The organism is Azospirillum sp. TSH64 (assembly GCF_003116035.1).
In the GTDB taxonomy this organism is placed as follows: Bacteria; Pseudomonadota; Alphaproteobacteria; order Azospirillales; family Azospirillaceae; genus Azospirillum.
Window position 1 is genome coordinate 1168730 of sequence record NZ_LGQW01000015.1, and the last position, 56685, is coordinate 1225414.

Below are 56685 nucleotides of genomic sequence, written 5' to 3' on the forward strand. Positions count from 1 at the left end.
GCGGCCAACCGCCGATGGTCCGCGGGAAGGTCCAGCCGATTCCCTTGTGCCGGGCAAGGTCGCCAGGGTGTCTCGGTGTTCCATGCTGCTCCAGGTAGGCGGGGGAAGCGACCACGACCATGCGGGTGCTGCCTAGCTTGCGGATCATCAGGCTGGAATCTCGCAGGGGCCCGGTCCGGATCGCAACGTCAGCCCGCTCCTCCATCAGGTCGACCACCGCATCCGACAGCACGAGGTCAAGGGTGACGCCGGGATGGGTGGCCAAGAACTCGGGCACCAGCGGTATCAGGTAGCGCATACCGAAGGGGACGTTGCTGTTGACGCGCAGATGTCCACGCGGCGCCGCACCGGCCGAGGCCTCCCGCTCGGCCTCCTCCATCTCTCCCAGGATCCGCACCGCGCGGGCGTGGAAGGCTTGGCCTTCCGGCGTCAGGCTGAGCCGTCGCGTCGACCGGTGGAGCAGCCGCGTGCCCAGCCGTGTCTCCAGCCGCGTGATGAGCTTGCTCACGCCCGATGGCGTGAGGCCGCAGGCACGGGCCGCCGCGGTGAACCCGCCGAGATCGACGACCCGCGCGAAGACCTCCATCTCGGCCGCCCGGTTGACATCCATCCGCGTCACGACGATGACCCCGCGTCACAAGTCCTGGGACTGGCGGCAGCCTAATTCACAGCTGCTCCGTCGGCTATATCGTTGGCAGGCGGCCGCTTCCATCGCCCACCATCATCGGCGCGACCGCGACAGTCTCGATCACGGAAGGACAGGACATGGAGTACCGGACACTCGGTGCCTCGGGCCTCAAGGTGCCCGCGCTCAGCTTTGGGACCGGCACCTTCGGCGGCAAGGGACCGCTGTTCTCGGCCTGGGGGAACAGCGACGTCGGGGATGCCCGGCGGCTGATCGACATCTGCCTCGATGCCGGCGTCACGCTCTTCGACACCGCCGACGTCTATTCGGACGGCGGCTCGGAGGAGGTGCTCGGCGCCGCCATCCGCGGGCGGCGCGACAAGGCGCTGATCTCGACCAAGACCGGGTTGCCGATGGGCGACGGGCCGAACGATGCCGGTCTTTCCCGTCACCGGCTGATCGGCGCCGTGGAGGCGGCGCTCCGGCGGCTCGGGACGGATTACATCGACCTGCTCCAGCTGCACGCCTTCGATGCCTTCACGCCGGTGGAGGAGGTGCTGCACACGCTGGACACGCTCGTCCGCGCCGGGAAGGTGCGTTACATCGGTGCCTCGAACTTCGCGGGCTGGCAGCTGATGAAGTCGCTCGCCGTCGCCGACCGCCATGGCTGGCCGCGCCATGTCGTGCATCAGGTCTATTATTCGCTGACCGGGCGCGACTATGAATGGGAGCTGATGCCGCTCGGCCTCGACCAGAAGGTCGGCGCGCTGGTCTGGAGCCCGCTCGGCTGGGGCAGGCTGACCGGCAAGATCCGCCGTGGCCAGCCGATCCCGCAGGGCAGCCGCCTGCACGACACCGCCCAGTGGGGGCCGCCCGTCGACGAGGAGCGGCTTTACCGCATCGTCGATGCACTGGACGCCGTGGCGGCCGAGACCGGGCGCAGCGTTCCCCAGGTCGCCATCGCCTGGCTGCTGGCACGGCCGACCGTCTCCTCGGTGATCGTCGGCGCCCGCAACGAGGCGCAGCTGCGGGACAATCTGGGGGCCGTCGGCTGGACGCTCGAACCGGGGCAGATCGCCCGTCTCGACGCGGCCAGCGACGTGATGCCCGCCTACCCCTATTACCCGTACCGCACGCAGGAGGGCTTCGCCCGGCTCAATCCGATGCCCGTCTGAGGAGTGCCGGTCTGAGGAGTGCGGGTCTTGCCGCCCCGGCGCCATAAACCGAACGGCGCGGTCTTGTAGGGCCACGGCGACGGGCCCAGCTGTGAAGCGCCCGAACCCGCGATAAAAGGACCAAGGCCCTCGTCATGATCGATCCGGACCTGCTCCGCCCCGGCCGCCAACCCCCTTCGAGCTGCCAGACGACGCGGGCGCCGACATGACGGGGCTTCCGGATTTCGCGGCCCTGGATTTCACGGCCTATGGGACCGCGCTTGCGGGCTTCATCGAGACGCACGCGGACTGGGCGGAGATCATCATCTTCCTGATGGCCTTCGCGGAGGGGCTGACGCTCGTCGGGCTTCTTATCCCCGGCGTCGTCATGCTGACGGCGAGCGGCGCGCTTGTCGCCGCGGGCGTTCTCGATTTCTGGTCGGTCTATCTGGCGATCGCGGGCGGCGCCATCCTGGGGGACGCCACCTCTTACTGGCTGGGCCGGCGCTATGGCGAGCGCATGTTCCGGCTCTGGCCGCTCAGCCGGCATCCCGAACTGCGCGGCCGTGGCGAAGCCTTCTTTCTCCGGCATGGCAGCAAGAGCGTCTTCCTGGCGCGCTTCATCGGCCCGCTGCGTGCGGTGGTGCCGACGACGGCCGGCATGATGGCGATGCCCCATCGGAAGTTCCAGGCGTTCAACATCCTGTCGGCCGTGATCTGGGCGCCGCTGCTGATGTCGCCGGGCCATCTCGCCTGGACCGGTTACGACCGGAGCGGCGTGGGCGACCGCTCCGCACCGGCCGCCGATGGCGGCATGACGCAAGGGGCGGCCAAATCCTGCGTGCCCGCTCCGCCCGTCGAGGGGGCGCCGGAAAGAACGGGCTGCTAGCTGCTTGGCAGGGGCTGACTGTTCGGAGTGACAACTCATTTCGGGGCGGCAGATTGTACCCCTTGTGCCGATGACCGCTCCGCCGCCCTGCCCAGCCGTCCGGCCCACGGCGGTGGAGGCGTTCAAAATTCAGGCGTTTCCTCTGTCCTGCCCCATTGCCTGACGGTCTCCGTCCTTGTTCCATTGTCCCCGCCACGCGGGCCATGCTGTCCCGCGACATGATTAGTGAGACTCAGCGCGTGCTAAGCCATTGATTCGAGGTCCTCCGGCGACACGATAAATGAGACTCCGCGACACCATTATTGAGACAACCGGGCCGTCGCGACATGATTATTGAGACAAACCTTTGGTTCTCAAAAATGACGTAACCTCTCGTGAATCGAGTAGGTATCGCTGAAGCCCGTTCGCATCGGGATCGATGCCAGCGCAGAGCAGTTCCTGGTCTAGCAACGCTTGGACGACACGCACGGTCTTTCGGCCGTTCAATGCTGGCGAAGAGGAGGCGCCTATTCGGATGAGCCGGACTCCTGGTTCTGCCGGGGCGACGGTGACCCGGCTCTGGACATCGTCGAGCAAACGCTTGACCTCGCTCAACGCGAACATGGTTCCTCGGCCGGAGGCTTTGCCCTTAACGTTCATAAGCAGTCCGGCGTCGGCCATCGCGATAAAGGATTGCTGTGAGACGCCGAGAAGTTGAGCTCCCTCTGCTGAAGTGAGCAGGCGTTCATCCGCGGCGGCCAGCTTCTGCACCAGTGATGGAGACAGAAACCCTCGCGAACCTGCCCGCTGTCCGAGAGCTCGGAACAGGCTTTCCGCATGACGCAGTCTGCGCTCGGGTGTCTTTAGTAACCGGGCGGCCTCTTCCAGGGAAATCAGGGGGCCACGCTCCTGGATGGCTGAGGTCTGGGCGTCGTCGAATGCGGCGAGAATGCTCTCACGGATCCCGGCTTTGGCGTCTGACAAGGACTCGAGCCACCGCGAGAGCGGTCTGGTCTTCGACGGGCGCTTCAAGCCGAGGAATCCAGGTATCTGGGTTGGCCATTCCGAGCAGGCGAGCAAAGCTCCAGTCAGGACGACATGTGGGGGCTCAATGGCACCTGCAATCTTGGATTTTCGTTCATAGATGGCTCGCTCGAGCGTCAGGGTGTGAAGCAAACCCAAAGACTCGACCACGCGCAGGTCAGCAAACGGAGGAACCGATCCGGACGGCGATGCGGCATCGACGAAGCCGGGCTCATCGAGCAGGCCAAAGACAAAGCGTGTTCCGAGCAACTCGGCGGGCGCGGTCGGTTTCACCTGCGCCGATGTAAACGCGTGACCGCAGGCGCATTCCCACAGATGGTCTCCGCGCCATTCCAGGCTTCGTCCGCATGCATCGCATTGAAAATTGAGCAGGCAGTTGTGGCGCGGACACGCGGAAACGATAGAAAGGTCCCATATAGAGCGATGAAAAGGTTCCTCTCTGATGCAGGTCGGGCAGAAACGGCGATGCTTCCAAGAAAGAAGTGGTATTGGAATGGTGTGTCCTCGGAACCGTCTGAACCGCTGCATGTCATCCGTCCGGTACGACATTGCATTTAAAACTTCGACGGCGCAGCCGGTTATGAGTGCAAGTTGTTCTAGTGTTTTTGGGGTTGGGGAATTGGACTGCTGATTGCTGCCCGCCATATTGTATAGGATGGACAGCGAGGTATGGTTCCGCTCAGCAACTCTACACAGAAATCCGATAAGGCTTTCGCCCCCAAAGGGAGCCAGACGGAATCGAAGGCGCGAAGACATGGGATCTGCTGACGTTCTGATCGCTCGCTGCGACCCTACGCCAAGGAGTTCCGGCACACCAGTTGTACTTCGAATTCGTTCGAATCACGCTCGCCCCTAACGGTGTGGACGCGACGTCAGCGAGCGACTTTACGGAGGTGTATTAGGGAGGGCGCTGAACCGCTCCAAACCCAGGGCGGCCTGATTCCTTGCCGTTCAATTTCCGACAAGGACTCGGGCCACTGCCGCAGCCCATCGACTCCGGCGATGGTCACCGCGGCTGTCGCGTCTGATCCAGTGGCGACCAGCGACACCACCCGGCATCGGCCGGTCCAGCCGATCGCCGCCATTCCGATCAGCAACGTTATCTTCACCAAATCGGAGCGATCGCACTCGGTAAAGGTTGGATGGAGCCACGGTATCGGCTGGTTTCCAACCAAACGGTGGAGGGTGGTGACAGCCTCCACCTCGGTCTCGGTCACTGGTGTTGTTGGGGCGTCGGCAATCGGCTGGCCGCATGGGCATTTCGCTATCGAAGGGTGGTGCCAATCCAGCAACCGTCCACAGCTGGGACATGCAGTTATGAGGCGGCAAGCGTGCTGGATGCAGGCAGTTGCCGGAGCAAGATCCCAGACCATCCGATGGAACGGCGCGTCGGCCAAGCAGGCAGGACATGCGCGACGGGGCGACAACGCAATCAGATCCCGATCGACGACCCCACCATGGAAGTGGTGCCGTCCTTTGCCCACGACCCGGTAGGCCATGGTTTCGAGCCGCTCGATGGGTGCCTTCGTCAGGCTGGAAAGCGGTCCCAGGTCGTCGTTTGAAACCGTCGACCCGGGCTGGCGCAAGCCTGCCATGGCGGCGAGTTCGGACACGCTCCGAAGCCTTGCGCGCTCCGCTTGCCGCACTAGGAAGCCTGGCAAGCTCTCCCCGCTCTCTGGAAGGGCGCGTAAGCGGAGCGGGAGCATTGGGGACTCCTATGGGCGGAAGATTTCGTCACCGCGCGTCCCAGGACGGCGGATGATCAGGCCGTCCGGAGGTAGTGCATCCAGCTTCTGCGGCTTGGGAGTCGGGCCGAGGAACGGGTTGGCGCCGCCCTTCTCCAGTGCCGCCATCTCGAAGGCCTCGGCGAGGTGCCGCATCAAAATGCGCGGGGCGTCTTGCTGAACCGCCAGGATCCCCGCGTTCTCGATGAGCTTGGCCACTTCACCGATGAGACCGCGCGAGGCGACATGGATGCGCACCGCCATATCGTCGTCGGCCAGTCCGGAGCGCGCGAAAGGCAACTCGCCATCGAGGCGCTCGAGCAAGGTGATGAACGTGGCCCGCCGGTCCACATCATACCATTGGAACGGCTGGAGTTCGAAGTTCCCCAGCATTCGCCCGCGCAGTTCCTCATGGCACTCGAAAATGCGCTTGGCAGATGAGGTGCCGGAGACCACCAGACAGAACGTGGCCTCGTTCACGAGGTCCTTGAGCAGCGTCGCGCCATCCATCACTGCGCGGTTGTTTTTCTGGTCGATCATCTGATGGATCTCGTCGATGAACATGAGCCGTACCCCGAGTTCACGGGCATAGCTCAGCACGACGTCCATGGTGTCGAACAGGCGCCCACCCCGTCCGTAACGGCCGGTGCGGATGGCGTTCGGGCGCGGGTGCCCAAGATCTCGGGCAACCTGCTCCATCAGGTTCTTCGGGGTGCACGGATAGGGTGCCTTGATGTAAACGACCTCCTGGCGGTCGCCGTCTTCCCCACGAACAGGCGGGTGGTCTTCGACATAGTCCGTGATGAGGCGCGTTTTTCCAGAGCGTGAAGGGCCATGCAGCAGCATGCATCCCGATTCGCCAGGGGAATTGTCGCGGTCGCGCATGCGGTCGAACTGTTGTCGGATGGTCTCAAGCCCCGGGTAGCGGACATACCAAGCTCGGATGGCTTCGACGGCGCGCATGCGGGCGCTCTTGCTGTCTTCGGTGGTCATGGGACGGGCCTCAGATGGTTGAAGGATTGTTCTTGCGCAGGATCTTCGTCGCCCAGGCCTGTGCTGGTGGAGCCGACGGCGGCATGGGGTCGGCAACCTCCTGTGCACTCACGGCAGGCATTTCGTTCACAGGCTCGGGAGCAGCGTTGCCATCGGTCGGATCCTTGGGGGTGAAGTCTCCGGGTTGCATGCCGATGTTCTTGAAGCGGGCTACTTTCTTCGTGTGGAACCGGTTCTTCTGGCGGAGAAGCTGGTCAGCCTGGATGCGCAGGTCGTTCAGCGCCTTCATGATGATGTCGTGGTTGACTGCCCCCGAGGCTCGTGAGTTGGCCAAGCTCACCGCACGCTCCCATTGGAACAGCGTAATACCCGTCGGGAAGTTCGGGTCCGCAGGTCCGACGGCAAACGGCTGGCCGGACTTCGGATGGATGACCTCGATGGTGTGAACATCATCCGGATTGATGCGGATCTTTACGGTGTCTTGCGCCTTAAAATCGGGAAGTGTCCGAATGGCTTGAAGCTCCTGGCTGTTCCAGCGCAGACGCCCCCGCTTGATGCCTTCACGAGTGATGGTGACGTTGTCGCTCGGGCGCAGGGCATTCAGAGACTTCATAGACGGAGGGCGACGCGGTTCGCGTCGGGCTTCGGCCTCCTTCCACCGACGTAACGGGACGTCGACGATGCCCTCGTGAACACTGCGGTGATAGACGTCGAGCACCCAGCGGTGGAAGCGAGCGACGAAGACTTTGAAGGGAATCTGCGTTTCTCCTGCCGTCTTCGCGACCAGGCCATCCCGCACACCGGGATGAGCGGTACCGGTGACTGTGTGGCCGACATTCTCGTTGGCGGTTCGGAAGAAGCGCTCGATTTTGCCTTTGAACTCCGGGCAACCGACGGGGGCGTAGGTCATCGTGAAGCCCAACTGTTGGGAGGCTTCAATGAGGCTCTCGCTGTGGAACTCGGCGCCATGGTCGCAGATGACCTGATCGGGCACGCCCCAGCACGGGTACTCGGATTGCACCTCAGGGTAACGTTGCTTCACGTACTCCTTCGGCGTCATCATGTGCCGTAGCGCCATCATCACCGAGGTGATCGACGGTGGGGTGAAGCCGATGTAGAAGCCGACGATGCACCGGCTGTAGCGGTCGATGACCGCCGTGATCCATGGCCGCCCCAAGACCGAACCCGTTTCGTCATCCAGCACCTTGAGGTCGACCTGCGTGTGGTCGATTTCTACGAACTCGAGTAGGTCTTTGGCCTCGGGACCGACCATGACCGCTTTGAAGTGATGGTCGGCGTAGGCCTTGCCGAAGCGCTTCAAGGCTTTCGTGTACTGGTCGATGTCCTTAATGGCCCGCTGGATGGTTCGCAGCGCCGGACAGGCCAACTGCTGTTCGGGACCGTGTTCAGCGTTCCAGCGTTTGACCTCCTCGAACAGCGCCGCTCGGACGTGCTTCGCCTTGTTCTTGGAAGTCGTGAGGTAGACCTCGTTGATTGCACACGTCAGCTTTTCCTGGATGAACGGGTGCATCTGGCGCTGTCTGGGACCACGCTTGTGATATTTAGGAACCAGGATGCGGACGTCGCGAGTGCCTGCCTTTTCCCATTGGCCCAGATGTCGGCACAAGGAGTTCCAGGCGGGCGGATGCGTATCGCCGATCTCCGCGGCGAGTTCATTGATGAATTTTGTAAGCGGCTTTTTGGATTTGCTGCGGATGCAGCGGTCATGGAAGCCGCGCACGTAGGGCAAGATACGCTGGGCCGCCTTGCGCATGGTCTCCGGTACAGATCCGAAGTCAACGTTCAGCAACGCTTTGGTCTCGGGATCCAATGCCTTGGCCGGATCCTCCGCCAGTTCGATGGTGCCTTCGACGAAGCCCTGCTCGTATTCGGCAATGGATTTGGTGATGATTTCGCCGGTCTCGGGATGCTCGAACTGGTAGGCTCGGGCACCGTCAGCTTGGCGGGTGACTACCCGGCGAAGCTGGAAGATGTTACCGTCGATGGCGACGAATTGGTCTTTGCGCAAACGCTGGGCGGTCATAAGCGTACTCCATCGCCAACGATTCGGATAATTCGGGTGGATGAGCCGAGCGGAATGCCGAGGTCGGCCTCGATGAAACCTCGGGCGACCAGGCCGAGCACCGCTATCCAGGCTTCGTTGGTTCCGCCCAGCGCTTGATGCACAGCGCCGAGCGTTGGCAAGGGGCCACGCGCCACCGCAGCGGCCAAAGCGAAGCTCATCGTGCTCGGCAAGGGGATGTCGCGGTGCCGGAACAGGGTCTTCGCGTTGTTGAGCCGAGAGGACCCCTTCAGGTCGGCATCCGTGATGACCTGGAACCGCATCCCGCGTTCGGCGTAGAGTTCTTTCAGGACGGCAATGCCGTGGACGTTATCGGGGTTGGTGGCCTCGGCTTCGAGCAGCAAGCTGAGGGCAAGGCGGCCGGACCGCTCCTCGACCACGATGTCCGGCCGGTGAGTACGCGCCGCGCCGTCGGATTCGAAGACCATCTGCGTCGTTTCGGTGGTGTACGACACCACGACCGGGTCAGCGTCCAGCAGGTAAAATTGGTCGATGTACCAGTACCGTCGGGCGCCGATCAGGCCAGCCTTCATGCTCGGAAAGAGCAGGACGGGTTTGCGTTCTTTGGTGGGCGCTTTCTTCGGCTTCTGAGGGCTGCGCAAGAGTTTTCGGCAGCGCGTGGCGTGAGGCTCGAAAATGCCAAGTTGAGGGGTGGCACCGAAAGGTGCAAGGGGGCTGAATTTGCGCATGGAACGCCAATCCACTGTGAACGTGGCAAGCCGTCGTCAGAAGCCGACGGCAGGTTCAAAGCAGGGGATTAGGCCGATATGATGCCGAAAAAGGCGCGCGAGCCAGCCACCGGGCTGACTAGAGAGCAATGATATGCGGGGGCGCGATTCGACATGATCGCTTTATACCCTCGGCTGTTGATCCTTGTCAACATGGGTTTTGTCCTTGCTATCAAGTTCGACCTACACGCGATCAGTTCAGACCGTCACGGAGGCAAGGAACCTTCGTTCTGCTCAGCACAACCAAGTCAGGATTTCGTCCAGGGAGCGCTTCACCCGCAACAAGCGACCGCCGGGCATTTGGAGCAGGCATTCGTCGCCGAAGTCGTCGGCCTCGCTGATACCCAGCACTGTGGAGGCCCGTAGGGCGTGGCGGCGCCCCTCTATGTCCGTCAGAATCAGGTAGCCTGCGACACGTTCACCCTCGACCGCTTCCATGAGATGCCCTCCTGTCGACTTGTTGAGCGGGCGATCAGAGGTCCGGGAGGTTGCTGATGGGCAGGACCTGCCCGATGCGGGCCAGGATCTCCACCGGGGTTCCGTTGGCGTTGGTGCGGAGGATGTGCGCTCCCCGATACCGAGGTCGGGCCATCATGCGCTCGATGCGGCTCCAAGCGTCGGTTTCATTGCGGCAGATGACCGGCTCGTCGCGCATCAGTTCCGAGGCATCTGCGGTGCACCGGTACATCTTTAAGATGATGGCTCCATGATAGGACACTTATCCCTCCTGTCATCCATGAGCGGGATAATGTTCCTCAAGTGTTCGGATGTCAATCCTGAATCTGTAACGCTGGAAGCCATTCTGTTGGACACTTCCATTGGGTAACAGTCAGCATAAATTTGCGCCATCCGAAATGATTATGGTCCGAATGTGATAGGGATTCCGCAGTTATGTTGACAAAGAAATCTCGTGTCGCCCGTCTGCGATTTTCAATGTTCTGAAATCCTTGTGAATGACTTCGGTACGACGGTTGGTAAGCGCGGGATTGGAAATGTTTCGGTCAGAAATTTCGCTGGTTTATGAACAGGTTTGGAGAGCGCCTAGCGGCCGAAACCGCGGGTCAAAGAGGAATAAATGCATTTCCAGTTTCTTGCGGGTGGCGCGCGGCTCTAACTCGGGGCACCGAGCGAGGTTTAGTCTCGCTCCTGTGCCGTGAGGCCCGAGACAGCATTCGGCGACTATCGAGACCAGCCCACTCACCACGTTGAAGACCAGTCCCGGCTGACGGCTGGCTTCCCGCCACATCGATCCAAGAGCGTTCCGGCGAACCCACATGTGAGGATGGTGGCGAGGAGGGCGCTACCGACACCCAGCCCCTGCCCAGAGTTTGCCGAGGCCGAGGTCTCCGGCCACGAACAGTCGAATCAGGGGCAGAGAGATGCCGACGCAGAGGTAGGGGTTAAAAAGGACGACATCGAGGATGAGAAGGCACGGCAGGTCAATCTCCGCGGCCAAAGATTGTGTTGAGTTGCTTGTTGGATATGCCGGATGCGAGCCCCTCGAACGATCCAGCCTTCATCGCCTCCGCCATGCGCATGACCGCGCCCCAGGCCGCCCGCGCCAGCCCGCCGCCGACGCTGATCCGCCGCACACCGAGATCGGCGATCTCAGCCTGGGTGGCGTCCGGGCGCATCACAAGCAGGTTGACCGGCTTCGGTGCCACGGCGCGGACCATGCTCGCGATGTCGGCTTTCTCGATCACGCCGGGCGCGTAGAGGCAATCGGCGCCTGCATCGGCGAAGGCCACCAGCTTGTCGATTGCCTCGGATACCCGCGTGGGATCGCTCAGCAGGATTTCGGTGCGAGCCACCAAGATGACATCCTCGCCGGTCTGATTGATGGCGGCACGCGCGGTCCGGATGCGTTCGACAGAAATGGCGGTGTCGTAGAAGCCAGGTCCGCCATCGGCGCGGATGTCCTCGATCGACAGGCCCGCGACACCAAGGTCGACCGCGAGGCGAACGTTCGCAGCCAGTTCCTCCAGATCATGGGCGAAGCCGGATTCGAAATCGGCGTTCACCGGGAGGTCCGTGGCGAGGACGAGGTTCCCAAGATGCTCCAGGACATCGTCGAGTTCGACACCGTTTTCGGGGCGTCCCTGGGACCAGGAATAGCCTGAACTCGTCGAGGCCAGGGCGCTGAAGCCCATGTGCTCCATCATCCTGGCACTACCGACATCCCAGGGGTTCGGCAGGATGAAGCAGCCCTCCTCATGGAGTGCACGGAAGGCCTCACGCTTTTCTGCGATGGTGCGGACCATGGTTCATCTCCTAAAAGAGGGCTGTTAGATCCGGATTTCCGAGGGCTGTCCTGGAATCCATCTGGAGGAAAACCATGACGAAGAGCCTTCGGCTTGTCACCCACAGCGGCTCGTTCCACTGCGATGAGGTGCTGGGCTACGCCATCTTGCGCCGCGCCCTGCCGCCTGAGGCTTTGGCCATCTCCATGCTGACGCGTACCCGCGACCAGAGCGTGATCGAGGCCGCCGACATCGTCTGGGACGTTGGCGGCGTCTTCGACCCCGCGCGGGGGCGCTTCGACCACCACCAGCGCGGTGCCCCGGTGCGTCCCGACGGGTCGCCCTACTCCTCGGCGGGCCTGCTTTGGGCCGCCTACGGCCGTGACGCGGTGCGCGCCATCCTGGCGGGACGCAGCGGCGAGGACGTCGTTGAGCGGGTCTGGACGGAAATGGACGAGCAGGTAGTCCGCCTCGTCGACCTCGCCGACAACGGCCAGCGCCCTGTCCCTGACTTCGGCGACGAGGGCCTCGACCGGGCGGCCCGGGTCGCTGACGGGATGGCTCTGCCGTCCCTGGTCGAGGTCCTGAACCTGCCCTGGGACGCCGACCCGGCCAACCGGTCGCGGGCCGAGGACGAGCGCTTCGCTCGGGCTGCTGAGATCGCGGGCGCCTTCCTCGACGGTCGCGTCGAGCAGATCCGCGCTCGCATCGCCGCCCGCGACATCGTGCTGGAGGCGCATGCCCGTTCGGCCGACCCGCGCGTGCTGGAGCTCGACCGCGGCATGCCCTGGCAGGGACCGGCGCATGACGCAGACCTGCCGGTGCTGTTCGCCGTTTACCCGGATAAGGGCGGCGACGCTTGGATGGTCGGCTGCATGCCGCCCGAGCCGGGCAGCTTCGCCCAGAAGCTGCCGCTGCCCGCGGCCTGGGCAGGCGTGCGTGACGCCGAACTCGCCCGCGTGTCCGGGGTGCCGGACGCCGTGTTCTGCCACCTGAACCGCTTCATCGCCGCCGCCCGCTCGCGCAACGGCGCGCTGGCGATGGCCAGCATCGCCCTCGGCCTTGCCCGGGAACCGGTGGGGTTGGGCGCCAAGTAACGCTGCAACCGGCTTCGTGCTGGTGAGCACGTTGGCGCAGATGCCCAAGCTGCCCGATTAAAGGTGGAACTCGCCGCTTCAAGATTGGAGGCGATGAGTTCCACATGCGCGCCGACAAGCGTCGGGAGGGCTGGATCAGGTTGGGATGAGGGCAGCGACCTCCCGGTCGGAGTTCCGGTCGCTGGTGGCGAGGCCCGCAGCCACCCCGGCCCGGTCTTCGGCGGATCGGTTCTGGCTCATCTTGCGCTTGCCCTGAATGCGTGTGATCGGCAGCCGCAGCCCGACGATGCCCCGCAGCTGCGCGCGGAAGAAGTCGACCGGTGCGTCCGCGACGGCCCATGGTGCGACGCGGCGACCCTCGTGCAGGTCTGTCAGTAGCGTGACCACCTCCAGCAGGCGATCCGCGTCGTCGAAGAACTCGGCCGGGCCGTAGGCATGCACCGCGATGTAGTTCCAGGTCGGCACCACCTTCCCGCCGGGGTTCGTCGCGGCGAAACAGCTTCGTCGTCGAGGATGATCGCGGCTTGCTGCCGGGATGGTTCCAGACGGTAGATGAAGCCATGCAGGCGGCCTCAACCAAGACCATGCGCCGTCCGCCAGGCGGCTAGTTCCTCTCTGCGAGTTGCCTCCCCGCGAAAGGCAAGCGCCTTCTCGACCCAGATTTCGGTGGGGTGGTCCCAGTTGAGGAGGCTGAAAGGTCCATTCAGTTCCTCGTAGGCAATGGCTTCCGCAAGCCACTGCCGCATTTCGCCCATCTCGGCGACCTGCTCAGCGGTGCCGTCCCTTTCGACGAGTTCCCCAAACACTGCCAGCGTCCGCGACAGTGCCCGGCAGTTGCGGTTTTTATGTCTTGAGTGTCGCAACGAGCTCAAGGCCCGTTCGACGGTTTGCGGGACTTCGTGGACGGGCGGAAGGGCAGCACACTCTTCGTCCGTCATCTCTGCGTTTGGTATGGGCGAAGCGCCGTCTGCCACCATGGCCTCCATTCTGTCGGAACTGGGCAGCTTCAGGCCGCCGTCCACAAGCATGGATCACGCTGGCCTGCGATCGCCAGACAGACGCTCCCCTGGGAAGCTAGTGCATAGACGCATTCAGATGGTTCAGAAGCTGGCCTGGGAAATCAAGGCCTTGAGGGCACGTTACGTGCATCTTCCGTCTGTGTCTGGGCACTAGCTGCGTCGCCGCGTGATGAGCCATACCACGACCACCAGGGCCAGGATGGCGAGATCGCCTTTGGCCTGATAGCGAGGAAGCGTGAGAGAGCTATCCTGATCGACGTTCACGACCTGGGTAATGGGCGTGCAAACGCTGTCCATAGCAACCCTCGTGTCCGCTGCGCGCCATGACTGGCAATAATGGCAGTGGACGGGGATAGGCAGGTATATTTCCAGAGAATTTAAATATGCGTTTGACGCTGTAGCTCTGAGGAAATTTGTAGCGCCAATCAATGCGGACGCATATATATTAACAATGCGCCTCGCAATCTCAGTTTGTCTTGCGCGGTCCATATGGAATCTCCTCTGTTGTGGCCGATTTCTGTCAGAGCATTTGACCATCGCTGATGGAATGACTATGAACCTGCCACGGTATTGTGGGAGCATTGTTTCTAAGAAGCCTTTTGCGCGGTGCGGGTAATATCCAATTTTCTGGTACGCTTCCCCGAGCGTTGAACCTAAGGGGGGCTAACTCAATGGCCGACACTTCAGATGTGTTTCGCAGTCCGCAACTGCGCTGCCTTAAAGCATTGAAAGCAGCCAAATCTGCATTCTTTCGCGATATTTTATTTCACGCCCGGAGTCATGTTAAAGGCAAAGGAGAAGAGTTAGACAGGGAGAGGGTTAGCATAATTTATAGCGAAAACGTTATGCATGTCGCGGAACTTTTTTATTTGTTTAAGGAACTGGAGATGTACAGACATGAAAATATGAGTGAGTTTATAGATCTCCACAATATTGACGTTGAAAATATGAAGAACGAGGTGAAAAGGGACGACGCCTATCGCATAATTTTTGGTGTTGAGGCACAAATTATAGATATGTCGAAGTTTTCCGAGGGACAAAAAAGAAAAATACTATCAAATCTGGTTGGGGATAGAGTCCGTCTAGACCAAACAGATATTGCTAATTTCCTGTCAGGTATTATGTCACGAGAAGCGTGTAGGATAACTATAGTTGGATTGGCGGAGTGTGGCCTTGTTGATCGAAGCGTCGGTTTGCAAGCCTTTATTACGAGCAATGGAAGTCTAGAACAATATTTTTCAACATATTTAAACGCAATTTGTGGGGCGTATCATGTTGATCCGTAGAAATGCAATTACTGTTATAATACTACTGCTACCGATAGTGTGCGGAAGCTCCAACTCGCAAAGTAATGAAATCCAATACCAGCCGAGTGAAAATGAATTTTCCGAGAAGTTACTTCAGTTTGAAAATCCTTCTCAAGCGCGGGAAGCCATTGATATACTCAAGTATTCAAAAACTCTCCCGTCGGTCAATAATAAAACTTTTCAGAATGAACGATTTTTTCAGAGATTGGAGGAGTCTACAAAAGGAGATCGAGCCTTGAGAAGCGCAGAAAGGGCAGCGCGCGAATTTGAGTCATTAAGAGAAACCAGAGCGTTAAGAGAAACCAAGGAGTTGCGCCCAAGCATAGAAGCGCGAGGAGTCCGATGAGTTGGCGGGCTGCTTGCCCTGAGCATTTTAGCTACTTAAATGTTGATACGCTACTGGACTGACACAGACATAGGATTCACATCGGGCGGGCAACGTGCATTTCTGTCGGCATGGCCCAGACCGTCGGCGTCATCATTGGAGCGGAGGATCGTGCGCGCTTGTCCCCATCGTTCGACCGTCGGCAACAACGAACAGCCTCATTTCTTTCTCCCGTAAGCAGCCAGTACGTCGTGGATGTCCGGGATGGCATCGCCGCTCGCCACGGGTTTGTGCTTCGTTTCCTCGGTGGCGGAAAGTTCGACATCAAGCAGCAGAAGAGCGTCTCCGCCGACGAGATCGTCAAGGCCATCGGCCTCGATCCGTCGCAGCTTGAAGCGACCCTCGGCGTGCTGAGCCTCCTGGGGGCCATAAAGCAACATGACGACGGCCGGGTCGAAATGGCCGACACGATCCGGTTTGTCGGCATCCCTTCTGTATAAGCAACCTTCATGCGGCTCACGTTCGTGTCCCCGGCGCACGCGAGCCGCAACATCCACCGCCTACCGACATCTTCGTTGGCAAGGAGTGGGGCGAGCGGACGAGCAGGCTTCAGGGAATGCCGAACCGCAGCAGGCAGTCGAGCCACCGAAGCTCCGCCGGGCACGGCCGCCGCGCATGTCGAGGCGGGCCTGGTGTTCGTGTACGCGCATCCACCGAAGAAGGCGTTCACAGTCCGAGGTGTGCTCGATGACAGCGCCGTCCACCGCTTTGCCGCCTTCAAGGCGTTCATGGCGAGCCAGATGGAGTTGGCCGACGACCGCGCTCAGCAGGCAACCCAGGATTTCCGCGATGCGCCGGATCGGATGAGGACCGGCTGCTTCGACGACGTCGACATTCCCCCGCAAACCGAAACCGTGGAGGAGTAACGAATATGCCCGCCATCGACATCGGCCCGCTCGTATTCCGCTCGAATGCGGCCGCGAAGGCTTACTACCGCGCCATCCTGCATGCGTACCCGGTGGGCGCCGTTATCCCGGAACCGCACGCTAGCCATCTGCTCTGGCTGCTCGACCGTCATCCCGAAGCCGCGGATAAGCGCGGGGCTGGCGTTGCCCGGTTCCGTGTCGACAAGCCACCTAAGGGGAAGCACCCCTGCTTCTGAATTGATCGCGTGGACGGGTCGGCCACCGACTTCTCGGTCGGGTGGGCCATCGACGGCAAGGGGCCGAGCAGACTTACGGAGATGCGCCAGGCGATGAAGGAAGCGATCAACGGGGACGCTATGGCGTTCAGGAGGCGCTTCTTCGAGGAGCACGCCGACACCGATGGCCGGGTGCCGTGCGCGCTCACCGGCGTGCCGGTGTCGCCTTCCGAATGCCATGTCGACCATGCGCCGCCGCACACCTTCGTGGCGCTGGCGACGGCCTTCCTGGCCGAGCGCAGGATCTCCCCGGACGGCAGCCACGTGACGGCACCGGCGGACAACCAGTTCGAGCCGAGGCTGGTGGACGCCGCACTGGCAGCAGATTGGCGGGCGTACCACCGCGCCAGGGCGAAGCTGCGCGTCGTCGAGAAGGACGCCCACCTGCGCCAGGGGAGAGACGGGAGGGAACGGTAACCGGCGGCTACGCGGTTGCCAGGCGAGCGGTGGGTGTGAACGGCGGCATGAAGCGCAACCGGTTCGGCCAGGGAAATGCTCGCGCGTCGGCGCCCCCCGCAGACTGGGTTGCGGCTCGGCCGTTGGATCGGTGTCTCCGCCGTGGCAGGCGCGAAGCCAAGCCGCGTGTGAGACGGTCGGCCGCCCGGGCGCGCCCGGCAGCCTGCTGGTGCAGGTCGGTAGGCCGCCGCTCTCAGGCCGGGCCGGGGGAGTAGATTTTCGGATAAATACATATATATCAATTTCTTACAGGAAAAATGAGCACCAGAATAAAAGACTATTCGGCAGTGCCTGCCTCCCGCGCCGACGTGGGGCTCCAGCTTCCGTAATCTGGAGGGCGATCGGCCTGGAACGGGAGTGAGCCACTGGCTCGGCATGGTAGGGAACATCGCGGACCGGGATGGGCGTAGGCGAAGTCTGCGCGTGCGGCGCTCCGGGGTTCCGTTATCTCTCTTTTATTCTGGCGCTTGAAAATCCGCTAATCCATTGTTCTGAATGGAAAGCCGTTGAAAAACGCTTCCGAGCGCGGTCGTCTCTCGCCCCGGTGGACGAGCTTCCGGATCTGCGCCGGTGCCCACCCGCCGTCAAAGTATCAGTTGCAGGTGGGGAAGCGCGACGCGATCTTCGAGCTTCTCTACGACGCCCTGAGGCTGGCCCGGCGGCCGGTTCCCCGCATAGGGTAACTCCTCCATCATGGATCGGCTGGTTTGCCTTGGGGGAGGATGCCGAATCGGTGAAACCGTCGGTGGCCTCGTGAGGCGGGTCGGGGGGTGATGGAGACGTGGATCCCGATGGCCCGACGCGCGGACAGCTATGACGCGAACTCTCCATTTGTCGAGCGACCCATGGTGGGTTATGACAAGCCTACGGTCACCTTGCTCGACGATTTCCCGTGATCACGAAGCAGCATACGCAGGAGTGCCTTAGCCGGGCCTTCATCCACGCCGTCGCAGGGCGCGCGGGCGTGAACTTCAACCTGGGCAGCGCCTTCGACTACGGCTTCGACGGGCAGTTCCGGCCAGTGAAGATCCGCAACGGGCGCCGAAACGATTCCGGATTCCCTCTCGATTTTCAGCTGAAGGCAACGACCGACTGGGAACATGACGGCGGGTTCGTCGTCTACGATCTTGAGGCAAAGACCTACAACGACTTGGTCGGGCGTGAACCGGCAGAGATAGGTGCCGTTCTCATCCTCCTCTGCCTGCCCAAGGACGAGGCTGAATGGCTTGTATTCCAGGAGGATCGGCTGGAGCTTCGGCGCTGCTGCTATTGGGAACGACTGGTGGGAGCGCCTACGGATAACCTGGAAACGAAGCGCATTCGGATCCCGCGAACGAACCTGCTGACCGTGGAGAGTCTGAACGCCATACTGGACCATGAGCGGTCCAGGCGCTTGGGGTTGTGACGATGACCCAGGACACCGAAGCCATCCGGGACATATCCGCAGACGTCTTGAGACGGTACTTGGCCATGCACGGCTGGACTGCGCGGAGTTTCACTGAACGCAAACTTGTCCTCTTCACGCTCCCGGCGGAGGCCGGGGACGACGAGATCGAGATCGTCGTGCCTACGGCGATGGACCGGGAACGTGCGTTGCCGAGCATCAGGGCAGCGTTAGAGACATTGTCTCAGATTGAGGAGCGCCCGCTCGTCGACCTCGCAATGGACATCCGCTCCATCGCGTTCGACATCATCAGGAGCAGAGTACCCGACGAATATGTCCGCCAGGACACGATCGAGCTCAAGCTCGCCGCGGAGTTCATCGAGAGCATGAGGGCGCTCCTCGGCAGCACCGCCACCACGGAGCTAGCTCCCGGCAAGTATTTCGGCCGGACCCGGAAAGAAGCATCCGATTACGCGAGCCGATGCCGCTTCGGGCACACCTTCCGAGGCAGCTTCGGCTTCGTCGTCGAATCCCCCGTAGGCCTGAACGACGAACCGACGATGGTGGGTGTCCCGCAGGAGGTTCCTTTTGCTAGGCGGGTCGTGCAGAGGCTCGCGCGCGGCCTTGACGCAGTGCAACGGGCTGCAAAGCAGGATGATCCGTCACCCATCACCCAAGAGTATCAGGCGGGTCTCAGCGCGAACATGTGCGATGACCTGATTGACTTGGTGGAGCGGACCGGGCTCGCTAAGCTCAGGATCGGGATCGATCTCTCCCCGGAATGGCAGGCCCCTGACGGACTACAGAACCAGTCGGAGTTCTCCGTTGAAATCCGTCACGTGGACCTGCTTCGAGCCGCAGCCAGGACCCTGCGCGCCGACGAGGTTAAGCGCCCCGCCCATGTCGTGGGTCGGATCAGGACTCTGGAGACCGAAGGGAATCCCGCAGACCTCCTTCAGGATAACTCGGACCGTGAGATCATCGTCAACTGGGACAGCCAGGACCACGGCCTAATCAGGGTCCGCATCTACCTGGCTCCGGAGGACTATCTGAGCGCCGTCGAGGCTCACAAGGCTGGGAGGTTCATCAGCGTCCGAGGTATCCTGGAGCACCGCGGTCGAACCTGGACGCTCGCGGCGCCCATGGATTTCTCAGTTTTTCCAGGTGAGTGAGCAGCTGTTTGGAGCCGACGAATCCTCTGGTAGCTCTCGATCTTCGGCTCACGTGACATCCGTCCGCAAGCTGTCGTAGCTTTGGCCTGCCTTGGGAATGGAGAAAACATGCCTCGCGGACCACATGCCGTTGCCCGATGGGCGGTCGCCTGCGCGCTTCCGGCACTCGTTCTGTTCGCCCTCCCGGTTACGGCCGATGCGGCGGCAACGGCATGCCCGGCCCACTATGCCGGTGCCGTGGCGCCGGACCTGCTCAACCCGAAACTGGCGGCCAAGACGCGGGAGCTCTGCTACTCGGCGTTCGCCGTTATGCATTCCGGCGTGACACGCACCCCGCTCTATGCGGTCGAGCACCTGACCCGGGACAGCGTCGCGGCTGCCAAGGGCCTCGAGCGGCCGGAAGCCAGCGCCTTCCACGCCGAGCAGGCCTTGCCGCCGGACGAGCGCTCCGAATTGGCCGACTTCAAGCGCTCCGGCTACGATAGGGGGCACATGGCGCCGAACGGCGACATGCCGACCCCGAAGGCCCAGCAGGAGAGCTTCACCCTGGCCAACATGATCCCCCAGGTCGGCGAGAGCAACCGCGGGATCTGGAGCGCCATCGAAGGAGCGACCCGGCATCTCGCCAACACGCGCGGCGAGGTCTACGTCGTGACTGGTCCCGTCTTCCAGGGCACCAACCTCCAGCGCATCGGCGGCCGGGTGCTCGTGCCGACCCATGTCTACAAAGCAATCTACGATCCACGCCGCCGTGAGGCGGCCGCCTATCTCGTGCCCAACGCGCCAGGGAACGATTACCAGCGCATCCCCATTGCACAGCTGGAAGAGGTCACCGGCATCTCGGTCTTCCCGGGCATCCCGGCCGCGGCCAGGTCGGCGGTGTTGGCTCTTCCGGAACCCCAGGCGCCGGGGCGGGGACGGAAGAAGGATGAGCCCGGTTTCTCTGAACGCGACGTCCTGAAGTTCCTGAAGGGGTTGGTGCAATGATCAAGCCGTATGCCGATGACGCCGGAACCATGAAGATCGGGGACATCGAGGTCGAGAACGGCACCGATCGGGTGGCGCTCTATGGGTCGATCGACCTCACCCGCGACAAGAAGGGACTGGAGCATGCCCGCAGGCTCCGCGACCTGCTGGCTGCCGTCGTGCAATCCCTTGAGGCCGAGGCCGATCTTCCCGACCAGATCCCTCCGCCGAAGCCGACGGATACGGTCGAGAACCCGTTTCAGTAATTGGTGAACCGGGAGGAAGCATAGACCTGCGAGGTCTGTCGATCCCGACGACCGCTACGGCCGGGCCGAAAGCTCCCACGACCGGCCATAGGCGCTCCGTCAGGATTTTCCGAACGTCCCCGGCTCCATCGGGCGCGGCCGCGACCACCCTGCATGCAGGTAGTACCCATGACGGGTGGCGCGCGTAGGCGTGATTGTTCATGCTGAAATCGGGCGTGTATCTCGAATCAACCAACTGGTGCGAGAATTTGTGTTCAGAGTTTTCGATTATCTGTTCCATGCTTTCAGTCTAATGTACGCGGAGAGGGCGGCATGACGAAGTCCGAGTCCGGCTTCCATGATGACGCGCTGTGCGATCATCAGCCTCCGCCTACAGGTGATACAGGGGGGAATCGGGGAGCCTCCTCTCCCAGAACCGGACTTGGCGCTTGAGGCAACCCATCAAGGGGCTTGCTCTGCCGGGGCCGAAGGCAGGTTCGGCATGGTTGATTTGCCGAAGGCCGCCGCCGAAGTCCCGGATGGTGCCGAGGAGGCCTTCCCGGAAGGAACCATGGGCACTGCCTGGCAGTCCGGGCGGGTGACGGGGTGGCGCTGAATACCAGTACGTGCCCTCTGCGGCGGGTCCGCCGATGCGCCCGGTGACGAATCGTCGCCGTCCACTCGGCCATGAAGCCATTCGGCGGCCTTAACCGCGCTCTGCCGAGGTGGGCAACCGCGACCTGGACTGAGGACGGAGGGAGGATCGTGGCGGGCATTCAGAGGATACGAGGCACGTCCGGCGGGCCGCCGCGGGGGTTCCTGTGGTGGATGGCGCGCCGTTGGGATGCGGTGCAGGACCTTTGGTGGACGTTGAAGCCCGCCCGCTTCAGCCTGCTCACCGTGATCGTGGGAATCCTGGCGCTTATCGTGTCCGGGCAGGGACGCGAGGTGCTGCTGGCCACGGCCGAGGGCGATTGGATCGATAGCACCATGCTGTTCGTCGCCGTGCTGATCTGGGCGACCTTCGCTTGGTTCTGGGCACGCGTGGCGCTCCAGATCGACGCCCGAGCCAAGCCCGTGCACATGGATGATCCCGCGGAGCACATCACTGGCGCCTGTCGGCTTCATGCATTGGAAAAGGCGGTGCCTCGACTGCTGGGTGTCTCCGCCTTCGTCCTTTTGGCGATTGCTTACGCCATCGTCCTCTGGCTCGACGGCGAAGCTGTCACGCCAAAAACCAGGATCCGTCTCTGGGCCCTCATGGCTGCTTTCGCCATCGGTGCCGCCGCGTTCCATTGGGCCATCCAGGTGCGCCGCGAAGTGCTGCCGGAGAGGCGGCCAGGAATGCGGCTGGTGGAAAGCCTGTTCGCCGTCGAGCCGGACGCCACCCGGGACTACGGTGGCTTCCTGGCGCTGCCGTCCAACGCGAGGCTCTATCTTGGGCTGACCATCGCAGCGGCGATCCTGGCTTTCACGGCGGCCACCTTGTGGCCGGTGGCGATGGCGCGCGCGGTCGGTCCGGGGTTCATCCTGATCGTCGCGGCCGCGACGCTCATACCTTTCGGCACGCCGCTGGTCTCCCTTTCCAGGAACAGGGACCTGCCGATCCTCACCGTCATCGCCTTGCTTGTCGTGCTCTTCAGCCTGTGGAACAACAACCACGAGGTCCGCCTCCTTGATCGCGAGCCTGCCCCCCGCAGCAACATCCAGTCCGCGTTCCAGGACCAGTGGGCCCAGGGCAGGCCTATGCCTGCGGAAGGGCAGCGCAGCCCCGTCCTCATCGTGGCGACCGCCGGTGGCGCCAGCCGCGCGGCCTACTTGACGGCGACCGTTCTGGGGATGATGCAAGACGAGAACCCGGCGTTCGCGCGGCAGGTCTTCGCCATCAGCGGTGTTTCCGGCGGCTCCCTGGGGGCGGCCGTGTTCCAGGCACTGGTCGCCGCTTCGCCGGATGGCAGCCCCATGTGCCAAGGCCCCGACCGTCAGGAGAGCGGGTTCGCACGGTGCGCACAATTGATCCTCCAGCAGGACTTCCTTGGCCCGACGCTCGCCGGTCTGCTCTACCCCGACCTCGTCCAGCGATTCCTGCCGTTCCCCGTGCTGCCGGACCGCGCCGCGGCGATCGAACGGGCCTGGGAGGATGCCTGGGTCCGGGTGATGGGCTCCAAGGCACCAGTCCGGCTTACCGACGCCTTCACGGAGATCCGCGGGAGGCCGGAGGCGCCGCTCACGTCGGCCAACTGGATGCCGCTGCTGTTTCTGAACGGCACCTCGGTGGCGACCGGGAGCCGGATCATCGCCTCGCAGGCGCAATTCGAAGGGCACGAACTCCCGGACTCCCTGGACATGATGGGACTCCTGCCGCGGGATGTCCGGCTCAGCACGGCGGTCGACATGAGCACCCGGTTTCCCTATGTCGAGCCCGCCGGTGTGCTGCCTGGTGCCAACGGCGAACCGTGGGATCGCATCGTCGATGGCGGGTACTTCGAGAACTTCGGGGCGACCACCGCCTTCGACATCCTTCGGACCCTACGCTCCGGCGTGAAGGAGTTCGACCACCGCTATCGGCCGATCGTCGTTCAGATCAGCAACGATTCCGGCTATCAAGGCGTGGACTCCGAGGAGGAGCGGTGGCGGCGCATAAAGAAGGGTGACAACCGCGATGCGCCGGAGAACTATCTCCATGAGACGAAGGACCCGCTGCTAGCATTCGTGGAGACCCGGGGGGCGCGCGGCCGATACGCGGTGAAGGCGCTCGAGCGCACCCTCGTGGAGACCGAGGTGCGCCTCGGGGCAAACGAGGCGCAATTGGAACCGCTCGGTGTCTTCATCGAGTTTCGCATCTTCAACGAGGCCAAGGAGCAGTCGGGAGAGATCGCCGCCAAGGACCCGCCGTTAGGTTGGCGTTTGTCCCAGGCGGCTCGCATCGCCATCGACAAGCAGGCACTGGGTGCCGATGCGAACAACGCCGAGAGCTTCGCCAAGCTGAGGGCGGCGATGCATTGAAATGGGCGGAAGGTGCCGAGCCGCGAAGTGAATGCATCTGGATCTGCATCCAGGCGGTCGAAGCAGAAGGCATTGCGGCGGATGTCCCAACGTCCGCCACCGATGCCTAGCAAACGGCGCCTTCGGGCGATGCCGTGACGCTGTCCCGCTCCGCTGCGACGAGGCGGGCCAGCCGCTTCACGACAGGCTCGCCCAGCAGGGTGACGTAGGAGCGCCTGCCGATCAGCAGGTACTCCACCAACTCGACTCCCAGCAAGCTCCCAGCCTTCTGGATGTCCGAGCAGGACACCCTGACGCTGGCCAGGCTCGGTGGTTCGTCGCTGGGGTAGCTGCGGACGATCACCAAACCACTGGCGTCCATGGTCAGCGCGCGGCCCATGATTTCCCGCACATACAAGGCGACGTCACCAACCGAACCGGTCTGGTGAAGCTCATCGGCAATCAGCTGGCGCTGGCGGTCGAGGAACAGCAGGCGCAGCGTCTGGACCGCCGAGCAGGCGGCGCGGAGGCGGGCATAGGTGACCAGATCCTCGTGAGAGGACAGGAGCGGGCGTTGCTCCAGCACAGGCCTTGCCAAGCGTGCCGCCAGTTCGAGCACGGCTCGGAAACGCAGCGATGCATGATTGTCCCAGGGGATGCCGCTAGGCAGCTTTCCCGCTGATGCCGCCGCGATGGCCGTCTCCAACGACCCATGCCCACTTAGCAGGTGCAGGGCCAGGACATCCCCGTTGGCGTCTGGGGCAGCCATCGTCAGCAACGAGGATAGCAGGGCTTCGTCCGGCATCCCCTCCAGGCTGCCGCCGACCCGCGGATCTCCTATCAGCGGGAACGGCCGGGGGCTGTCGGCGGCTGCCAGTCTCCCGGCCTTCGCCCGGGGCGAGGCCTTGGCCGTACTCGGCATGGTCGACCTCTCACTCCTGATTATGCTTGGCCAAGACGGCCACGGCCCGTGCGGTCGAGAACGGCGATGCCGAGAACGCCATCGACCGCCGCACGCAAGGACCGGCGTGCTTGGCGCCAGCGCCGCCGCTGCTCCACCAGCGCGCCACGACGGCTGCGAAGCGAGGCTCGCACCCGTTCGATCTCGCTGGTGGTGGATTCGCGCCCGGGGCCGCCGCCATGCTCCTGGGCAGCGGCAATGTCGACCGGCCGCAGCACCGGCGACTGGGTGCCGCGGAACCACTCGGGCCGGGCCTCTCGCGCGGCGGTCTCCAGATCGACCACACCTTGGACCATCATCGAGCGGATGATGTCCCCGACCTCATGGTGGGCGCGACGGAAGGGCATGCCATGCTCCCGGACCAGCCAGTCGGCCAGCGCGGTGGCGTTGGTCTGGCCGGACACCGCCCTGAGGCGCATGGCTCCCTGATTCGGCTCCGCCCCGGCCACGATCAGCCGGACCAGCGTCAGCGCATCCAGCATTCCCGAGGCCGCCGACCACACCGGCTTGACGCCCTCGGTGCCGACGGCGATGGAGTTGGAGAAGGGGGTGGCGTGCATCGCCATTGCTGCCGACGTCAGCGCTCCCATCGGCGCCGCCGCCAAGCCCTTGACGTGCTCCAGCATGTAGACATTGCGCTTCTGCGGCATCATCGAACTGGTGCCGACCAGATCGTCGGCCACCGTCAGGAAGCCGAACTCGCCGGTGGTCCACAGCTGGAGGTCATGAGCAAGGCGGCTGAGCGTCACGCCGAGGATGCCCAGCGCCGCCAGCAGGCGCAGGACGGCGTCGCGCGAGGCCACGGCGTCGATAGAGTGCGTCCAGGGGCCCGAGAAGCCGAGGAGGGCGGCCGTCCGTCGGGTGTCAATGGGAAGCCCGGTGCCGCCCACAGCACCGGCGCCGAGCGGGCAGCGGTCGAGATCGGCCAGCACAGCGTGCAAGGACTCCGCGTCGCGGTCCAGCGCCGCAGCGACCCCGGCATAATAATGGGCCAGCGTCACCGGCTGGGCGGGCTGGTAGTGGGTGTAGATTGGGAACACGGCGTCGGTGCAGGCCTGTGCCCGGCGCAGGAGCGTGGCCTGGAGACGGGTCAGGCCGGTCAGCAGATCGGCGACGACGTTGCGCAGCCGCAGGCGCAGCACGGTGGCGCCCAGATCGTTGCGCGAGCGCGCCGTCTGGAGGACGCCGCCGATCTCCTCGCCCAGGTCGGCGATGAGATAGGTCTCGTAGAGCAGGTAGACGCCGCGCGGGGCAGAACGGCCGCGCAGGACGGCGAAGCCCGACCCCTCCATCTCGTCGATGCGCCGGAGCAGGGGGGAGACCTGCGCCACCGGCAGCAGGCCGGTCTCGGCCATCATCACCAGGTGCGCCCGGTCGACCTGGGTGATCCAGGGCAGGTCGCGGTCGATGGCGTCGTCGGCGACGTCGCCGAACAGGATGGACTGGGCCGTCGGGTTGAGCGTCCCAGCCACCCGGCCGGTGTCGCCGAGGTGGGCCAGGATCTGGGCGTTGCTGATCACCATGAGGGTGGCTTCCGGTGAAAAGAGGTTTCGGATGTATGGCTGGTCGGAGCGTGGCTGGTCGCCGAGTCAACGGCTGGAGGTCCGGCGGGCCAGCGTGATGCCGACAAGCGCCAGCGCGCCGCCGAGCCACTGGAGCGGCCCCAGGGCCTCGCCGAACAGCATCCAGGCCAGCGCCGCCGCCGCGACCGGCTGGATGAGCAGGCCGATGGACGAAAAGGTGACCGGAAGGTGAGCCAGCGCATGGGTGATGAGGCCTTGGCCGATGACATGGCAGGCGACGCCCAGCGCCAGCACCACGGCCCAGCCCCAGGCGGTCGCGGGCAGCAGTGGGCCGCCCTCAAGCCAGGCTGCCACCGCCAGCACCAGGGCGGCGGCAGCGCTCGATCCCGCCATGATGACGCTGGTCGAGTGGCTGGACCGCAGGCGTTTCACCGCCATCAGGTAGATGGCGTAGAATGCGGCGGTGCTGACTGCGATGGCGTCACCCTGCCATTGCCCCTCCGCAGCACTTCCCACCGACGCGAACAGCCCGTCGCCGATCAGCAGCGCCATGCCCGACAGCGAGACCGCCAGGGCGACGATCAAGCCGAGGCCGATCCGCTCGCCGAACAGCAGCCAGCCGAGCAGAGCGACGAAGACTGGGGCGCAGTTGTTGAACAACGTGGCCTTGGCCACCGAGGTCATCGTGATGCTGAGATGCCAAAGTGCCAAGTCCCCCGCCAGCATCAGCCCGGCCACCCCCATCAGCGCCATGTCGGCGGCGGTGACGCGCGCGCTGGCAGCCTGAGGCGCCTTCCGTTCGGCAAGCATGCCGAGCCAGAAGAAGGGCAGCGCGATGACCAGCCGGTAGAAGGCGGTGGCGATCGGTTCGAGTTCGCTGACCCGCACCAGGATGGGGGCGAGCGCAATGGCGAGCGCGCCCGCCAGCAGGGAGAGCAGCGCCGGGTTCGCCCCGGCTCGCGACGGTCCGGCGGCCGCAATGGAGGTTGAGGACATGGAAGGGGGCTCCTGCTGCTGTTCCGGTCAGGCGACGGTGGCAAGGGTTCCGGTGCCGTCGGCCGCGACACGGAAGCGGATGGCGCAGCGCGCCAGTTCAGCGGCGGCCACGGCTGCCTCCAGGGTGGGGGCGCTGGTGAGCGCGTGGCCGAGACGGTCCTGGAAATCGCCGCGGCGGGCTATCAGCAGCGGGGATGCGCGGTAGAGCCGGAGGTCGCGCAGGAAGGGCGCACCCCGTGCCGCCTCCAGACCCTCGGTAGCGAACCATAGCCCGTCGTCGGGGGGCGTGAGGAAGCGGATCGCCGCGTGCTCCTGCCGGATCGGCGTCACCACTGGCGTCCGGCCGACGGCCAGTTCGACGGTCGCCCGGATGAGATCGATGCCGGTGGCCTGGCGTACGAGCTCGGGGATGAATCCCCCGGCCAGCCGCGGGTTGACCTCCATCAGGTGCGGGCCGTCCTCGCCGAGGCGAAGCTCGACATGCAGCGGCCCCCAGGTGAGGCCGAGTGCCCGCGTTGCGGCCAGCGCGAAGCCCGCGATGCGGTCCGCCGCGGCCGTGGCCAGCGGGGCCGGGAAATCGTGGCCCATCTCGACGAAGTGCGGCAGGGCGCCCAGGTGCTTGCGGGTCACGCCGATGACCGTGTCGTGGAAGATTTCCACCGAATACTCGTCGCCCCGGACGACTTCCTCGACCAGCAGTGCGCCACAGGTCGGGTCGGCGAGCAGTGATCTGGCGTGGGCCGCCACCTCGGCCATCGTGGCGCAGAGCCGGACGCCGACGCTGCCCGATCCGGCCACCGGTTTCAGGACAACGGGCAAGCCGATGCCGATGGCGGCCTGGACGGCATCGACGGCGTCGGTGATCTCGGCATGGCGCACGCGGTCGATACCGGCTTCGTCCAGGCGGCGGCGCTGGGTCGCCTTGTTGCGGCAGGCGGCCACCGCGACAGCATCCGGCCCCGGCAGGCCGAGGTCGGCGGCTAGGCGGGCGGCGGTTGCGATGAAATACTCCGAACTGGAGGTGATCCCGGCCACTCCCTCGCTGAGCGCCAGCTGCCGCACAAGCGAGCGCAAGACGTTCAGGTCGGCGGTATTGGCCTCGATGCTGCGGACGGCGTCCTCGGCGACATAGGGATAGCGGCTGGGCTGGCGGCTGATCAGCACCGGCTGGAAGCCGAGGGCACGGGCGGTTTGGGCGAACAGGCGGCCGGTGCCGGACGTGTTGCTCTCGATGAACAGCAGGAGGCGCGGCATTACGCGGCCTCCGCAAGGTCGCGCGCCACCGGGTTGGCCGCCGCCAGCACCTCGTCCAGCGTCCGGCGGTCCCAGCGGTAGCTGCTCCAGCTGGACCGGACGTCGCTCGGATGCGCCACCGGCTGCGGAGCCTCGGGCAGCAGGCCGGTCCAGCCCGGCAGCGCGGCGAGCCAGTCGTCATTGTAGATGCTGGCGACGTAGCGGTGGCCCTCGTCGGGGAACAGCGTCATCACCTTGCGGTCGGGATGGGTGCGCGCCCACCAATCAGCCACCAGGTATGCTGCTCCGCTGGTGCCACCCTGGTAGAGAGCATGGTGCTGGTGCAGGCGGCGGGTGGCCAGGAATGCCTCCGCTGCACCCACCCAGTGGATCTCGTCGAACTGGCGGTGGTCGACGTTCGGCGGCACCAGGCTGTTGCCGAGGCCGCGCAGCAGACGCTTGCCGTCGGGCTGGCCGAAGACGACGCTGTTGGGGGTGTCGACGCCGATGACGTGGAGATCCGGGTTGAGGTGACGCAGGAAGCGGGCGATGCCCGACATCGAGCCGCCGGAGCCGACGGTGCCGACGAGGCAGTCGACATGACCGAGGCGCTCGGCGATCTGCTCGGCCACCTCGGCATAGGCGCGCGGGTTGTCGGCGTTGCCGTATTGCGAGGGGCAGAAGCTGCCCGGGTTGGCCTCCAGCGCGGCGCGCAGCCGGTCGAGGCGAGCGGTCTGGAAGCCGCCGACCTCATAAGGCTTCTCGACGATCTCCAGCGTGACGCCCAGTTCCAGCAGGCGCTTGTGCAGGTGCTCGTCAATGGCCGGGTCGCTGACCAGGATGAGCTTGTAGCCGCGCACCGCCGCCAGCATGGCGAGCGCCAGCCCGAAGGTCCCCGACGTCGTCTCGCAGATGGTGCCGCCGGGCTTCAGACGGCCGTCGGCCGCCGCGCGGTCCAGCATGTGACGGGCTGGGAGCAACTTCATCAGGAAGAAGGCGGCGCCGTGCAGATTGTCCGCCAGCCGCACCAGACGCGGGAGTTCGTAATCGGGAAAGCCGCGGGTTTCACGGGACAGGGGCTGGGACATCGTCATCTCAAGCGACATGGCGGACCTCGGCGGCATCGGTGCGGAAATGGAAAGCGGGGGGCAGGCCGAAGGCCTCGAGACGGGCGGCCGCTTCGGCAATCCGGCGGGTCGTGGCCGGGTTGCGGGGGTCGAAGAGCAGGCCGACGACGGTGCCGCTGTGGGCGACTTGGATGCCGAGCGCCCCAGCGGAGGCCGCGATGGCGTTGATCTCCTCGAAGGCGGGCTTGGGCAGATGGCGCTGGGAGATGCGGGCGCTGGCCGTGGCGACCCGGCCGAGCAGAGCCGCGTCGCCGGTGCGGATCGCCCGCCGCAGCATTCCGCGCAGTGGCCGGAAGGCCTGGACCTCCCAGTCGTCGTAGTCGGCTGGAGGTTGCTTCACGGTGTCCACGCCGGTGCCGGGAGCCGTGTTGACGCTGAGGACCTCCAGCGGCGGCAGGGCGGGGCCGAGGTGCTCCAGCACAATGCCCTCGCGCTGGGCGAAGAGGATGGCGAGGTCTCCATGCATGATGCTGTCGCTGGCCGTCTCCGCTCGAACCGCCAGCCGGGCGACCTCGTCGGCACCGAGGGTCGCGCCGTGGGCGTCGGCGACGGCGCGGATCGCGGCCACCACATCGGCGGTCGAGGACCCCATGCCGAGGCCGACCGGGATGGTGCTCTCCACCGTCAGGTGGCCGCCCTGGTCATGCAGGCCCAGGCTGTCCAGCGTCAGCCGCGCGGCCTCGGCCGCCTTCAGCTTGTCGTCCGGGACGGTGACCAGGATCCCCGGAGCCGGACGGAAGACGGCAGTGGATGAGACGATGTCGCACGGGAGCGTGACGAGACCGCGATGCAGACGTCCTGCGTCGTCCGGGAAGATTCCCTGGAGGATCTCGCCGTGATGGCCGTTGACGCGGCCGAAACCGCGCTCTTTTCGCTGATTTCCCCTGGTGCCAAGGCGCACGGAGGCAAACCGAGAGATCACATCTCCGGGCATTCGAAACCTCTTCGCTGAATGGGTCAGTTTCTATTGTTGATGTTTAGGCGAGTGTCCCCGCTCTAACGGGGATAATTAGCTACTACTGGGAAGTTGTTTGCGCCGCGGCGCAGTTCATTGCGTCGTGATGAGCAGACTGTAGCGCCATCTGGACGGTATGAAATTTCTAATTCTGCCACCCGGTTTGTCACGATGGAAAAATTGACGGCGCAGTGCGCGACACTCATAAGTGTGAAATCGCCTTAAACGAGCAGTTGCCCCATGCCTGACATCGAACTCGACCAGATCGACCGGAAGATCATCAATCTGCTTCAGGGGAACAGCCAGATCACCAACCTGGAACTCGCCGACGCGGTTGCCGTGTCTCCGCCGACCTGTCTGCGTCGGGTCCGCCGGTTACGCGAGGCCGGGGTCATCGCCAAAGATGTCTCGATCGTCGATCCCAGCAAGCTCGGCAGCCACATCCAGCTGATCGTGACCGTCGAGCTCAAGGGCGACGACCGGGTGCTGATGGATGCATTCGAGAAGACCATCCACGCCCAGGACTGCGTGATGCAGTGCTACTTGGTCACCGGATCGACCGACTATGTCCTGATGGTCTGCGTCAGGAACATGAGCGAGTTCGAGAAATTCGCCCGGGCGACGCTCTACACCAACCCATTAATCAAGCGGTTCATCACTCTCACGGTCATCAGCCGGGTCAAGTACGAGACCAGGATCCCAATCGACGCCTGATTGGGTGCTGGCCTCACCGATACTTCCATATCCCCACCCGTTCGGTGCGCGCTGCCTGTTCCTGGAGTTCGTAGAACCCCGCGCTCTCGGCGTGGTCGTCCGTCGCCCATCCCGAGGTGATCATCAGGTGGCCGAGATCGGCGCCGTCGACCGAGCATTGGGCGCTGATCGGCTTGTCCGGCCTGTCGTCCTTCACGATGCAGATGACCTCGTCCTTGCCGATCAGCGCCTCGAGCAGGCGGCGGGATACCCTGGCGCACGGCTCCCCTTGGCCATTTCCATGGCACAGGGCATCGGCCTCCGGTGCCCGGACACCCCAGAGATGGATTTCTCGCCCCTGCACTTCGATCCGATCTCCGGCGATCACGGAGATCTCCGCGGCCATGGCTGCATGACCGACCAAAGGCATGAGCAGGGCGGCCAGAGCAATTCGGTGAAATCCGCGGAGGGCTGCGGATGGCAGGGTCATGCGCCTACTCATGAGGGAATAATAATGGCTTGATGCTACCGAACGGCCAAGCCCTCGTCATGCAGGAATTTCCCCCTTCCCACCGAGGGCCCGCCGAAAGGTCGCTTGCTTGGCTGCCGGGGCCTGTTCATTGTCGAAGTGTTCAATTCTGCGGGGTCTGTTGGTGTTCGTCGTGAGTAGGGAGATGGCGGAAGCCGTGCAGCGGGTCTTCCACGAGCAGGGCGAATGGCCCGCCGTGGTGGAACTGCGCCGCCATGTCCATATCGCCGATAACACAAGTGCCTTGCAGGCAGTCAGGGCCATCGCCTCTTGGCGCACCCTTCCCGCCGAGCCACCGGCGCGGCACCATGAGGCGAAGGACGACCGGGCAGGCACGTAAACCAGCTATCGTGTCAAAGCCCCCTCGGCAGGCAAAACGATAAGGGGGTGGTTGAGGATTGTGTGAGTATGTCTGTATGCATTCGGCCTAAATGCGCTCTTGAACGCGGATTTTCGCCGTTTGTGCCGGGAATTTGCGCCAAAGCTATGCAGTTCCGACCGCTTCATCGCGTTCCATTGGACTCCCAGACGCTTTATCCAACGCCAAACCTGTCTGAGTGCCTTTTTGGCGGTCTTTGGAGGCGCAACTCATCAGCTGTTTGGGCCTGACAAGGTGGTGTGCGTCGTCCTCGGTTAGGCCTGTCAACTCATGGGCACTTTCCATGGCCAGGAATGTCAGGAGCTCCCGGGCAAGCTCCTCCGGCGCCTCCTCGGCCATATGGTGCCCGCAGTCCAGGCCTCGACCACGCAGATCTGGCGCCCACGGCTGCCAGACCGAAAGGACATCGCCATAGAGCGCTTCGAGGTCATCGCGCAGCGACCACAGGGCGAGCGTCGGGCAGGCGAGGGTCCGCCCCGCCCGCCGGTCCGCCTCGTCATGGTCCTGGTCTATGCCGAGGCCAGCGCGGTAGTCCTCCATCATACCGTGGATCGTGTCCGGGTCGTGGATTGCCGCCCGGTAGTCGGCATAGGCCTCGGCACCCATCATGTCAGACGAGCCGCCGTACCAAGCGTCTGGATCGGTCAGGATCGCCCGCTCCGGCTTATCCGGCTGGCCGTAGAAGAACCAGTGCCACCAGGCCTGGGCGAAGCGGGCATCGCAACGTCCCAGTGCCTCGGCGATGGGCACGCCATCCAGCACAGCCAGATGCGTGATCGCCTGGGGATGGTCCATCGCCGTGCGGAAGGCCGTGTAGGAACCCCGGTCATGCCCGACGATGGCGAAGCGGTCGAAGCCGAGGCGGTGCATCAGTGCGACGCAGTCACGGGCCTTGGCTCGCTTGGACGATCCTTCATGATCCGGCGTATCGGCGGGCTTCGACGACTGGCCGAAGCCACGAAGGTCCGGGCAGACGACGGTGTGATGCGCAGCGAGCAGCGGGGCGACGCGGTGCCAGGTGGCGTGGGTGCGGGGATGCCCATGGAGAAGCAACACCGGCGGGCCATTCCCGCCATGGCGCACACGTAAGGTAGCCTCCGGCAGATCCACCATCTCAAGACGGAAGCCTTCGAACATCGACGTCTCCGATGGCAAACAGCGTGGGGGACAAAGGATGTCGTTTCCCAGAACAAGCACCAAGCTGTCCCGTTCCGGTTCGGGACTGGCTCGTGAGTAGCCAATACGTCCAGGTGGACAGGGTCCTCGAAACCTGGTGCGTGGTTTGCAGTGAACAGGATGTCCATGGTCGAGAGCAGGGCGAGGGCGATCCGTCCCGGCCTATTGTCCTCGGTCCAGCCGCTTATCAGTGAGCAGCCAAACGCAGCAGCAGTCGACCTACACCCAGCCAAGAGCTTTTCAGGCCGCTCTTGCGGATCATGGAGTGGGCAGCCAAGATGTCATGGGAATCCGGTACTTCAAGGATGTGATGCGGTGGCTGACGAACCGATCAAAGGACCTGCGTCTTACTTTCCATCCATCGAGAAAAAGTATGGTCGCCCCATCGCCGAGTGGCAGGACATTGTCCGCAAGCACCTTCCGGCAAAGCACATGGAATTGGTTGCCATGTTGAAGAATGACCATGGGATGGGGCATGGCCACGCGAATGCGGTGGTCGCACATACTCTAGCCGCAGATAAGGGGTAAGAGCCCGCCCGGTTGTGGTCCATCCTCCGTGCTGAAGCCGTTCATCGTCCGAGGGGGCGACCACTGCCTTGGGATCGAGTGTGGAGGCCGACCCGGGCTTGATGGCCTCGACCGATGGCACTTCGCATCACCTGCGGCGGCCGCCCCACAAGCGGTCGGCCGCCCGACGTTTGGCCACCTCGGGCAGGATTAGCCACCGCTACCGGCAGGGATGCGGCCGTCTTCGAAGCGCTCGATTTTATCAGCCTTGTGATGGGAATAGGTTCGCTGCTTCAAGCATATTGCGCGACGCCGTTCCCGAGCGACCAATTTTCCTTTGCCACTTCAACGATGTTCACGAAGACATCCTGTGGCCGTATGCCGGGGTTCTCGCCGAGCAGTTCCATAATCCGCTGGAACAGCGCCTTCTTCTGCTCCAAGGTCCGAGTGTTGTTCGCGGTGATCTGGATGTAGACGAGGTCGTCGCTTCGATCGACTCCAAGATAAGATGCGCTGTAGCGGAAGTTTGCGGCGTCATGCTCGGTGATGGTCATGAACTGATCGTCTTCGGGCACGTTGAAGGTCTCGTGCATGGCGCGGTACAGACTATCGAAGATTGCCTGCCGATACGCTTCCGGTTTTCCAGCGCGCAGCGAGATGTGAACGAGCGGCATTGTAAGTCCTTTCCGTTATGTCCGCCTTGACAATAGCCATGGGTCAGTCATTTTCATATGCTATGAGTTCCAATATCTGAGATAACGTTCTGAAATGATTGGGCCGTCTCTCGATCTTGATGCGGTGCGGGCTTTCGTACGCATCGCCGAACTGGAGAGCTTCACGCGCGCGGCCGAGGCCACCGGGACGACGCAGGCCGCGGTTAGCTTGAAGTTGAAGCGCCTCGAAGAGCGGCTCGGCTGCCGCCTGTTCGAGCGGACGCCGCGTTATGTTCAGCTGTCGGCACGCGGCGCCGCCTTCCTGGACCATGCCCGCGACTTGTTGGAGGCGCATGATCGTGCGCTTGCCTCGCTGACGCGGGAACGCCAGCGCATCGCCATCGGAATCAGCGACCATGTGGCGGGACCGGAGCTCCCCGCGCTGATCGCCCGGATGAACGCACAGGATCCGCAGTTGGTGATCGAGATCCGGATTGGGTCATCGGGTGACCTGCTCCAGAGTTTCGACCGGCGGGAACTCGACACGGTGATCGTCCGCTTGCATGCGGAGCGCAACGACGGGGAGCTCATTACCGAAGAGCAGTTCGGCTGGTTCGCGGCGCCAAGCTGGCAACATCGGGCGGACGAACCGTTGCCGATCGCCACGATGGCCGAGCCCTGTGGAGTGCGGGCGTTGGCGGGGGAGCTCCTCGAGGCGGCGGGCATGCCGTGGACGGAGATTTTCGTCGGCGGCGGCGTGACCGCGGTGGCGGCAGCCGTGATGGCCGGTCTCGGCATCGCGGCATTGTCGCCGCGCATGGTACCGTTCGGCGCCGTCGACGTCGGCCCGCGGCTGGGGCTTCCGGCCTTGCCGCGCCTGCCCGTGATTCTGCACACCAGGATCAGGGACGGACAACCGCGTTCCGCGCTCGCTGCCCTGTCGGTAGCCTTCAAGAGCGCTGTTCGAGGCTGATGGGCTCCTTCAGCAGCGCACGTTCCGTTAAAGGGCCCGCCAGTCGTTCGATCATACGGTCAGCCATGGGCTGCGATACATCGCTGATGTGGGGGCGGTTCACATCCGATGCGGGAGCCCTCTCGAGAGAGTACAATCCGCCTGTACGGCGGCGAGGAAGCTGTTACCCTTCGACGTCTGAAATGACGCCCATGGACCGATGAACGATCCCGACGCCTCTTTCCGGCTTGCAGCCTTCGAGCGCCTGAGGCTGTTGGTGCAACTGCATGGCGGTTCGTTGCCATGGAGCGTGGTCAACGAGGGCTTCGTCCACGAGGGTGCGCGAATTCATTTCGCTACGAAGGCCGAGGGAATCTTCAAACCGGCGGCGATGACGGGTGTGCTGAGCGTTACAACTGTGGTCCCGCGCGCCGGACGGCGGGCCTGGTACCATGACCAGCTTGAATCCGAAGCCAAGTTGGCGATGGCGGCGGATGGGTTGTCTTATGCCTTCAACGGCACCGATCCCGACAGCAGGCAAAACAGGCTTCTTCGCGACGCCAGGGACAGGCAACTGCCGATCATCTACTTCTTTGGCGTCGCCCCAGCGATATACGAGCCGATCTTCCCGGCTTACGTCGTGGAGTGGGATCCGAAGGCCCTGTCGGTGAAGCTCGCCCCGAAGCCTCTCGCAGACACCGCCACCCTCTGGACGCCGCCAAATCCGGACGAGCGCCGGTATGCTCTGAGGCAAGTCAAGCAGCGGCTGCACCAGTCGGCGTTCCGGGAGCGCGTGGTGGCGGCCTATGGCGGCCGGTGTGCGCTGACCGGGTTGCCTGAGGTGCGATTGGTGGATGCTGCCCACATCATCCCCGACGGCGACGTCGAGCGTGGGCAGCCCGACATCCGCAATGGCATCTGCATGAGCAGGCTGCATCACGCTGCATACGACGCGGATTTAATCAGTATTGACCCCGACCATCGCATCCACATCTCCGAACGCCTGCTCGAGCAGCATGACGGACCGATGCTGGAGCTCGGCCTGAAGGCACTGAAAGGACAGCTGATCCGGATGCCGCGCGAGGACCTGATGAAGCCCGACCCTGACCGGCTTGCGGTCCGCTTCGAGCGGTTCAGGAAGGCAGCCTAACCATGACATCTGCCCGCCAGCGTTCCACGGCGATCGTCCAGTGAATCGGTTTCCATCCTCAGTTCCCGCCAACCCAGATGGCCGCTCGCAAATGGGCTTGGCGGCCACGGCCCGGCTGGCGCGTCGAATGATGGTCGCCGGGCTTTCAGTCGCCATAATCGTGACGCCGTTTACCGTCTCGCTGACCGATACCGTTCCGACCGATGCCGATGTACGGGACGCTCTCATCACCATGCTGAAGCAGGTCGCTCCCAAGGAGCGCCTCGAGCAGCAGATCGTGTCGGCGTTGGACCGTGACGCACCCGAGGAGGCTGAAGACTATCTCGACGTCGCCGAACTCCTCCAGGTGCCGGTCGACCCGGCGCTGCGCACCCGTTTCGCGGACGAGAACTCGGGCCTGCGGGCTGCGGAAAGGAACATCCGGCGGGCCGCGATGGGGTTCGTGACCGGCGAAGGGGAGGGGACTGTTGGAATGGCAGCAGCGATCGCCTCGGATTTGACGGTGGTCGGTGACATGCGCGACCTGACGGAACAGGCATCCCGCATCGTGCGGAACGAGCCGGTCGATGATTTGGTGCTGGGGCTGTCGATAGCTGGGGTGTCGATGTCAGCGGCGACCGTGGTGACGGCGGGAGGCGCCCTGCCGATCAAGACGGGCATCTCCCTGGCCAAGCTGGCAAAAAAGACCGGCAAGCTGACCGCCCGGTTCCAGGATGAGCTTTCCTGGATCGTCGCCCGCGCGGTCAACACCTCGGCGTTTCGGCAATCGGTGGCTGGGATCCCTTGGTACCGGGTCGACGATCTGGCGAGAGCCGCCCGCAGCCACGCCGCCCGTGTCGACACGAGGGAGGTCCAGGGCGTACTTGCGTCGGTAACCCAGGTCAGCAAGGTGACATCGCCTTCCAGGACGCTTGCCATCCTGCGCCATGTCGACAACGTCAAGGAACTGCAAGATGCAGAGCGTGCGGCAAAAGCCCTGGGAAAGCCGGTAAGCGGTGCATTCCGCCTTGCCGGGAAGCGTGTGTTTTCGGCGATGGCTCATATCGTGAAGTTCACCGCAAAGCTGATATTGGCCCTGATCGCCGCCATCCTCGGCGCGATGTCGTTCCTGATCGGCCTCTTCATCAAGGTGAGATCGGCAATGCGCCTATGGCGGGGGCTCCGCTCGAGGCTGTCTTCGGCGAGGGTCAAGGCGGCATGATCCGGCAACTGCTTTCCGTCGGCCGAGGCGAGCTGGATGGTCCCGCGTCTCGGCAATGGTGTCGAGGCGGCTCCCACTTTCCTTGCCAGCACGGCAGTGTTTGGTCATGACCGATCCTCACCCGACAGCACCGGAGCATCTCGATACGACGCCGAACGGGGACACCGTGGCTGCGTACTCTCGGCGCGCCCGGGAGTTCGTCGCACAGTACGAAACGATTGCCTTCGAAGAGCTCTACGCCGACGTCCTCGACCTGATTCCGTCCCAGCCGTCAGCGGTGCTGGATGTCGGTGCCGGGTCCGGCCGCGACGCGGCTTGGCTGGCTGGCCGCGGCCATTCCGTCGTCGCCGTCGAACCGGCGGCTGGAATGCGTGAGGAGGCCGCCCGCAGGCACACGGCAACCGGGATCCAGTGGATGGATGACCGGCTGCCGGGACTGGAGCGGGTCCACCGCACCGGCATTGTGTTCGACCTGATCCTGCTGGCCGCCGTGTGGATGCACGTGTCACCTGCCGACCGGCGACGTGCCTTCCGGAAATTGGCGACGCTGCTGAAACCGGGCGGCCGCATGATTGTCAGCCTGCGTCATGGGCCGAGCGATCCGGAACGGCCGATGCTCCCCGTCAGCCACGCCGAGATCGAGCGCCTCGCGGCCGAGCATGGCGCCATGATCAGCCGGTTCATCAAGACGCGAGACCGCCTCGGCCGGTTGGACGTCAGCTGGGAGACCGTCGTTGTCCAGTTGGCGGATGACGGCACCGGGGCGTTGCCGTTGATTCGGCACATCGTCCTCAATGACGCGAAATCCAGCAGCTATAAGCTGGCCCTGCTGCGCGTTGTCGCGCGGGCCGCGGATGCCTCCCCCGGCCTTGCCATGGCCGACGGCGATGACGGTGTGGTTCTCCCGCTCGGGCTGATTGCCCTCTACTGGATCAGGATGTTCCTGCCGCTGGTCGCGGCCGACCTGCCGCAAACGCCGACCAGCCGGAGCGGGGGCGGGCTGGGCTTCGTCAAGGAACCATTCCGACGCCTTGCTGGTACCGCGCCACCCGAACTGCGGGTCGGCGCAGAGTTCCTGGGCGATGCTGGCCAGGCGCTGGCCGGAGCCATCCGGGACGCGGCGAGAACGATTGCCGAGATGCCCGCGCATTACATCACCTACCCCGGAAGCGACCGCCAAGTGTTCGGAGCCGTGACCCAGCGCGGCCACCGGATCGGCCAACGGCTGGTGCTGGACGCGCCCTATCTGTGGTCGGTTGGCGACTTCCGGATTCCGCTGAACGTCTGGTTCGCCTTGACGCGCCTGAACACCTGGATCGAGCCTGCTCTCACCATGGAGTGGACGCGGCTGATGCAGCAGTACCTTGCCCGCCAAGGACGCTCCGTCCCCGACGGCCATATCGCCGAGGCTCTCGCTTGGCTCGATCCCCAGCGCGGCACGGCCGAGGTCCGTCGCCTCACCGCCGCTATGTTCGATGCCGGGCAGCCGGTCTACTGCGTGTGGACGGGTCGGAAGCTGCGGCAGGAGAGGTTGGACATCGACCATTGCCTGCCGTTCTCCGCATGGCCCAACGCCGACCTCTGGAACCTGATGCCTGCCGATGCGCGCGTAAACCGGCACCAGAAAGTCGACCGGCTCATCAGCGCGGAGCTTTTGGACCGGTCGGCGGACCAAATCTCGAGTTGGTGGGAGCGAGCCTATCTGCAACGCGAGGACCTCCTTGCGCGCCGGTTTGGTCGGGAGGCGGCGGCGTCATTGCCGGTCGAGACGGCATTGAACGGGCATGTTGGCCCAGCCCAAGTCCTGGAAGCGCTCGCAGCGAAACGGTTGATGCTCAGAGCGACGCAGCAACTGCCGGAATGGAGCGGCCCCCAAGCTGGTCCCTCGTCTTCTTCTGATTGGGTATCAGCATTGTAGTAATCTAACCCTACTCCAGGCCTGTAGGGTCATTGGGTGCCGCCTGAACAGGGCGTTCCGGGTCTTTGTCTTGTGGAGAACAGGCCAACGCTGGTCATGCTCCACCGGTGGATCTCATCGCTTTCTGATTAGGAATAGAGGCGCTTACACGGTCAGATGTCGGGCCTGCACTCTACGATGTCATAGGAAAGTTTGTTGGCGGCACTCTGCTGCGAAGGCATCACGACATCCCCCATCAACGGCTCCTCCTGTTGACCGGCGACCGTGTGGTCAGCAACGCTTTTGAGTTCATATCTATGCCCAATCGGCCTAACGCTCGTTTTCCCCGCATCATCGCTCAGTTTTGTCGCCAGCGCGCTGCCGCTGTCTTCCCGCCCCGCGAAGTGGAAAGGCTCGAAGAATACCTCGTAGACTGCTTCAGGTCGGGAAAACGTCCGCCTATGGCTTCCACAGGATGGGCTTGGACCGAGATCGCTACCAAGTGCGGGATCGAGCCAGAGCATCTTCGCGCCAAAAAGGACTGTGTGGCGCCGCTACTACTCGCGCTGAAACGCGAACTCGAACGGGCGCCGTACAGAGAGGCACCTAAACCGATCTCCTCCTCTCAACCGACGACTGCTGCGGGGAGGCCGAGAAGGAATAGCTCGGCGCCCGGAACTGGCAAAAGAACTAATGAGGGGGCGGGCTGCGGTGAGATCAGAGGTGCTATAATTGATCCAAAAGCAGAACATAATTTGAATGAATCAACCAACGGTCTCTCGAATAAAGTGCTCGGAAAGCGTACAGGGCCTAAGCCGAAGCTGCGTGTGCATTCACCGTCTGCTCTTTGGGACGTATGGGATGAGCCGGATGCCTTTCACGAGGCCTTGGACTTGCACATGCGTCGTCACGGTGAAGGAAGCTACGCTCTGTGGGCATCCATCATCCAGCCGGATGAATCCTTTCACCAGACGACCCTTTACGCTTGGCGTCGTGGGACGAAAGCCCCACGAAGCGCTGAAAGCCTCGATATGCTCACGCGAATTGAAGCGCGATACCGGCTCCCATCAGGTTATTTCAAAGCCAAGCTACCGCATCCTTCGCGCTCTACCTCGGGTCTGTCGATGCCGGGCATCTCTACATCTGAGCGGCGCAGGCTCGCCTGGCACCTTCCGGACGACTTCGACGACCGTCCTGAAACCGAGCAAGAAGAAATCCTGCAATGGGTGCGTGAAAAGATCATCTCGGGCTCTACGGAATACCGGCGCTTCCAAGCCGCTGCCGTCAAGAACCGATATGGGGTGCGCTTCTCATGTGGATCATCTGCGCATCGCCGGTGGGAGACAGCGCACGCGGTGGACCTTGATGAAGACGATCCCCACGCTGGTCTTGATCCCGACCTCACGGGTGGTGGCGTCAATGCCCCACCAGCGCTCGATGAGGAGATGGCCCGCCTGATACAGTTCAAGACCTCGACGCTGACGACCATCGGCTACCAACGCAACGGCGTCTGGGGAGAAGAGACGGCAGCCCAGAAGGTCGAACACCTGGGCTTGCTATTCGGGGCGCTGGCCGCAAAGCCAACTGGCCCCGTTCAGGGCTTTGGTATGCGGCTGACCGACATGTCCTTCGCGCACTTGGTCTTCCCCGCTGTGTGGGACTGGTACATCCAGTGGCGGGAGCGCCGACGTGGCTTCTATACCAACTGGGAAATCGACATGCTTCAGGTAGCTGCCGCACTCACCCGTGAAAAGACCGGATGGTTGCGTCAGACGCCTGAATTGGCCAATAGGCTGAAGCCGATCAAGGGGTTGGTGTCGTTCCAGGAAATCGATCGCGCCCAGGCAGATTGGGGTGAGGCCTGTACCCAGGTGCATCAGCACGCGCTCATTCGGTCGAAGGAACTCGATCGGGTTGCTCGGGTCCATCGCGATCCCTTCGAGCCAATCCTGCCGGTACTGGAGGCCGATAGCCCACTCGCCGAATACAGGAAAATCGTCGACGAGATCATCCGGCTTATGCCTGATGAAAAGCGCTATCCGATCTCCGCCGCCGAATCTGTCCGGTCGATCTTAATGCTTCGGCTCGGCCTCCACACCGGTCTGCGCCAGAAGAACCTACGGCAGCTGCTGGTTTGCCCACGCGGCCAAGTCCATTTGACTGAGCGCCAACTGGCCGATCGAAAATGCGGCGAACTCCGTTGGAATGACCGCGATGGCGCGTGGGAGCTTTTTATCCCTGCCTCTGCATTCAAGAACGCGACGTCCTCCTTCTTCGGGAAGAACCCTTTCCGGCTTCCGCTTCCCGACCTCAGCGGACTCTATGGCTTTATCGACGCCTACCTGGGGCGGCATCGAGGCAGGTTGCTCCGCAACGCACGCGATCCGGGCACGTTTTTCGTGAAAACCGTCAAGGCAACGTCGGCCGATCCCAGTTACAATCAGACGACCTTTTATGAGGCATGGCGCCTCACGATCCAGCGCTTTGGGATCTACAATCCCTACACCGGCCGTGGGGCGATCAAAGGCCTGCTCCCCCATGGTCCGCACAACGTTCGCGATGTGCTGGCCACGCATGTATTGAAGCAGACTGGGTCTTACGAGCAGGCCAGCTACGCAATCCAGGACACTCCGGATGTGGTGGCAAAGCACTACGGGCGCTTCCTGCCGACGGACAAGGCCTCGCTCGCGGCACAGGTGCTGAACAAGGTATGGCAGGCAGCGTGACGACGACGGTCAGGCGACGAGTTCGTGATGATTCACTGCGAGTTGCTAGATGAGGCCGCCCTCGAGGAACCCTCCGTTCGCGAAATCGAATGGCGCATCTACACCGTGAATAGCTCGGTGATGGTTCGGGCAGAGCAACACCATGTTAGACAGCGCATCCTCACTGCCGCGACCGAGCCAGCGGACACGGTGCGCCCCGCAGATCTCCGCGCCAAGGCATAGGAAGATCGCGATCCGTCACCATGTGCTTCCTGTGGAAACGGAGACATCACATGCGGTTTTTGCCGTCGGCGCAGTTCATCGAGCGGTCGCGAGTGGCCGACGAGTTCGTCGCGCTCGCGGCAGCGCTGGCCAACTGCCTGTTGGATGCCAAGGGCCTGGGCGGCCTGCCGCCGTGCAGCGTCAGCTACTTCATTGAGGAGCTTCATCGGCCGGGTGCTGCGATCGGTCTGCACAGCAAGGGCACGGCCAACGTCCGGCTGAACTTGGCTTGGCTCGCTGCCTTGGCGCAGCGAGAGACTGACCCCGAGCGGGAAGTCGCCTTCGTCATCCTGCATGAATACGCCCATTTCGTCCTCGAACTTCTGGAAGCCCGGGAAGCCAGCCCCGGTGCGACGCGCCGACGTATCGAAGCCGGACACGCTGATTTTCTGCGCAGGATGAACCACCTCGGGTGGCTCGCTGATCCGGTATCGCGCAAGCTCCTGTCCAACCACAATGCCATCGCCGAGGAATGGTACTGCGATGCCTTCGCCTACTGGGTCGCGGGTACCTTGCCGGAGCCACACGCTGATTTCTTCGACGAGCTTATGGCAGGGGTGCGCTCCCCTCCAGCCGGTTGAAGGTTGAGTTCTGTGCATACTATGGTATGCTCGCATGAGTTACATGGACGCAGGCCATCTCTCAAAAATAGGTTGAAACTGGATCTGTGCTTCGACAGGCTGGGCTACCTCTAATGGATAGTACGCCAGCTACGGTTCTCAGCCATGCCAGCCTCCGCCGTCACCCAACCATCGGATGTCCCGCGAGGCGCGGCGTTCCCGTTCGATTTCACGCTCTCGGTCGACATGGCGATCTTCCCCAGGGAAGTCGTACTCCGCACCTGCTACGCCTTCACCGACAGGTGCCACTGCTGGCTCGAGTCAGAGGAGGGCGCACGCATCTTGGTCGGCTTCAGGCTTAAGGCCTCATCGGCTGACCCGGATGCCATCAGGGGCGAGTTCGGGAACGCGCTGATCGACTTCGGCCTGCGCGCCAGCATCGAGGAGAAGACACGAGCCGTCCGCGAAGCCATCGTCTCCGCTGCCCTGACCGAAGCCAGCGCACCCGCGCCCGTGAAGCGGTAGGGGGCAGGGTTGGCAGGGCGACTCCCCTTTGCACCACTGGCTGACTTTCGTCCGAAGGAACCGGGCTACCAACTGATGCCTTTTCGGTTCACGCGCATCCCTGGCGTCGACGGAAAGGTGCTGGTTACGTCCGAGGTCGGCGAGTTCGAGTTCCTGGACGAGACCGACTTCAGAGGCTTCGCGGCCGGGACGCTGAGTCCGGCCACCGATGCCTACGCGGATCTTCAGGGGAAGCATTTCCTGGTCGAGGGCGATCCCTCGACCACCCTCAGGATGGTCGCTGCGAAGTACCGAACCCGGAAGTCCTTCCTGAAGGGTGGACCAGCCCTTCACGTGTTCGTGGTGACGCTCCGGTGCGACCACAGCTGCCGATATTGCCAGGTCTCCAGGCAGACGGCCGACCAGGCACGATTCGACATGTCGGTCGAGACGGCAGCCGCGGCCATCGACCTGATGTTCCAGACGCCGTCGCCGTCCCTGACGGTCGAGTTCCAGGGTGGCGAACCCCTTCTTGCGTTCGCGCGCATCCAGCAGATCGTGGAAGCGATTGAGGAACGCAATCGGGTCGAGGGTCGCGCCATCACCTTCTCGATGACGTCGACCCTGCATCAGGCCGACGGCGAGGTGCTGGAGTTCCTCCGCCGCCACGATTTCCAGCTTTCCACCTCGCTGGACGGTCCCGAGACCTTGCACGATGCCAACCGGCCCCGGCCCGGCCGAGAGTCCCATCGGCGCACTCTGGAGGGTATCGGCCGCGTCCGGGAGGCTCTGGGCGAGCGCAGCCTCACGGCCCTGACGACGCTCACCCGTGAGAGCCTGAAGCACCCAGAGGCCATCGTAGATGAATATGTCCGCCTTGGGTTCCCTTCCATCTTCCTGCGGCCTCTCAGCCCGTTCGGTTTCGCCGCCAAGGCGGCACAGCGGATCGGCTACGGGATGGAGGAGTTCCTGCCCTTCTACGAACGGGCGCTGGCCTACATCCTCGAGCTCAACCGCAAGGGCGTTGCGATCCAGGAGGCGTACACGGGCTTCCTCCTCAGCCATATCCTGACGCCGTTTCCGACCGGCTACGTCGACCTACGGTCGCCGACCGGCGCCGGTCTGGGCGCCCGGGTCTACAATTACGACGGCGACGTCTACGCCTCCGATGAAGGTCGGATGCTGGCGGAGATGGGCGACCATAGCCTGCGGCTCGGCACCGTCCACGACAGCCATGCCGACCTCATGAACTCCGAGGGCATGCAGCTGCTGCTCGCCACCGGCGTCGCTGAGGCGCTGCCCGGCTGCTCCGATTGCGCCTTTCTGCCTTACTGCGGCGCTGACCCGGTCTTCAACTTGGCGCGCGAGGGCGACCCCGTCGGCCATCGGCCAACGAACGCCCATTGTGTCAAGCACACCGGCCTGTTCCGGATCCTGTTCCGCTACCTAGCCGAGGCCGACCCGCACGTCGTGAGGACCTTCACGTCCTGGGTGACCCAGCGGCCGGTTCGGCGCCTGCCGGACGCGGAGGCCGCCTGATGCTTCCCCTTCACACACGGGCGGTGATCTCGGGTGCCCTGTCCCGGCAATTGCTGAAGGTCCTGGACCTCGCTGAGGCGTTGCGGGGAGACGTGCCTCATGAGCAGGTCGCCGTGCACCTGGATGACGGCATCGACGTTGACACCGGCGTCCTGCGCGACTTGCGCTTCGCCGCTGTGATGCGGCCGGGTGCCACCGACAGGCGCCCAGACGACGTCCTGCCGGTCATCTGCGGGCTGAGCAACACCGACGTCGTGAATCCCGGCGACGTCATCCGGGTGCGGCAGGACAGCGGGCAGCTGAGCGTGCTCTACCGGCGCGGGGCGAACGCGAATTCCCTGTTCCTGACCGTGCAGTGCAACAGCCGCTGCCTGATGTGCAGCCAGCCGCCGCGCGATGAGGACGACCTCTGGCGGGTCAGAGAACTCTTGGACCTCATCCCGCTCATCGACCGGGATCTGCCGCAGCTGGGTTTCACCGGTGGCGAGCCGACGCTGCTCGGCCCGCTGCTGCCGGAGCTCATCCGCAGCTGTAAGGCGGCGCTGCCGTGGACCGGCCTGCACATCCTGACCAACGGGCGCAACTTCGCCGACCCTGCCGTCGCCGACAGCGTCCATGATGCAGCCGGGTTCGCAACCTGGGCCATTCCGCTTTACGCTGATGTGCCGTCTCGCCATGACCATGTCGTCCAGGCTGCGGGCGCCTTCGACGCGACTGTCAACGGCATCTACAATCTGGCTGAACGCGGACACGCGATCGAGATCCGCTTCGTCGTGCATGCGCAGACCCTACCGCGCATGCAGCACTTCGCGGAGTTCATCTGGCGGAACATGCCGTTCGTCAGCCACGTCGCCTTCATGGGACTGGAGCCGATGGGCTTTGCCAAGGTGAACCGGGACCTGCTGTGGGTCGATCCGGTGGACTATGGCCCAGCGCTGGCCGAGGCGGCTTGGCACCTCCAGGACCGCGGCATCACGACGTCGATTTACAACGTCCCGCTCTGCGTCCTGCCCAAGGCCGCTTGGCCGCTGGCGCGTCAGAGCATCTCCGATTGGAAGAACGTCTACGACCCGGCTTGCGAGGGGTGCTCGATGCGGCCGCGCTGCTGCGGGTTCTTCGCGTCCCACGGCCCGGCATGGCGAAGCCGGGGCATCAGGGCATTCAGGTTCGATGAGGCAGCGGAATGAAGAAGAACTGGACCGACTACCTGAAGCAGGTGCTGGGTTGGACGGCGCCGACGGCGGCCACCCTGTCGAGCATCTGGTCGCCCGTGCAGGCGGGGCCGCTGCCGGTCCTATTGCCCGAGGCGCACCCGTCGAACACCCGGCTTCAGCCGCTGACGTTCGTGATGCCGAACCGGATGGAAGGCCCGGAGATCTACATCGGTCATCGCAGCCATTCCAGCCACCGGAGCCATAGCAGCCATCGGTCGCATTATTCGAGCGCTGGCGGTTACACGTCGCCGTCCTATTCGGCGCCAGTCTATTCACCTCCCCCTCCGCCACCCCCGGCACCGGTCTACAACGCGCCCTCGATGGTGACGACACCGTCCTGGTCCAGCCCGTCGAAGACGACGACCGCTCCTTACCAGCCGCCTGCACCGGCGTCCGGTTCGGCTTCTTCAGGAACCACAGCAGCGCCTCGAGCAAGCCAGCAGGACGCCATCGCGATGACGATGCGGGTCCAAGTCGAACTCATGAGGCTCGGCTACTACAAGGGCAAAATTGATGGGAAAATGGGACCGGGGACCAAGGAGGCGTTGCGAGCATTCCAGCGGGCTGAGGGGCTTGTAGTCACAGGGATGATGGATAATGCGACGTTGGCAAGGTTGGGGTTTGTCGGAAAGTAAATATCCCTCAGAGGGATTCGAATCTAGCAAATATCGCAATCATGTTGGGAATTGAAAGCAATGTCCGATAACTATGTAACTATTTGGGGATTTTCAAATCCGACCTTTAATGCTCCACCTATAAGAGCTATCAAAGAGCAGTGGTCAAATATTAAAAATGACAATATAGTCAATATAATGTGTTCTGAAGAACAATATCTGGAATTTCAGAAATTTATTATAAGTAATTTAGTGACGGCAAGCGGGAAATTACCTATTTCTGAAAAAAATGTTTCGAAACCGGTTGGTTTTAGTATTCGTGCTGGTATGGTTAAGAGTATGATACTGACTGCTGCCACTATAATAGAGGCTGGACTAAGATACCACGCTCACGCTCGCGGGTATGTTTCAGAAAAGGAAAAATCTGTAACTCTTGGTAGACTTAGAGATATTTGGAAAAGCAAAGGATCAACAGATATTAGTCACCTTTATGATACTTTGGATGTATTGACGGATCGCAGAAACACAATACACGCCTATAAAGCCGAAGAATTTAGATTAGGAAACGATTATGAAAGATACTGGAAAGGTATAGTAATTGAAGAAAATTTGATTTTCAACAAGGCGGAACTAATGATTGCCGAAATAAAGAAAATAAAGTCATAGGACGTGGATGAATGTTATTAATGTACATAATCGAAAATTTGTAGAAGCGTATAAAAATGATAATAATAACTTCTTCTAGAAAAGGCATATAACCGTATAATATTTATCATGATCTTCGAATATTAAATGTGATAGTCCGGTACATTTTACAAACATGGTTGAGTTGAGCTTTGTTTTGTCTAATGGAGAAGGAAACTAGAAATGCCGAAGCTACCTAGTAAACTGCCTTTTGGAACTTCCCTGGCTAGGCAGGTCGCAAAACAGAACTTGACTAGGTTTAACAATATTTTCTGGGTTTCAGAGAGATCGAGGAGACATATCCGATCCGGGTTTTCGTCAATACACTTTCCTTCTCCAGGGCCAGGCGTCCATGGGGTGTTTGCTTCATCCGCTGATTGGGAGAGCGCTGCCGATGAGTTTCGTGACTGGACTCGACAGCATGTTTTATTATCTGCCGCATCGTTGCTGGAAGTTTACCTAAAGTCAATTTCAACAACCGCTTTGCAAGCAAAGCCGGAATTAACTGATCGCTCGTTGACCAATGTCGACGGTTATCGGTTCGTTCTTAAGAAGGCAAAACCACCATCGAATTGGAAAAAGGCTCTCGACAGTCAAGTGAATGAATTTGTAACTGGTCTCTGGGCGGACCGGTTTCGTCAACTTGAGATCGTATTTGGTAAGCTTCCAGAAAAGTTGAAGGTGCTAGAGCCCGCTTTGCAGAATATTCAAAACAAACGAAATCGTATCGCGCACCAGTTTGGTGTTGATGCGCCACGGAATGCCCCTTGGGATAATATCTCTCATGTTTCGGTGGGAGCTAAAGATTGCGAGTCTGCAATAAAGACGGTGTCGGAATTTATTTCTGAAGCAGATACTAATGTTTTTGGGCATATTGTCGGATCGCATGAGGTTCTTGCTATTTATCATCACTGGGCACAGAAAGAGCCAAATATTAACCAGTACAAGGTATCTGGTTCCTGTGCAGCAAAATTTTGTGACTATGTTGGTCAATTGAGCGGTAGAGGAATAGGGAAAGATTATGTCCAGGAGGTTATAGAATATTATGAAAGCTTGTAAAAAATCAATTATAAATTCTCTATGAGGTGGTATTTCTTTGGCTGTAATTCATGAATTCAAATGCTTGTTGTAATAATATATACTGGTGCTCCCGTCAGGAAAACTAGAGCGGATTGGTTAGCATTCAAATCGGGGGATTTCCAGGGTCGCGCAGTTGTGATTCAAGTTTCGAACTGGTTGGAGGAGGCCAGTCCGGATGCCGAAAGCACTGTGGGTCGATCTTCGTCGGTGTCTGGTGGAGGCGGTTGCCGCTGGAGCCTCTTGCCGGGCGGCAGCGGCGCTCTTCGAAGTCGGAGTTTCCTCGGCGATCCGCTGGATGATGCGTGCGCGAACACTCGGTGACCTGACCCCGGACAAGCGCAGCGGCAATGTCCGCTCGCATCGGATCGACGGGTACCGAGACCTCATTCTGGGCTGGATCGAAGATAAGAGTGTCTATCAAAACCCCGGTCTGACGCGCTGAAGGCATTGATTTTCTTCAACATCAGACCGGTTGTGATGTGCACTCTAAGGTTGTGATGTGCACTCTAAGTCCGACCTGACTTTGGTGGAGGTTGCCGCGAGTCTAGACGAGGCTGTGCAGTATCGGCCACTGCCCAGTGTCATGTGCCGGTTCTTCCAGCGTCACGGCGTGACGCGGTAAAAAGACGGCGCACGCTGCCGAACAGGAGCGAGCGGACAAAGCTACCAGCCCAAAGCTTGGCTCGATGCCCGCGGCCGGATCTCGGCTGTTGAGCGTCACCGCCCCGATGACGCTCGACGCTATGGGCGGTGCGGCCTTCCTCGCTTACATCGAGCGCATTCTGGGGATGACGCTGAGTTACGGAGACGTCGTTGTCATGGACAACTTGCCCGCCCACAAGATTCCGGCCGTGTGGGCGGCAACCGAGCGGACAGGCGCCGTCGTGAAGCTCCTGCCACCCTATAGCCCTGACTTTAACCCGCTTTCTCCAAGATCAATATGCACCTCAGGAAAGCGGCCGCAAGGTCCCTCCCGAAACTGTGGGATGCCATCCGAGATGCTATCAACAGCGTGGCCCCAGGCGATAGTTGAGCTTTCTTCACCGCCGCCGGTTATGACTCAGAATAATCGGAGTATGCACTAGAATTTACCGGCTCCGGCCCGTATTTTCCGCAAGGCATATCTTGCCGCTTAGCCAGCCTCTTTGCCGTCTTCAGTGCCATCACACAAACAATCGGTGCGTGGAGGGCGAGACTATATTATATCGGGGTTTTCTCCCTCGGAGGGGATTTATCTTTAGACACAACAGCCAAGCTGAGGAGCATTGCTCTTTGATCGGCATTCAAGGCACACAAAGCCTTCGCAACAGCATCCCCGGTGCTTCGCGCTTGTTGTGGTCCTCGGATGGGCACATCCATTCCCTGGAAGGACATAACCACATCATGTTCACTGTTCTGAAAATGAGGCTCTAAGGTATTGTCTGATTCTATATTAAACTGGATTGGTTTAACTGCGGACATGTTGACCAAATCTACAGCAGATTCGAGGTGTGTTCCAATTAATGCGAGTAGTTGCTCTGCGTTGCTTACGATCTCGAGACGCTTTGCCACCTCGTTGTGATGGTAGCAGTCGTTTCGCGCTTCTCTGACCCTCTTGAACATGCCTTTGAAAACTGCTTCAGTCAAAGGGCTACCGTCGCTCAGAGTCGAGCGTAGTGACTTCGAAATGTCAGTCCAGTGCTCAAAAGTGAGCCTTTCTAGATCAGAAAGGGTTGACAATTGTAGAAGATGAATGCCACTTGAAGCCTTTTGGACTTTGCCTCTTTCAAAGTTTGGCCCGTCTATTCCTCTTAGAAGGGCGTTGATCGAATCATAGATTCCGAAGGAGACGGACCTGCCGTTGATCCCCTTGAACGCCGAATATCCTGCAAGGCCTTGGGCGGCCTCCAATACCCCGGACCACCAATTTCGTGTCTTATAATGATCTTCCATCCATGCTGCGACGTGACAACGATACCCCGATTCGAATTCGTGAAGCACCGGAAACAGTTGCGCCTGCTCGGCAACCTTGCGATGGTAGACACGGTCTAACCGCGCACCAATCTGCATCGGGTTTCCTTGTTTTTGCGCGCTCTTTATGGCACCGCGAAGCTCCTTGAGGGCGTTTCGGAGTAGATCAATGTTTGCCCGGGCGGCCAAACGGCGCACAGAGTGCCGCTCAGCCTTGCCGAGAGGCGCTTTCAGTTTAAGGGGCGCTCTCACTTCCTGCTCCAGGAGTTCATCAATAAAACGGTCCAGAGCGTCCATTTGGGGTACACCGATTGGTCTAGTCCCGCGCATTATAAGGGGAGGCTGACAGCCTCGCTAGAGAAACATCCTTGACGATGGACGGTTTTCAGCATATGTTAGCTTCACTCCGCCGCGATGCTTCTTCAGTGGGCTGTGTCAGGGAAGGTAGGATCCAGAACTGGACGCGGTTGAGTCTAAACGATCTCCGAAGTGCCTGTGAAGGTACTTTCGCAAAAAGAGCCCGTATGGGCTCTTTTTGCGTTTGTAGCTTAGCAGTGTAGGTCGTGTTGGCAAAGTTCAGAGCCATCGAAAAATCGCTGCGATGTTGATCGTGGCAAGATAGTTAATGGCGCGCTTTTCATGCAGTGTCTTGGTTCGCCGGAACTGCTTCAACTTGTTGAGCAGCCGCTCGACGCGATTGCGTTCGCGATAAGCGTCGCGGCCGAAATTTGGGTCAGGCCGCCCATTGCTTCTGGTCGGGATCAACGGCTGGATGCCGTGTCATCCCAGAGCGGAGCAAATGATGCCGCTGTTGTAAGCCTTGTCGGTTGCTAGCCGGTCCGGCTTGAGGCGTGGGCGTCTGCGGCCCATCTGCTTGATCCAACCGGCTCCAATAAGCGTGGCCAAAGCCTTGCTGTCGTGCATCTCACCGTCGGTCAGGGTGAAGGTCACCGGTTTGCTGAGACCTTCGGCGTGGATGTGGTCTTGGTCGAGAAACCGCCGCGCGAGCGAGCACGTGTCTCGCCGTCGATCCCCTTTTTTTCGCCGCTGGCCTTACTGGTGCCACCCGCGTGCTGATGAGCTCGAACAACGGTGTTGTCCAAGAAATGCAGGCTTCAATCCACCCGGCCCCGACGGTTGGCGCAGGCCTGCAACGCTTCCAAGATGCGTTTCCAAATCCCCGCACCGCCAGCGGTATAAACCGGCTCGCCACCGTGCCGAATGAGCCATACCGTTCCGGCAGATCCCACCACAGCACTCCACTGCGGGCGATTCACAGCATCCCGTTGATGATGCGTCGGTGAGAGTGGTTTGGGAGGCCTGCGCGCGGCTTCTCCGGAGGAAGCCGTAGCACCAGACGCTCCCATTGAGAATCGGTCAGTTCGTAATATTCTGTTCATCACAACTAGGATGGGCTTCTTCAGACTGCTACAAACTTTGTTAATGCAAATTAATATTAAATGTGCGAAAACTGTTATGGATGTTATATTTAGATGTAACATCTAAATACTGAATCAATATAGCTTTTAGTGTGTTACTTTTTGCCTGTGGCCGACAATGTGATATTGCTTGGTCGAATTGCGCGCAGCGGTGACAGGTTCACTGGAACATCATCGGTTTCATGGCTATGGGCTAATTTTGTTTTCTGCTCTTCCAGGCGCTGGCTATGCTGTGCGCGGAGTACCTGTTTCGACTGGCGGCCGGATTGCGATGACAGGTCCCCCCAAGCCCGTTTGGTTTCCTCGTCCGGAATAGAGGTCCGATCCCGCGCCACCAAGTCAGGAAGTTCGTCAAGGGTAAAAACCCCGTCAGGCTTGCCTTCCGGAAAACGGGCGTGAGTAAAAACGATAACTGGCCGGAAAGAAGACCGACTGTAGGTACCATGGAGAACACCTAAATGATGTTCATTTTGACGTAATGGGTTTTTCAATACCTTTGTATCATGGCGTTTCACCTGTTGCCACTCTGTGTCAGTGGCTTTGCCAAGGACATCTCCGGACCAGCCTTTTGTCTCGATGACCCAGATATGGCTTCCCACCAGAGCAAGGTGATCGATCTCGGTGTGGTGACCGCGATGGGGCACGTAGATCTCATGTAAGACCGGAATGCCAAGCCCTCTGAGGATCTCGTCCACCTCAAGTTCAGCTTGGTACCCGCTTTCCCTGCGTGCTGCTTCTGCATCCTCGGTTGAGATCCTCGGTGTAGCTGCGCTTGATCGCTCCCTCCAGTGCGGCCTTGAACGGTCCGTTGATGTCCTGCGGCTAGTTCTGGCGCGTCCAGTACTGGACTTACGCCAGAGCAAAAAGGCCAAAAGAGCGGCTACCCCCCAGACCCAGTAAATCTCGGAAGCACTGGTCACTCGAAGTGATTCATTGCGCTGAACGGCAGCAGGAGACAGGACCGCCGGTGGAGGGGTGGTTGCGACGGGAGGCAGGCTATTCGGTGGTGGGCTACGATACGCTTCGTCGATGATGATGTTGCTCAGATCGTTCAGGTCGCGCGGCGTCCCGATGGCCTCCGTGGACGCCAGCAGCCCAGATAGAACCATCAAGGCAAGGGTAAGCGGACGATGCCGTTCCATGGTTCCCTCCTTAAAACCGACCAGACTGCTGAGCAGCCTTGCGCCGGACGGCATCTTGGCGGGCGTTCTCGATCTCCTGCTCCAACTGGCGGACGGCTTCAGGAACCTCATAGACCAAGAATGGACCGGTCATGTGCTTTCTGCCTGCTCGAATGATGACATCACCGCGCCGCCAGACATGTTCCTCGTCGAGGCCCGATCGTCGGACCGAGCTCGGACCGTATTTCTGCGTCAGCATCTCGATGAGACGTTGACCATTAAGGTAGTCGAAGTTGTTGAAAATGTATCGGGCGATTGCAAACCGGGCTCCTTGAGCGTATCCGACTTCAAGGTTAATCGCTCCGTCGAGCAAGGTCTTCCCGTCGTACAGGTCGAACCAAGTTCGATAGTTTGCCAAGCCCTGCATGTTGTAGCGCCCGGGCCATTGGTTGTTGCCGCTGCTGATGTCGCGAGCGCCAAGTGCCGAAAGCGCTCGTTGCATGGTCGACCGATCAGCTGTCGTAAGGGAGACACCGAATAGTACGAGTTGCTGGTCACCGGCAGATCGCATGCTCGACGTTGTAGACAGCGGGCCAGCTACTGGAGCAAGGGCTGTCAGGGTGGTCGCATTCATCCACCCGATCACCGCGTCCGGGGTTGCGATCATCGACCACTCGCCTCGGCGCGCCAGGACATAGACCGCTCGATCCTGTTCTATCTGCGCGACCACTTGGGCCTTCGCCGTGGGGTCGGTTCTCAGGTTTGCTTTGGGCGACTTCACTACCATGACTTTGTCGGTCTTGTAGCCGACGTCGATCTCAACGGCCCGCCTCCACCTGTCCCAACCGGCCAACGCTGAAGGGGGCACTGGCGGCTTCCCATTTGATAATGTCTCGAGCAGATGGCGCAGTTGAATAGCCCGTTCATCTCCGGCCGAGACAGATGTCTCGATAAGGAGCGACGCCTGGTCGAAATCCTCAGGTACGCCACGCCCTTCCAGTTGGAGCATGGCCAACAGGGTCGTGGCTTCCATATGCTTTGCACTGGCTGCGAAACGCAACCACTTGGCGGCTGTAACGGGATCCGATGGACCGCCAATCCCGGCGTCGAGCAGTAGGGCAGCTTGGTACTGTGCTTCGACGTTACCGTCGTCACCGGCAGAGACCAGCCATCGCCGGGCATCACTTTGATCATTGTCCTGGCTTGGGTGGCGTGAGAGTAAAATTCCAAGGCCGAGTTTCGCGCCTATATTACCTTGTCGGGCAGCCTTCTCCATCCAAGTCCGCGCCTTCTCCAGGTCCCGTTGCACACCGCGACCAGAAAGGTAGAGGGAACCGAGGTGTGTTTGAGCAGTCGGGTTGCCAGCAGTGGCAAGGGGTAGGAGTTCTTGAGCGGCCGTGGTGAAGTTGCCACGCTCATGTGCCTCCTTCGCTTCGGTCAGCCCAGCTGAAGCTGAAGAAGCGTTGACGAGCAACACACCCAGCGCAGCTGCCGCGAAGATCTTCTGCCGCAGAAATCTGGAAAAATGCATCTGGACGCAAGGTTGTGGTGGGCACCAAGAACATCATAAAACAGGCGAGAGGAAATCAGCAACCTATAGCTCTTGCAGCATTCTCGTTCGAAACTGCGCTTTCCTGCTTTTCTGCGTGAATGTGCCAAAAACCTCAAAAGCAGTGTAAAATCAGTGCGGTGGAGCGATGGTGTTGTATTGGTTTGGACGGGCAGTGGCCGATTCAAGGTTGGCGTCGCCAAACCACTTCTGGTTCAGATGCGAGTTATCAGGTCAACACTTCCCGTCGGGTGGGGCAGCTTCATGTCAGGTAGGCGGCAGCGGTCAGCCATGAAATCCACAAAAGCGCGTACGCGTGCAGGCAGGGGACTTGGACCTCCGAGATAGACGGTGTGGATGTCCTCGCTGCCGCCGGGATGCACATCCTCCAGCACCGGCATCAGCGCACCAGAACCGATGTCGGCGTCCACCTGGAAACGTGCTAGTCGCGCCAGCCCGACGCCACCCAGCGCGAGCAGGCGCGCGGCCTCTCCGTCGCTTGCTCGTGCGATGACGGGCGGCATGTGTTCTTCGATTCCGTCGCCGTTTCTTAGAGGCGGTTTCCAAAACCTTGATCTGACGATACCCCTCCGGAAACCCGCTGATGTGCTGTCGGTTTCCTTTGCCTTTGGCACAGAGAGGCGGGCATGGGACCGACAGCTGCGGACTTGGTGGCGAGGATCATTGACTGGGTCGACGATCGACCTCGCGGCCCTGGACGTCCGCCGATGCCCACTGCGGAGGTCATCGAAACGCTGCGCTTCTTCCTACGTGAGGGCGTCCAGTGGCGTGAGCTTCGGACGGCGGACGGGCGCGCCTCAGGCTCAACCCTCCGCCGCCGCCTGGACGAGTGGCACACGACGGCGTTGCTCCGCCGTGTCCATGCCGTCCTCGTTCGAATGGCGCGCTCCGGTCCCGATGCCGCCGCTTGGGACGTCGTGGTCGACAGCTGCTCAGTACGGGCTAAGCACGGTGGCGAGTTGACTGGCCCGAACCCGACCGACCGCGGCAAACCCGGCACCAAGTATCACGTGGTCGTCTCGACTGACGGCCTGCCGCTGGCGGTCATGCCGTCTGCCGCCAATGTCCATGACACCATGCTCTTCCCCGACTTGCTGCGCTTGGCCCAGGTCGTCTGCGCCGCCATCGGCAGGCTCTACGCCGACGCAGGCTACGACAGTGCCGATAACCGTTGGCTCTGTTTACGTGACGGGGTTCAACCGCACATCCGCAAGATCGGCGAGCCCCACGGCTCAGGGCTCGGCAAGGTCCGATGCGTTGTCGAGCACGGCTGCGCTTGGCTGCTCGCGAACAAACGCCTGGATCGACGGCAGGATAGGCTCGGACGGGTCGTCCTCTCCTTGCTCACTGCCGCCGCCATCTTCATCATCGCTAACCGCTTCAGGGCATTCTGAAAACCGCCCCTTATTGGGGAGGCTCGCCTCCTGGTGCCGACCATCGCGTCTGCATTGACCGCCTATTGATTTGCTACGCGGGAAGAGCCGCCCGGGTCTAAGTCAAAAGAATGCTTGCCAGCATGGTCGATGCGGTTGGCGTGCGCATCGGACTGGCACAGCCCGGCATCGACTCCCTCGACATAAAATTTCCTCGGATTGTTTGGCGGCGTCCCCAATGGCGTGGAGCAGGAGCATCACATGAAGGACAACACTTTCGTGGCTCAGGCAGGATACGTGATCCCTTGAGACACGACCCGGCTTTGCCCTGCCGCATGCCCCGAAAAGGTGATCGGGGTGAACGAACTGTATGAGGACGGGACCGAGCGTCTCGTGACGCTGTCCTACGGGCAGTTCCTGCGGGTGCCCGCCGCGCGCTGAAATCCTTCAGGATCTTCTGAACTGACCAGCCTGCCAGCGTTCCCACCGGCTCGAAAGACAA

General features: G+C 62.0%; 55 protein-coding genes and 2 pseudogenes. 31 read left to right on the top strand and 26 right to left on the bottom strand.

The window, feature by feature from the left end:
* The coding region (locus TSH64_RS06790; protein ID WP_247873354.1) for a LysR family transcriptional regulator at nt 1-610 on the bottom strand (610 nt) is incomplete at its 3' end.
* A gap of 155 nt (nt 611-765) precedes the next feature.
* On the opposite strand from TSH64_RS06790, the gene TSH64_RS06795 reads away from it, so the two are divergent.
* Together TSH64_RS06795 and TSH64_RS06800 are read left to right on the top strand one after the other, a co-directional pair.
* Nucleotides 766-1800, top strand: a complete 1035-nt coding sequence (locus tag TSH64_RS06795) for an aldo/keto reductase (protein ID WP_109096089.1) — start codon at nt 766-768, stop codon at nt 1798-1800.
* 205 nt (nt 1801-2005) lie between these two features.
* Complete coding sequence (locus TSH64_RS06800) at nt 2006-2668, top strand: DedA family protein (protein ID WP_109096090.1); 663 nt, start codon at nt 2006-2008, stop codon at nt 2666-2668.
* Nucleotides 2669-2998: 330 nt separating this feature from the next.
* On the opposite strand, the gene TSH64_RS06805 is transcribed toward TSH64_RS06800, so the two are convergent.
* From TSH64_RS06805 to TSH64_RS06840, 8 genes are all read right to left on the bottom strand, one after another.
* Complete coding sequence (locus TSH64_RS06805) at nt 2999-3964, bottom strand: helix-turn-helix domain-containing protein (RefSeq protein ID WP_247872791.1); 966 nt, start codon at nt 3962-3964, stop codon at nt 2999-3001.
* A 599-nt stretch (nt 3965-4563) separates the two neighbouring features.
* Entirely contained in the window at nt 4564-5397 is an 834-nt protein-coding gene (locus TSH64_RS06810) for a TniQ family protein (RefSeq protein ID WP_109096092.1), read from the bottom strand.
* Between the two features lie 9 nt (nt 5398-5406).
* A complete protein-coding gene (locus tag TSH64_RS06815) occupies nt 5407-6408 on the bottom strand; it encodes a TniB family NTP-binding protein (RefSeq protein ID WP_109096093.1) in 1002 nt (333 codons plus the stop codon).
* Nucleotides 6409-6418: 10 nt separating this feature from the next.
* Complete coding sequence (locus tag TSH64_RS06820; protein ID WP_109096094.1) at nt 6419-8452, bottom strand: Mu transposase C-terminal domain-containing protein; 2034 nt, start codon at nt 8450-8452, stop codon at nt 6419-6421.
* Entirely contained in the window at nt 8449-9180 is a 732-nt protein-coding gene (locus TSH64_RS06825; protein ID WP_146207997.1) for a hypothetical protein, read from the bottom strand. Before TSH64_RS06825 ends, TSH64_RS06820 begins: the two co-directional genes overlap by 4 nt.
* 273 nt (nt 9181-9453) lie before the next feature.
* The gene (locus TSH64_RS06830) at nt 9454-9657 is read right to left on the bottom strand and encodes a hypothetical protein (protein WP_098735646.1); all 204 of its coding nucleotides are present in this window, start codon (nt 9655-9657) and stop codon (nt 9454-9456) included.
* 34 nt (nt 9658-9691) lie between these two features.
* Entirely contained in the window at nt 9692-9874 is a 183-nt protein-coding gene (locus TSH64_RS06835) for a hypothetical protein (RefSeq protein WP_146207998.1), read from the bottom strand.
* Between the two features lie 784 nt (nt 9875-10658).
* Nucleotides 10659-11480 carry an isocitrate lyase/phosphoenolpyruvate mutase family protein gene (locus tag TSH64_RS06840; RefSeq protein ID WP_109096097.1) on the bottom strand — a complete coding sequence of 274 codons (822 nt, stop codon included), beginning with the start codon at nt 11478-11480 and terminating at the stop codon, nt 10659-10661.
* A 74-nt stretch (nt 11481-11554) separates the two neighbouring features.
* On the opposite strand from TSH64_RS06840, the gene TSH64_RS06845 reads away from it, so the two are divergent.
* Complete coding sequence (locus TSH64_RS06845; RefSeq protein WP_109096098.1) at nt 11555-12556, top strand: MYG1 family protein; 1002 nt, start codon at nt 11555-11557, stop codon at nt 12554-12556.
* A 135-nt stretch (nt 12557-12691) separates the two neighbouring features.
* Here the strand turns inward: TSH64_RS06845 and TSH64_RS36235 are convergent, their stop codons facing one another.
* Nucleotides 12692-13132, bottom strand: coding sequence for an FMN-binding negative transcriptional regulator (locus tag TSH64_RS36235; protein WP_282188098.1), 441 nt, complete (start codon nt 13130-13132; stop codon nt 12692-12694).
* The gene (locus TSH64_RS36240; protein ID WP_247872793.1) at nt 13129-13584 is read right to left on the bottom strand and encodes a hypothetical protein; all 456 of its coding nucleotides are present in this window, start codon (nt 13582-13584) and stop codon (nt 13129-13131) included. Before TSH64_RS36240 ends, TSH64_RS36235 begins: the two co-directional genes overlap by 4 nt.
* Nucleotides 13585-14246: 662 nt before the next feature.
* Between TSH64_RS36240 and TSH64_RS35260 the strand changes: the two genes are divergently transcribed.
* The 10 genes from TSH64_RS35260 (at nt 14247) to TSH64_RS06900 (ending at nt 23637) form a co-directional block, all read left to right on the top strand.
* On the top strand, nt 14247-14861 hold the full coding sequence (locus TSH64_RS35260; protein ID WP_146207999.1) for a hypothetical protein: 615 nt from the start codon (nt 14247-14249) through the stop codon (nt 14859-14861).
* Between the two features lie 477 nt (nt 14862-15338).
* A complete protein-coding gene (locus TSH64_RS06855) occupies nt 15339-15707 on the top strand; it encodes a hypothetical protein (protein ID WP_109096100.1) in 369 nt (122 codons plus the stop codon).
* Between the two features lie 9 nt (nt 15708-15716).
* Complete coding sequence (locus TSH64_RS35265) at nt 15717-16133, top strand: hypothetical protein (protein ID WP_146208000.1); 417 nt, start codon at nt 15717-15719, stop codon at nt 16131-16133.
* Nucleotides 16134-16138: 5 nt separating this feature from the next.
* Nucleotides 16139-16369, top strand: coding sequence for a DUF3223 domain-containing protein (locus TSH64_RS06865; protein ID WP_109096102.1), 231 nt, complete (start codon nt 16139-16141; stop codon nt 16367-16369).
* A 93-nt stretch (nt 16370-16462) separates the two neighbouring features.
* Complete coding sequence (locus tag TSH64_RS06870) at nt 16463-16825, top strand: hypothetical protein (protein ID WP_146208001.1); 363 nt, start codon at nt 16463-16465, stop codon at nt 16823-16825.
* 931 nt (nt 16826-17756) lie between these two features.
* On the top strand, nt 17757-18269 hold the full coding sequence (locus TSH64_RS06875; RefSeq protein ID WP_109096104.1) for a DUF4365 domain-containing protein: 513 nt from the start codon (nt 17757-17759) through the stop codon (nt 18267-18269).
* Between the two features lie 2 nt (nt 18270-18271).
* Nucleotides 18272-19420, top strand: a complete 1149-nt coding sequence (locus TSH64_RS06880) for a hypothetical protein (RefSeq protein WP_109096105.1) — start codon at nt 18272-18274, stop codon at nt 19418-19420.
* Nucleotides 19421-19528: 108 nt separating this feature from the next.
* A complete protein-coding gene (locus TSH64_RS06885) occupies nt 19529-20407 on the top strand; it encodes a DNA/RNA non-specific endonuclease (protein ID WP_109096106.1) in 879 nt (292 codons plus the stop codon).
* A complete protein-coding gene (locus TSH64_RS06890; RefSeq protein ID WP_109096107.1) occupies nt 20404-20652 on the top strand; it encodes a hypothetical protein in 249 nt (82 codons plus the stop codon). The genes TSH64_RS06885 and TSH64_RS06890 overlap by 4 nt, the downstream gene beginning before the upstream one ends.
* A gap of 744 nt (nt 20653-21396) precedes the next feature.
* Nucleotides 21397-23637: a hypothetical protein gene (locus TSH64_RS06900; protein ID WP_146208002.1), complete on the top strand. Its 2241-nt coding sequence runs from the start codon at nt 21397-21399 to the stop codon at nt 23635-23637.
* Between the two features lie 106 nt (nt 23638-23743).
* On the opposite strand, the gene TSH64_RS06905 is transcribed toward TSH64_RS06900, so the two are convergent.
* The 6 genes from TSH64_RS06905 to TSH64_RS06930 all read right to left on the bottom strand — a co-directional run bounded on the left by TSH64_RS06905 (nt 23744) and on the right by TSH64_RS06930 (nt 30357).
* On the bottom strand, nt 23744-24538 hold the full coding sequence (locus TSH64_RS06905) for a JAB domain-containing protein (RefSeq protein WP_109096110.1): 795 nt from the start codon (nt 24536-24538) through the stop codon (nt 23744-23746).
* 20 nt (nt 24539-24558) lie between these two features.
* Nucleotides 24559-26100 carry an argininosuccinate lyase gene (gene argH, locus TSH64_RS06910; protein WP_109096111.1) on the bottom strand — a complete coding sequence of 514 codons (1542 nt, stop codon included), beginning with the start codon at nt 26098-26100 and terminating at the stop codon, nt 24559-24561.
* Between the two features lie 66 nt (nt 26101-26166).
* On the bottom strand, nt 26167-27096 hold the full coding sequence (locus TSH64_RS06915) for a DMT family transporter (RefSeq protein ID WP_109096112.1): 930 nt from the start codon (nt 27094-27096) through the stop codon (nt 26167-26169).
* A gap of 27 nt (nt 27097-27123) precedes the next feature.
* Entirely contained in the window at nt 27124-28350 is a 1227-nt protein-coding gene (locus TSH64_RS06920) for an ATP-grasp domain-containing protein (protein WP_109096113.1), read from the bottom strand.
* Nucleotides 28350-29417, bottom strand: a complete 1068-nt coding sequence (locus tag TSH64_RS06925; protein WP_109452371.1) for a cysteine synthase family protein — start codon at nt 29415-29417, stop codon at nt 28350-28352. The genes TSH64_RS06920 and TSH64_RS06925 overlap by 1 nt, the downstream gene beginning before the upstream one ends.
* 7 nt (nt 29418-29424) lie before the next feature.
* Nucleotides 29425-30357 carry a hypothetical protein gene (locus TSH64_RS06930; protein ID WP_199237492.1) on the bottom strand — a complete coding sequence of 311 codons (933 nt, stop codon included), beginning with the start codon at nt 30355-30357 and terminating at the stop codon, nt 29425-29427.
* 294 nt (nt 30358-30651) lie between these two features.
* Here TSH64_RS06930 and TSH64_RS06935 point away from each other — a divergent pair, with 294 nt between their 5' ends.
* Complete coding sequence (locus TSH64_RS06935; RefSeq protein ID WP_109096115.1) at nt 30652-31125, top strand: Lrp/AsnC family transcriptional regulator; 474 nt, start codon at nt 30652-30654, stop codon at nt 31123-31125.
* A gap of 13 nt (nt 31126-31138) precedes the next feature.
* Here the strand turns inward: TSH64_RS06935 and TSH64_RS06940 are convergent, their stop codons facing one another.
* Nucleotides 31139-31594 carry a thermonuclease family protein gene (locus TSH64_RS06940; RefSeq protein WP_158285354.1) on the bottom strand — a complete coding sequence of 152 codons (456 nt, stop codon included), beginning with the start codon at nt 31592-31594 and terminating at the stop codon, nt 31139-31141.
* A 172-nt stretch (nt 31595-31766) separates the two neighbouring features.
* On the opposite strand from TSH64_RS06940, the gene TSH64_RS06945 reads away from it, so the two are divergent.
* A complete protein-coding gene (locus tag TSH64_RS06945; RefSeq protein ID WP_199237494.1) occupies nt 31767-31973 on the top strand; it encodes a hypothetical protein in 207 nt (68 codons plus the stop codon).
* 144 nt (nt 31974-32117) lie between these two features.
* Here TSH64_RS06945 and TSH64_RS06950 read toward each other — a convergent pair whose 3' ends face one another.
* On the bottom strand, nt 32118-33149 hold the full coding sequence (locus TSH64_RS06950) for an alpha/beta hydrolase (RefSeq protein ID WP_109096118.1): 1032 nt from the start codon (nt 33147-33149) through the stop codon (nt 32118-32120).
* Nucleotides 33150-33503: 354 nt separating this feature from the next.
* On the opposite strand from TSH64_RS06950, the gene TSH64_RS36245 reads away from it, so the two are divergent.
* Nucleotides 33504-33716 (top strand): DUF4287 domain-containing protein, encoded by a 213-nt coding sequence (locus tag TSH64_RS36245; protein WP_109096119.1) that lies wholly within the window; start codon nt 33504-33506, stop codon nt 33714-33716.
* A gap of 272 nt (nt 33717-33988) precedes the next feature.
* Here the strand turns inward: TSH64_RS36245 and TSH64_RS06960 are convergent, their stop codons facing one another.
* Nucleotides 33989-34369, bottom strand: coding sequence for a tautomerase family protein (locus TSH64_RS06960; protein ID WP_109096120.1), 381 nt, complete (start codon nt 34367-34369; stop codon nt 33989-33991).
* Between the two features lie 94 nt (nt 34370-34463).
* On the opposite strand from TSH64_RS06960, the gene TSH64_RS06965 reads away from it, so the two are divergent.
* The 4 genes from TSH64_RS06965 to TSH64_RS06980 all read left to right on the top strand — a co-directional run bounded on the left by TSH64_RS06965 (nt 34464) and on the right by TSH64_RS06980 (nt 39569).
* Nucleotides 34464-35321 carry a LysR family transcriptional regulator gene (locus TSH64_RS06965; protein WP_109096121.1) on the top strand — a complete coding sequence of 286 codons (858 nt, stop codon included), beginning with the start codon at nt 34464-34466 and terminating at the stop codon, nt 35319-35321.
* A gap of 199 nt (nt 35322-35520) precedes the next feature.
* Nucleotides 35521-36450 carry an HNH endonuclease gene (locus tag TSH64_RS06970; protein ID WP_109096122.1) on the top strand — a complete coding sequence of 310 codons (930 nt, stop codon included), beginning with the start codon at nt 35521-35523 and terminating at the stop codon, nt 36448-36450.
* Between the two features lie 127 nt (nt 36451-36577).
* The gene (locus TSH64_RS06975) at nt 36578-37651 is read left to right on the top strand and encodes a hypothetical protein (protein WP_109096123.1); all 1074 of its coding nucleotides are present in this window, start codon (nt 36578-36580) and stop codon (nt 37649-37651) included.
* 106 nt (nt 37652-37757) lie between these two features.
* A complete protein-coding gene (locus TSH64_RS06980) occupies nt 37758-39569 on the top strand; it encodes a class I SAM-dependent methyltransferase (RefSeq protein WP_158285355.1) in 1812 nt (603 codons plus the stop codon).
* 152 nt (nt 39570-39721) lie between these two features.
* Here TSH64_RS06980 and TSH64_RS36250 read toward each other — a convergent pair whose 3' ends face one another.
* Nucleotides 39722-40072: a hypothetical protein gene (locus TSH64_RS36250; protein ID WP_247872794.1), complete on the bottom strand. Its 351-nt coding sequence runs from the start codon at nt 40070-40072 to the stop codon at nt 39722-39724.
* A 231-nt stretch (nt 40073-40303) separates the two neighbouring features.
* Here TSH64_RS36250 and TSH64_RS06985 point away from each other — a divergent pair, with 231 nt between their 5' ends.
* The 10 genes and pseudogenes from TSH64_RS06985 to TSH64_RS07020 form a co-directional block, all read left to right on the top strand.
* Complete coding sequence (locus tag TSH64_RS06985) at nt 40304-42274, top strand: hypothetical protein (protein ID WP_247872795.1); 1971 nt, start codon at nt 40304-40306, stop codon at nt 42272-42274.
* A 272-nt stretch (nt 42275-42546) separates the two neighbouring features.
* Nucleotides 42547-43116 (top strand): hypothetical protein, encoded by a 570-nt coding sequence (locus tag TSH64_RS06995; protein WP_109096126.1) that lies wholly within the window; start codon nt 42547-42549, stop codon nt 43114-43116.
* Between the two features lie 144 nt (nt 43117-43260).
* Nucleotides 43261-43620 carry a His-Xaa-Ser system protein HxsD gene (hxsD, locus tag TSH64_RS07000; RefSeq protein ID WP_146208004.1) on the top strand — a complete coding sequence of 120 codons (360 nt, stop codon included), beginning with the start codon at nt 43261-43263 and terminating at the stop codon, nt 43618-43620.
* A 75-nt stretch (nt 43621-43695) separates the two neighbouring features.
* On the top strand, nt 43696-45138 hold the full coding sequence (gene hxsB, locus TSH64_RS07005; RefSeq protein ID WP_109096127.1) for a His-Xaa-Ser system radical SAM maturase HxsB: 1443 nt from the start codon (nt 43696-43698) through the stop codon (nt 45136-45138).
* Entirely contained in the window at nt 45138-46325 is a 1188-nt protein-coding gene (gene hxsC / locus TSH64_RS07010) for a His-Xaa-Ser system radical SAM maturase HxsC (protein ID WP_109096128.1), read from the top strand. The genes hxsB and hxsC overlap by 1 nt, the downstream gene beginning before the upstream one ends.
* Nucleotides 46322-46987: a His-Xaa-Ser repeat protein HxsA gene (gene hxsA, locus TSH64_RS07015; RefSeq protein WP_109096129.1), complete on the top strand. Its 666-nt coding sequence runs from the start codon at nt 46322-46324 to the stop codon at nt 46985-46987. Before hxsC ends, hxsA begins: the two co-directional genes overlap by 4 nt.
* A 60-nt stretch (nt 46988-47047) precedes the next feature.
* Nucleotides 47048-47632, top strand: a complete 585-nt coding sequence (locus TSH64_RS35270; protein WP_146208005.1) for a hypothetical protein — start codon at nt 47048-47050, stop codon at nt 47630-47632.
* A gap of 375 nt (nt 47633-48007) precedes the next feature.
* Nucleotides 48008-48709 carry a hypothetical protein gene (locus TSH64_RS35275; protein WP_146208006.1) on the top strand — a complete coding sequence of 234 codons (702 nt, stop codon included), beginning with the start codon at nt 48008-48010 and terminating at the stop codon, nt 48707-48709.
* A gap of 196 nt (nt 48710-48905) precedes the next feature.
* Nucleotides 48906-49172 (top strand): helix-turn-helix domain-containing protein, encoded by a 267-nt coding sequence (locus TSH64_RS36580; protein ID WP_146208007.1) that lies wholly within the window; start codon nt 48906-48908, stop codon nt 49170-49172.
* Nucleotides 49173-49458: 286 nt separating this feature from the next.
* A pseudogene (locus TSH64_RS07020) lies at nt 49459-49733 on the top strand (transposase); the annotation flags it as partial.
* A gap of 197 nt (nt 49734-49930) precedes the next feature.
* On the opposite strand, the gene TSH64_RS35285 reads toward TSH64_RS07020, so the two are convergent.
* The 5 genes and pseudogenes from TSH64_RS35285 to TSH64_RS07040 all read right to left on the bottom strand — a co-directional run bounded on the left by TSH64_RS35285 (nt 49931) and on the right by TSH64_RS07040 (nt 55313).
* Complete coding sequence (locus tag TSH64_RS35285) at nt 49931-50977, bottom strand: hypothetical protein (protein ID WP_146208008.1); 1047 nt, start codon at nt 50975-50977, stop codon at nt 49931-49933.
* Between the two features lie 279 nt (nt 50978-51256).
* Nucleotides 51257-52061: pseudogene (locus TSH64_RS07025) on the bottom strand (IS5 family transposase).
* Between the two features lie 153 nt (nt 52062-52214).
* A complete protein-coding gene (locus TSH64_RS07030; RefSeq protein ID WP_158285357.1) occupies nt 52215-53261 on the bottom strand; it encodes a nuclease-related domain-containing protein in 1047 nt (348 codons plus the stop codon).
* A gap of 10 nt (nt 53262-53271) precedes the next feature.
* Nucleotides 53272-54771, bottom strand: a complete 1500-nt coding sequence (locus tag TSH64_RS07035; RefSeq protein WP_109096132.1) for an SEL1-like repeat protein — start codon at nt 54769-54771, stop codon at nt 53272-53274.
* A gap of 233 nt (nt 54772-55004) precedes the next feature.
* On the bottom strand, nt 55005-55313 hold the full coding sequence (locus TSH64_RS07040) for a LysR substrate-binding domain-containing protein (protein WP_109096133.1): 309 nt from the start codon (nt 55311-55313) through the stop codon (nt 55005-55007).
* 123 nt (nt 55314-55436) lie between these two features.
* On the opposite strand from TSH64_RS07040, the gene TSH64_RS07045 reads away from it, so the two are divergent.
* Nucleotides 55437-56204, top strand: coding sequence for an IS5 family transposase (locus TSH64_RS07045; RefSeq protein WP_109096134.1), 768 nt, complete (start codon nt 55437-55439; stop codon nt 56202-56204).
* The last annotated feature ends 481 nt before the right edge of the window (nt 56205-56685 follow it).

Coding starts and splice junctions, on each gene's coding strand:
- TSH64_RS06795 (WP_109096089.1), top strand. CDS start 766: ATGGAGTACCGGACACTCGGTGCCTCGGGCCTCAAGGTGCCCGCGCTC.
- TSH64_RS06800 (WP_109096090.1), top strand. CDS start 2,006: ATGACGGGGCTTCCGGATTTCGCGGCCCTGGATTTCACGGCCTATGGG.
- TSH64_RS06810 (WP_109096092.1), bottom strand. CDS start 5,397: ATGCTCCCGCTCCGCTTACGCGCCCTTCCAGAGAGCGGGGAGAGCTTG.
- TSH64_RS06815 (WP_109096093.1), bottom strand. CDS start 6,408: ATGACCACCGAAGACAGCAAGAGCGCCCGCATGCGCGCCGTCGAAGCC.
- TSH64_RS06820 (WP_109096094.1), bottom strand. CDS start 8,452: ATGACCGCCCAGCGTTTGCGCAAAGACCAATTCGTCGCCATCGACGGT.
- TSH64_RS06825 (WP_146207997.1), bottom strand. CDS start 9,180: ATGCGCAAATTCAGCCCCCTTGCACCTTTCGGTGCCACCCCTCAACTT.
- TSH64_RS06830 (WP_098735646.1), bottom strand. CDS start 9,657: ATGGAAGCGGTCGAGGGTGAACGTGTCGCAGGCTACCTGATTCTGACG.
- TSH64_RS06835 (WP_146207998.1), bottom strand. CDS start 9,874: ATGCGCGACGAGCCGGTCATCTGCCGCAATGAAACCGACGCTTGGAGC.
- TSH64_RS06840 (WP_109096097.1), bottom strand. CDS start 11,480: ATGGTCCGCACCATCGCAGAAAAGCGTGAGGCCTTCCGTGCACTCCAT.
- TSH64_RS06845 (WP_109096098.1), top strand. CDS start 11,555: ATGACGAAGAGCCTTCGGCTTGTCACCCACAGCGGCTCGTTCCACTGC.
- TSH64_RS36240 (WP_247872793.1), bottom strand. CDS start 13,584: ATGCTTGTGGACGGCGGCCTGAAGCTGCCCAGTTCCGACAGAATGGAG.
- TSH64_RS35260 (WP_146207999.1), top strand. CDS start 14,247: ATGGCCGACACTTCAGATGTGTTTCGCAGTCCGCAACTGCGCTGCCTT.
- TSH64_RS06855 (WP_109096100.1), top strand. CDS start 15,339: ATGGCCCAGACCGTCGGCGTCATCATTGGAGCGGAGGATCGTGCGCGC.
- TSH64_RS35265 (WP_146208000.1), top strand. CDS start 15,717: ATGCGGCTCACGTTCGTGTCCCCGGCGCACGCGAGCCGCAACATCCAC.
- TSH64_RS06865 (WP_109096102.1), top strand. CDS start 16,139: ATGCCCGCCATCGACATCGGCCCGCTCGTATTCCGCTCGAATGCGGCC.
- TSH64_RS06870 (WP_146208001.1), top strand. CDS start 16,463: ATGAAGGAAGCGATCAACGGGGACGCTATGGCGTTCAGGAGGCGCTTC.
- TSH64_RS06880 (WP_109096105.1), top strand. CDS start 18,272: ATGACCCAGGACACCGAAGCCATCCGGGACATATCCGCAGACGTCTTG.
- TSH64_RS06885 (WP_109096106.1), top strand. CDS start 19,529: ATGCCTCGCGGACCACATGCCGTTGCCCGATGGGCGGTCGCCTGCGCG.
- TSH64_RS06890 (WP_109096107.1), top strand. CDS start 20,404: ATGATCAAGCCGTATGCCGATGACGCCGGAACCATGAAGATCGGGGAC.
- TSH64_RS06905 (WP_109096110.1), bottom strand. CDS start 24,538: ATGCCGAGTACGGCCAAGGCCTCGCCCCGGGCGAAGGCCGGGAGACTG.
- argH (WP_109096111.1), bottom strand. CDS start 26,100: ATGGTGATCAGCAACGCCCAGATCCTGGCCCACCTCGGCGACACCGGC.
- TSH64_RS06915 (WP_109096112.1), bottom strand. CDS start 27,096: ATGTCCTCAACCTCCATTGCGGCCGCCGGACCGTCGCGAGCCGGGGCG.
- TSH64_RS06920 (WP_109096113.1), bottom strand. CDS start 28,350: ATGCCGCGCCTCCTGCTGTTCATCGAGAGCAACACGTCCGGCACCGGC.
- TSH64_RS06925 (WP_109452371.1), bottom strand. CDS start 29,417: ATGTCCCAGCCCCTGTCCCGTGAAACCCGCGGCTTTCCCGATTACGAA.
- TSH64_RS06935 (WP_109096115.1), top strand. CDS start 30,652: ATGCCTGACATCGAACTCGACCAGATCGACCGGAAGATCATCAATCTG.
- TSH64_RS06940 (WP_158285354.1), bottom strand. CDS start 31,594: ATGACCCTGCCATCCGCAGCCCTCCGCGGATTTCACCGAATTGCTCTG.
- TSH64_RS06950 (WP_109096118.1), bottom strand. CDS start 33,149: ATGTTCGAAGGCTTCCGTCTTGAGATGGTGGATCTGCCGGAGGCTACC.
- TSH64_RS06960 (WP_109096120.1), bottom strand. CDS start 34,369: ATGCCGCTCGTTCACATCTCGCTGCGCGCTGGAAAACCGGAAGCGTAT.
- TSH64_RS06965 (WP_109096121.1), top strand. CDS start 34,464: ATGATTGGGCCGTCTCTCGATCTTGATGCGGTGCGGGCTTTCGTACGC.
- TSH64_RS06970 (WP_109096122.1), top strand. CDS start 35,521: ATGAACGATCCCGACGCCTCTTTCCGGCTTGCAGCCTTCGAGCGCCTG.
- TSH64_RS06975 (WP_109096123.1), top strand. CDS start 36,578: ATGATGGTCGCCGGGCTTTCAGTCGCCATAATCGTGACGCCGTTTACC.
- TSH64_RS06980 (WP_158285355.1), top strand. CDS start 37,758: ATGACCGATCCTCACCCGACAGCACCGGAGCATCTCGATACGACGCCG.
- TSH64_RS36250 (WP_247872794.1), bottom strand. CDS start 40,072: ATGCTCTGGCTCGATCCCGCACTTGGTAGCGATCTCGGTCCAAGCCCA.
- TSH64_RS06995 (WP_109096126.1), top strand. CDS start 42,547: ATGCGGTTTTTGCCGTCGGCGCAGTTCATCGAGCGGTCGCGAGTGGCC.
- hxsD (WP_146208004.1), top strand. CDS start 43,261: ATGCCAGCCTCCGCCGTCACCCAACCATCGGATGTCCCGCGAGGCGCG.
- hxsB (WP_109096127.1), top strand. CDS start 43,696: ATGCCTTTTCGGTTCACGCGCATCCCTGGCGTCGACGGAAAGGTGCTG.
- hxsC (WP_109096128.1), top strand. CDS start 45,138: ATGCTTCCCCTTCACACACGGGCGGTGATCTCGGGTGCCCTGTCCCGG.
- hxsA (WP_109096129.1), top strand. CDS start 46,322: ATGAAGAAGAACTGGACCGACTACCTGAAGCAGGTGCTGGGTTGGACG.
- TSH64_RS35270 (WP_146208005.1), top strand. CDS start 47,048: ATGTCCGATAACTATGTAACTATTTGGGGATTTTCAAATCCGACCTTT.
- TSH64_RS36580 (WP_146208007.1), top strand. CDS start 48,906: ATGCCGAAAGCACTGTGGGTCGATCTTCGTCGGTGTCTGGTGGAGGCG.
- TSH64_RS35285 (WP_146208008.1), bottom strand. CDS start 50,977: ATGGACGCTCTGGACCGTTTTATTGATGAACTCCTGGAGCAGGAAGTG.
- TSH64_RS07030 (WP_158285357.1), bottom strand. CDS start 53,261: ATGGAACGGCATCGTCCGCTTACCCTTGCCTTGATGGTTCTATCTGGG.
- TSH64_RS07035 (WP_109096132.1), bottom strand. CDS start 54,771: ATGCATTTTTCCAGATTTCTGCGGCAGAAGATCTTCGCGGCAGCTGCG.
- TSH64_RS07040 (WP_109096133.1), bottom strand. CDS start 55,313: ATGCCGCCCGTCATCGCACGAGCAAGCGACGGAGAGGCCGCGCGCCTG.
- TSH64_RS07045 (WP_109096134.1), top strand. CDS start 55,437: ATGGGACCGACAGCTGCGGACTTGGTGGCGAGGATCATTGACTGGGTC.